The organism is Streptomonospora arabica, assembly GCF_039531585.1.
In the GTDB taxonomy this organism is placed as follows: domain Bacteria; phylum Actinomycetota; class Actinomycetes; order Streptosporangiales; family Streptosporangiaceae; genus Streptomonospora; species Streptomonospora halophila.
Genome location: NZ_BAAAQI010000005.1, coordinates 285030 through 342700, shown reverse-complemented (window position 1 = coordinate 342700; position 57671 = coordinate 285030). Strand labels below are relative to the sequence as shown.

Below are 57671 nucleotides of genomic sequence, written 5' to 3'. Positions count from 1 at the left end.
CGGGCGTGCCGGTCCTGGGCGCGTTCATGTTCCCCGGCATCTACAAGATGGACGCCTATTCGTTCAGCTGCACCGGGGTCTTCACCACGAAGATGCCCACCGACGCCTACCGCGGTGCGGGCCGTCCCGAGGCGACCTACGCCATCGAGCGGATCATGACCGAGCTCGCCGACGAGATCGGGATGGACCCGATGGAGCTGCGGCGGCGCAACTGGATCAGGCACGAGGAGTTCCCGCATACCGGGGTGGCCGGCCTGACCTATGACTCGGGCAACTACGAGGCGGCCACCGACCGCGCGATGGAGCTGTTCGGCTACGACGAGCTGCGCGCCGAGCAGCGCCGCCGCCGCGACAGCGGCGACCCGGTCCAGCTGGGCATCGGGATCTCCACCTACACCGAGATGTGCGGGCTGGCGCCCTCGCGGGTGCTGGGGCAGCTGTCCTACGCTGCCGGCGGCTGGGAGAACGCCTCGGTGCGGATGCTGCCCACGGGCAAGGTCGAGGTCGTCACCGGCTCCTGCGCGCACGGGCAGGGCCACGCCACCGCCTGGAGCCAGATCGTCGCCGACAGGCTCGGGGTTCCGTTCGAGGACGTCGAGGTGCTGCACGGCGACACCCGTGTCTCGCCCAAGGGCATGGACACCTACGGGTCGCGCTCGCTCGTCGTGGGCGGCACGGCGGTGGTCGAGGCCTGCGACCGGGTGGTCGAGAAGGCCCGCCGGATGGCCGCGCACATGATGGAGGCCGACGAGGGCGACCTGGAGTTCTCCGCCGGGCGGTTCACGGTGCGCGGCACCGAGCGTCCCGCCACCACCGTGCAGGAGATTGCGCTGGCGGCGTTCGCCGCACACGACCTGCCGGAGGGCACCGAGGCGTCGCTGGACGCCGACTCCACCTTCGACCCGGAGAACTTCTCGTACCCGCACGGCACCCACCTGTGCGCCGTCGAGGTCGACACCGAGACGGGCGAGGTGGACATCCGCGCCTACACGGCGGTCGACGACGTGGGCACCGTCGTCAACCCGCTGATCGTCGACGGGCAGGTGCACGGCGGCCTGGCGCAGGGCATCGCGCAGGCGCTGTACGAGGAGGCGGTGCACGACGCGGACGGCAACCTCGTGACCTCGACCATGGCCGACTACACGGTGCCGACGGCGGCCGACCTGCCGGACTTCACCACCGACCGCACGGTCACGCCGTCGACGACCAACCCGCTGGGCACCAAGGGCGTTGGCGAGGCGGGCACGATCGCCTCGACTCCGGCGGTGGTCGGCGCGGTCGTCGACGCGCTGCGGCCGTTCGGCGTGCGCGACCTGCGGATGCCGTGCACGCCGCAGCGGGTGTGGCGGGCGATCGCCGAGGCCCGTGCGGCCGAGCGCAGCGAGGGAGGACAGCGATGATCCCGGCACAGTTCGACTATGTGCGCCCCGACGACGTCGCCGAGGCGGTGCGGGTGCTCGCCGACTGCGAGGAGCCCAAGGTCATGGCGGGCGGGCAGAGTCTGACTCCGCTGCTGCGGTTCCGGCTGGCCTACCCGGACGTGGTGGTGGACCTGAGCGGGCTGGCCGAGCTGCGCGGTGTGACCGACGACGGCGAGTGGCTGCGCGTCGGCGCGATGACCACGCACGACGAGGTGATGCGCGACCCGATGGTGGCGCAGCACTGCGATCTGCTCGCGCAGGCCACGCGCACCGTCGCCGACCCGGCGGTGCGCCACCGCGGGACGCTCGGCGGGTCGCTGGCCCACGCCGACCCGGCGGGCGACCTGCCCGCGGTCGCCGCCGCGCTGGACGCGGAGTTCATGATCAGCGGTGAGGACGGCGAGCGCACTGTTCCGGCGTCGGAGTTCTTCCAGGACTACCTGACCACCGTGCTGGACGTCGGCGACGTGCTGACCGCGGTGCGCTTCCCGAAGATGGGCGCCTGGTCCTGCCACTACGAGAAGTTCTCCCAGGCCGCGCAGGCCTGGGCGATCGTGGGGGTAGCCGCGGCGGTCCGCCTCGACGGCGGCACCGTCGCCGAGGCGCGCGTCGGGCTGACGAACATGGGCAGCACGCCCGTGCGCGCCCGCGAGGTGGAGGAAGCCTGCCGGGGCGTCCCGGCGCGCACCGACGCCCTGCGGGAGGCCGCGCAGTCGGCCGACGCGGGCACCGATCCGCCCAACGACCTCAGTGCGCGGGCCGACTACCGGCGCCATCTGGCCCGCGTCCTGACCGGCCGGGCGCTGGCCCGGGCCGCGGGTGTCTGAGGCGTCGGGCAGACCGCCGGGCCGCGGCCCGGCGGTCAGGCGGAGCGGGCCGGCCGCTTCGGCGGCCGGCCCGCTCTCCGCGCCCGAGCGGCGGGTGGCCGGCTTCGCGCCGGGTAGTAAGGGGTTGGGTTCGAGGCGCCCGCACGCGGGGCAGATGGAGGGCGAGCCGATGACGCCGAACGCGGCAGGAAGGCGGCGCTGCGAATGAGTACACGGCTGAACAACCGGTTCACGGTTCCGGTGCCGGTCGACCAGGCCTGGGACGTGCTGATGGACGTCGAGCGCGTCGCACCGTGCATGCCGGGGGCCACCCTCGAATCGGTCGAGGGCGACACCATGACCGGCAAGGTGCGGGTGAAGGTGGGACCGATCAGCGTGACCTACCGGGGCGAGGCCCACTTCACCGAGGTCGACGCCGCGGAGCACCGGGTGGAGCTGCACGCGGGCGGCAAGGAGGCCCGCGGCTCCGGCACCGCCTCGGCCACGGTGACCGCCCGCCTGCACGAGCAGGACGATGGGACCACCGAGGTGACCGTCGACACCGACTTCACCGTCACCGGCCGCGTCGCCCAGTTCGGGCGCGGCGTGATGGCCGACGTCAGCGCCAAGCTGGTCCAGCGGTTCGCCGACAACCTCGCCGCCGAACTGGAGGGCGCCGAGGGCGGGCAGGCGGCCGGGGGCCGGGCCGCAGCGGCCGAGGGCGGGCGGACGGCCGACCGGGGCGGCGACGGCTCGCGCTCCTCGGCGGCGACGGCGGGCACCGCCACGGCCGAGGCGGGCACGACGGCCAACGCGGTCGTGCCGCCGCAGGCCGGCGAGGAGGAGCACCGGGCCGGGACCTCCGGCGAGCCGGGCGCGCAGGAGTCCGACGATGCGCAGGTCCGGCCGGAGCGGGAACCGCGGTCCGACAGCCCCGGGCTGCGGTCGCGCGACGACAGCATCGACCTGGTCTCGACGGTCGGCCTGCCGCTGCTCAAGCGCGCGCTTCCGGCCATCGGGGCGGCGGGGCTGCTCGCGATCGTCTTCCGCTGGCTGCGCAGGCGCACCAGGCGGAGCAGGCGCAGGAGGAGCTGAGGCGGGCGCCGCCCCGGGTCGAAACCGGTGGGGGGAGCGGTGGTCGGGTGAGGCCCCGCGCCTGTCGGCACCGCCCGCCGGGGGCGGCCGGCGGCGCCCGTGACCGGATCCGGCATTCGGCGGCGGGCCCGTCGACACAGCCCTGCGCCTGGGGCACCCTGGCTGCGAGGCCGCTCGACCCGAAAGGCGATTCCCCATGCGCGGAACCCTTCGTGCGGCCGTTCTCGCAGCGGCCGCCGCCCTCGCTGCCGCTCCCCTGACCGCCGTTGCCGACGACTCCTCGACCGCGCGGCCGCCGGGCTGCGACCCCGGGAGCATCTGCGGATACACCGGATACGACTTCGGCGGTGAACTGGTCACCCTCCAAGCCGGAGCGGGCTGCGTGAACCTGAAGACCCCCATCCGGTCGATCGCCAACACCTACGGCAGCCCCGGGATCCCCGCGGCGGCCGGCGTGTACTCCGGCCCCGACTGCACGGGCGCCCTCGTCGCGACCGCGGGCCAGGAGCAGTCCGAACCCCGCATCGTCCCGGACGGAGTCAGCGTCTCGTTGGCCTGGTAGCCGCGGTGGCCGGAGACGGTCCTCCCCGTCCTTCGTGCGCCTTCCGTGCGCCCGGAGGACGGGGCCCGGAGAGGGCGGGACGGGGCTCGGCCGGAGCGGGGAGCGCCGGCCCGCGGAAGATGCCTGTGCTCCGACGTCGCCGCGTGTCCGGAGCGGCCGGTACCGGCCACCGGGAGGTCTCCGGATGCGAGCGGTGCGACGCTGCGAGCGCGTGTCGCGGCCGCGGGAGCGCGCAGCCGAGCACGCGGGGCCCCGACCGGAACATTTAGGATCTTCCCGTCGGTCGGCGACTAGAGAGAATCGCAATGAGTGCGCGGTCCGGGGCCGAGGCGCCCCTTCCCCCAGAACTGCAGCCGTCGGCCTCCGGCGACCCGGAGCGGATCGGGCCCTATACCGTCGTCGGGCGGCTCGGGGCCGGGGGCATGGGGACCGTCTTCGGCGCGCTCGACGACGACGGCGCGTGCATCGCGGTGAAGGTCGTCCACCGCAAGTACGCGCAGGACCCGGCGTTCCGCTCGGCCTTCGCGCAGGAGGTCGAGCTGATGCGGCGGGTCCGCGGCGTCTTCACCGCCGCCGTGCACGCGGCCGACACGGAGGCCGCGCAGCCGTGGGTGGCCACCGACTTCGTCCCGGGCCTGACCCTGCGCGCCCGCGTGGAGCGCGAGGGGCCGTTGGAGCCGGGCGCGCTGCTCGCCTTCGCCGCCGGGACCGCCGAGGCCCTCACCGCCGTCCACGCGGCGGGGATCGTGCACTGCGACGTGAAGCCCGGCAACGTGATGCTCACCCCCGATGGGCCGCGGCTCCTGGACTTCGGCATCGCGCGCCCGGTGAGCCGGAGCGAGGCCGGGCACTCCGGCGGCCGGGTGTTCGGCTCGCCCGGGTGGGTGAGCCCGGAACGCTACCAGGGGGCCGAGCCGGGGCCGCCCGCCGACGTGTTCGCGTGGGGCTGCCTGGTCGCCTACGCGGCCACCGGCCGCCCGCCGTTCGGCAAGGGCGGCAAGGAGGCGCTGCGCAGCCGCGTGCTGGAGGGAGGCCCCGACCTCGACGGCGTTCCCGCGGAACTGCGGCCGATCGTCGAGCTGGCCGTGGCGAGGGACCCCGCCGGACGCCCCACTGCGGAGAGCGCCTACCGCGGGCTGATCGACTTCGCCACCGCCGAGGACACCTCGCAGGTCCAGACGCGCGACCTCGGCGGCCGGCTGCGCGACCTCGTCTCCCGCAACTGGCCCGACATCGACGTCAGCTGGCACGACCCGGCGCTGTGGCTGGCCGCCGTCCCCGCCCTCGCCACGGCGGGCGGCGCCGGTCTCGCCGCGGGCTCGGCGGTCGCCGGCGCGGGCGCGGCAGGCGGCGCGGGCGCGGCAGGCGGGTCCACAGCGGCCGGAGGCGCGGGCGCGGCCATGACCGCCGCGGGTATGGCGGGAGGGACCAAGGTCGCGGCCATCGCGGCGTCGGCGGTGCTGGTCGTCGGCGGTATCAGCGCGGGCGGCTACTTCGCCGCGCCGCTGCTCACGGACTCCGAGGCGCCGCGCAGCTCGCCGAGCCCCTCGCCGTCCCCCTCGCCGACGCTCGGCACACCGCAGGAGATCGTCGCCGGGATCGTCGAGAACCTGGAGGCGGCGGACAGCTACCGCGCCATGGAGTCCACATCGCGCAACGACGGGCTCCCCTCCTGGTACGAGTACGTCCACACGACGGCCGGCGGCGAGCCGGTCTTCCAGGTGGTGGAGATCGCGGGCACGCGCGAAAGCCCCGAGTTCATGGCGGACCGGCTCTACCGCCCGGAGCGGGAGCGGCTGATCGAGCGCACGTGGAACGTCGGAACGGCGACGGCGGGCACCCTCCACACGACGGTGCCCGACCCGGCGGACGGCACGCTGGAGTCCCTGTACTCGCGCGAGCCCCTCCTCGCGCCGTTCGAGAGCCTCGCCGCCTCGATGGAGGAGACCGAGCGCACCGAGACGGAGTTGGAGGGGACCCCGGCCGTGCGCGTCGCCGGGACGTTCGAGCTCCCCGGCGCTGATTCCGGCGCAGGTGAGGTCCCCCGGGTCGGGTTCGAGCTGTGGACCGGACCGGACGGGCTGCCGCTGCGGCTCGACTACGAGTACGCCTCCGAGGACGACCCCCTGGCCGGGTTCACGCGCAGCTGGACCTACGCCGGGTTCGACGGGCTCGACGCCCGCCTGTGCGGCACGGTCGACGGGGTCCCCGGTGTCGACCGCGCCCTGCTGGTGCCCACCTCGGACGGCATCGCCTGCGGCGACGCCCGTGCGGCGGTCGAGCAGTACCTGGCCATGCCCGACGAGCAGAAGGAGGGCACCGGCTACGTCGCCGAGGTCGACGGCGGCTGGACCTGCGGTCTGAGTCCGGAGGCCGAGGTCCGTGAGCGGACCAGCGAGAACGCCGGCACCTGCTACGCCGGGGAGCTGGGCGCCGCCGACCGGGTCGACTTCCTCAGGCTGGACTGACCGGCCGGGGCCGCACGGCGCGCGGCCGCCGCTCCGCGCCGAGTGGTGGACGGCAAGGACGGCAAGCAGTCCGGGGAGAGCCGCAAGCGGAGGAAGGCCGGCGGCGCGGGCGGCACCGAGAAGCGGGCGAAGCTGGCGAAGGAGTGGATTCGCGCCGACCCGCGTCGGCCGGACCGGCCGGCGCGGTCCCACTGCGAGAAGGGTGCGGGGCGGGTGCGTGCCCGGCGTCCGCCCCGCACCCGTATGGGAGCCGCTGCGGCCGCCGCTCCGCGCCGAGCGGTGCGCCGCGCGCCGCCCGATCGGAGCACTGCCTATGTGCAGGGCGCGCGGGACGAATGTGAATCACCGGCCCTGCCTCGCCGAATGCGCTCCTTAGCGCATACCCTGCCACACAGAGGAATCCGTGCCCTTTACGCCGTCGGCGCAGGGGACGGGCGCCGGAGCGTCCGCCCCTCCGTCCGGATACCGCGCTCCCCGCGGAATCCGCCGCACGGACCGGTCGGCGGCACCGGGTTCTCCGGCGTGCGCGACCGGTCCGCCGGTGCGGCGCCGGCCGCTCCCGCCCCGCAGCGCGTACGGCCTGCGCGGGCCGCCCCGCCACACCCCCGACCGGGTTTCCGCGACCACGGCGAGGACGAGCAGGTCGCCGTCCTGTGCCGAAGATCGCCGACCCCGAAAGCAAGCCGCTTCGCCGGCTCGCGAGCAGAAGGAAGCAAGTATGAGCGCGCAGCACGGGGCACGTGACGTGCCCCATTCCCCTCACCTGCGACCGCTGGCCGACGACGACCCCGAGTCGGTCGGGCCCTACACACTGACCGGGCGGCTGGCCCAGGACAGCACGGGCGTCGTCTACGGCGCCACCGACTCCCTGGGCGCACCCGTGGCCGTCCGGGTCGCCGGCGAGCGGCTCGCCGGCGACTCCGGGGGGCGCTCCGCGCTCGAGCGCCGAGTCGCGGCGCTTCAGGGCGTGGCGGGCGTCTGCGCTCTGCCCGTCCTGGCCGCTGACACCGGTGCCGACCATCCGTGGGTGGCGACCGGGGCCCCCTCCGGGCCCACGCTCCGCTCCCGGGTCGAGGAGCGGGGACCGCTACCGAGCGAGGCCCTGCTCGCGCTGGCCGCGGGCACGGCCGAGGCGCTCGCCGGTGCCGAACCGGCCGGCCTCGCCTACGGGGCGATCACCCCCGACGACGTCGTGCTCACTCCGGACGGTCCGCGCCTCATCGGCCTGGATGCGCTCGGGGGGACGGGCGGGTCGGCGTTCGCCGCAGCGGACATCCCCATGGACCGCGCCGAGTGGGCGAGTCCCGAGGCCGCCGAGGGCGCCCCGTCCTCCGCGTCCGGCGACGTCTTCTCATGGGGCTGCCTGGTCGCCTACGCCGCGACCGGTCGACACCCGTTCCTGCCCGCCGGGGCCGCCGACGAGGGGGCCGACCCGCACCTGCGGGTCCGCGAAGGGGGCCCCGACCTCGACGGCGTACCGGGCGAGCTGGCTCCACTGGTCGGGCTGGCCCTGGTCGCCGACCCGGCTTCCCGGCCGACCGCGGAGAGCGCCTACCGCGGCCTGGTGGCCTACGCCTCTGCCGAGGACACTTCGCAGACGCCCACCCGCGACCTGACCGACCGGCTGCGCGCCATCATCGCCGCCGGCCGGAGCGCCGAGGCCGCCGGCGCGTCGGCGACCGGGGACCCCGGCGGCGACGGTGGGCCCGCGCACGCGGCCGGGCCGAGCGCCGACGCGCCCGGCCCCGGGCGGGCGGGGGCGCTGGCGACCGCGGTCGTGACCGTGTCGAGCATGGCCGCGGCGCTGGTGCTCGGCGCCGGGGGTTTCCTCACCGCCGCCTCCTTCGCCGGCGAGCCGCAGGCCGCGCCGAGCGACGCGCCGTCGCCCGAGTCCCCGTTCGGCTCGGCAGAGAAGGCCGTGTCCGAGGCCGCGGCCGCGTTGAAGACCGGCGAGAGCTACCGCGCGGTCGAGGACGTCGAGGGCGGGGGCATGCCCACCGCCGAGCGCCGCGCGCACATCCTCACGACCCTGGAGGGAGAGCCCTTCTTCCAGAACGCCACCCTGCTGGGCGATCCCGAGGCGCCAGCCGCAGGAAGCACGGCCTACGTCTACCGGCCGCAGTCCGAACTCCTGCTGCGGCGCGACTTCGGCGGCGGCGTCGAGGGCCAGTACGTCGCGGCGGCGCTTCCGGACGCGTCGGCGGCCGACCGGCTCGGTTCGCGCTCCCCGGTGGTGCGGCCGTTCGATGAGCTGATGGAGACGATGCGGGTGGACGAGCGCATCGAGGGCCGCCTGAACGGGACGTCGGCCCTGCACGTCAGCGGGAGGTTCGATCCCACAGCGGACGGCGAGCGGCACTCCGGCGTCCGCTTCGACCTGTGGACCGACGCCGACGGGCATCCGCTCCGCCTCGACTACACCGCCGGGGGCACCGAGCACAACTGGCACTACTCGGGCTTCGGCGGCCTGGAGAGCGGCATCTGCGGGGTGGTCGAGGGCGTTCCGGACGTGGAGCGCGCCTACCTGGTGCCGACACGCGGCGACCTGGCCTGCGACGACGTCCGGCCGGTCGTGGAGGAGTACCTCGCGATCCCGGAGGCGGAGCAGCAGGCGGCGGGCTACGTCGCCGAGGTCGGCGAGTGGACGTGCCGGATGTCGCCGACCCCGGACGGCGACGCCGCCACCCGCGCCTACACAGCGGACGCCGGCGCCTGCGAGCGCGAACCCGCCGAGCGCGTCGACCTGGTGGTGCTGGACGCGACGGCCTGAGGCAGAGGCCGCCGGCGGCGGCCGCCCGGTACCCGGTGGGTGCCGGGCGGGCCCCGCCGGAGCGGTACCGTCGGCGCGGCGCTGCGCGTCAGGCGCTGCGCGCCTCCTCGGCGCGCGCGGCGGGCCGCTCCACGGTGCCCGGCTCCCTGCGCCGGGCGATGCGGCCGCCGCGGTCGACCGGGACGACCAGCGGCGTACCGGTCTCCGGGTCGGGGATGACGCGCACCGGCATCCCGAAGACGTCCTCCACCAGCTCCTCGGTGACGATGTCGGCGGGGTCGCCCTCCGCGGCGACCTGGCCGTCCTTCATCGCGATCAGGTGCGTGGCGTACCGGCATGCGTGGTTGAGGTCGTGCAGCACCGCGACCAGCGTGTAGGACCGCTCGTGGTGCAGCTCGGCGCACAGGTCCAAGACGTCCATCTGGTGGGCGATGTCCAAATAGGTCGTGGGCTCGTCGAGCAGCAGCAGCGGCGTCTGCTGGGCCAGCACCATGGCCAGCCACACGCGCTGGCGCTGGCCGCCCGACAGCTCGTCGACCATGCGCCCGGCGAGGTCCACGATCCCGGTGGCCTCCATGGCCTCGTTGATGACCTTCTCGTCGGTGCGCGACCACTGCTTGAGGAACTTCTGGTGCGGGTAGCGCCCGCGCGCCACGAGGTCGGCGACGCTGATGCCGTCCGGGGCGATCGAGGACTGCGGCAGCAGCCCCAGGCGGCGCGCGACCTCCTTGGAGGGGTAGGAGCCGATCAGCCGCCCGTCCAGGTGGACCGCCCCGCTGCTGGGCTTGAGCATCCGCGACAGCGCGCGCAGCAGCGTCGACTTGCCGCAGGCGTTGGGCCCGACGATCACGGTGAAGGAGTTGTCCGGGATGGTGATCCCCAGGTCGCGGGAGATCACACTCTGGTCGTAGGCCAGAGTGAGGTTCTCTCCCCACAGCCGGGACGGTTCGGGCATCGTCTCTCCTTCAGGCGTCCGACGCGTCTGCCGCGTCCGACTCGTGTTGGGCGTCCGGTGGGTCGCGCGGCCGGGGTCAGGCATGGCCGGTACGCCATTCCCGGTACAGCACCCAGATCAGGTAGCTGCCGCCGATGACCGCCGTGACCACGCCCACCGGCAGCTGGGTCGGCGCCAGCGCCTGCTGGGCGATCAGGTCGGCCACCGCCAGCAGCAGCGCGCCCATGAGCCCCGCGCCCAGGAGCGCGGTGCCGTTGGTGCGCGCGAGGCGGCGGACCAACTGGGGCGCCGCCAGGGCGATGAAGCTGATGGGACCCGAGACGGCGATCGCCGCGCCGGTCAGCGCGCTCGCCGCCAGCATCACCGTAACCTGGGTGCCCTGCACGGGCACGCCCAGTCCGCGCGCGGACTGCTCGCCCATCTCCATCAGGCGCAGCCGCGGCCCCAGGGCGAGGACGACGGGAACCAGCACGGCCGCCGCGATCGAGACCGCGACGACCTCGCCCCAGCCGCTCCCGTTGAGGCTGCCGATCATCCAGATGTGGGCGGTCATGGCCTCGGTCAGCTCGGCCCGGGTCATCAGGTAGTCGCGCACCGCCAGCAGCAGCGCGTTGATGCCGATCCCCACCAGGACCAGCCGGTAACCCTGTACGCCCTGCTTGAAGGCCAGCAGGTAGACCACCACCGCCGTGCCAACACCGCCGACCACGGCGCCGAGCGAGACCTGCAGCACGCTGCCGCCGAACACCAGGATGACGGCCACCGCGCCGGTGGAGGCGCCGCCGGTGAACCCGATGATGTCCGGGCTGCCCAGCGGGTTGCGCGAGATGCTCTGGAACACGGCTCCGGCGATGCCCAGGGCCGCGCCGACCAGCACCGCCACCCACGCGCGCGGCAGCCGGACGTCGCGGACGAAGAAGAGGTCGAGGCGCTCCCCCTCGCCGGCCAGCGCCCACAGCACGCGCGGCAGCGGGATGGCGTACTCGCCCACCGACAGCGACACGGCGAAGACGACGACGGTCGCGGCGAGCAGCCCGCCGTAGACGGCGGCGACGCGCGGGCGCACCGCGAAGCTGACGCGGCCGCCGGCCAGGCGCACGGCCCGTGTGAAGCGCCGAGGGCGGCCCGGCGGCGCGCCGGGCGCGCCGCCGGCCGCTGCGTCGGAGCCCGTGCCGGGGCGGGCGGGGGTGAGGGTCACAGCTGGGCCATCCTTCTCCGCCGCACGAGGTAGATGAACACGGGCGCGCCGATCAGGGCGGTGACGATGCCGACCTCCAGTTCGCCGCTGGAGGTGACGACGCGTCCTGCGGTATCGGCCAGCGTCAGCAGTACGGCACCGGTCGCCGCGGAGTAGGGCAGCAGCCACCGCTGGTCGGGCCCGGTGAACGAGCGCGCGAGGTGGGGCACGATCAGGCCGACGAACCAGATGGGGCCGCCCGCCGCGGTGGCGCCGCCGCACAGCAGCACGATGGCCAGGGCCACGAACGCGCGCGTGCGGTTGACCCGGGCGCCGAGCGCGGCGGCGAGGTCCTCGCCGAGCGCGACGGCGTTCAGCGCGGGCCCCAGCATCAGGGCCAGCACGATGCCCGCGGTCAGAAACGGCCAGAGGCGCAGAAAGATGTCCAGGTCGCGGCCGACGAGGGAGCCGACCTGCCAGAAGCGGATCTGGTCGAAGACGTTCTCGTTGAGGACCGTGATCCCGTAGACGAAGCCCTGGAGCACCGCCCCCAGCGCGGTTCCGGCCAGGGCAAGGCGGACGGGTGTGGCGCCGCTGCGTCCGCGCGAGCCCAGGGCGTAGACCAGGACCGAGGCGACCGCGGCGCCGAGGAACCCGAACCAGATGTAGGTGTCCGCCCCGGTCAGGCCGAATGCGAAGATCGCGGTGACGACCGCGGCTGCGGCGCCGGAGTTGACGCCCAGGATGCCGGGCTCGGCGATGGGGTTGCGCGTGAGCCCCTGCATGAGCGCCCCGGCCAGCCCGAGGGCCGCGCCGACGAACACGCCCAGGACGGTGCGCGGCAGCCGCAGTTCCCACACGACGCTGGAGTTGTAGCTTCCGTCGGGGTCCAGCAGCGCGCCGAGGACGCTGCCCAGCGGGATGGCCTTGGCACCGACGGCGATACTGAGCACCGCGCAGCCGGCCAGGGCCGCGATCAGCGCGAGCAGACCGGTGGTGCGCAGGAGGTGGGTGCGCGCGGCGGCGCTGGTGCGGCGGTCGAGTGCCTGGGCGGCGACGACGGAGTCGGGAGCATCGGCGTCGTCGCCCGTGTCCAGGGCGGTGGACGGCCGTTCCAGGCTCATCGCGCTCCGCCAGCGGGGGCGGCCGTGCGGCGCGCGGGCAGGGGCAGCACTGTTCCTCCGGGGCGGTTCCACGTTCCACTCGAACTTAGTAGAGGCTAACCTATCCCCTTATTTCGGCGGAAGTGGGACCCGACGGTGAGCGGCGTCTCCCGTCGGCGCAGGTGCGGACGGGCGCGGGGCCCTCGCGGCACTGCCGACCGGCCGACCGCCGGGGCGCCCGGCCCCCGACCCGCCCGCTGCTACGGCGCGCTGGTCCGCGGGGGCTCGAACACGCGCACCGGCGGGGGCTCGCCCTCGTAGCGGGCCACCTCCACCAGCGCGTGCTGGCCGGTGGTGCCCTGGCTCAGGGCGGAGGATCCGATGTCGGCGGTGAGCACGTTGGGGTTGCCGTGGACGCAGGTCGCCGCGGGCGAGGACGGGTCGTACCAGGCACCGGTGGACAGCTGCACGACGTCGGGCCGCACGTCGGCGCTGGCCTCGACCCCGGCGAGCAGGCTGCCGCGGTCGTTGTACACCCGCACCACGTCGCCGTCGGCGATGCCGCGCGCCGCCGCGTCGCCGGGGTGCATGCGCATTCGCGCCCGGTCGGCGATCTCAAGCGAACGGCTGTAGGCGCCCATGTCCTGCTGGCTGTGCAGGCGGCCGCGCGGCTGGTTGGCGACGAGCAGCAGCGGCCACCGCCGCGCCCGCTCGGTACCGAGGCGCTCCGGTGGAGGCAGCCAGGCGGGATGGCCCGGGCAGTCGTCGTAGCCGAAGGAGTCGACGGTCCGCGAGTACAGCTCGATGCGCCCGCTCGGGGTGGCCAGCGGGTGGGCGCCGGGGTCGGCGCGGAAGCCGCCGAAGAGGGTGGTGTCCTCGACCCGGTCGGGGATGTCGACCGCGCCGGCGGCCCAGAAGTCGTCGAAGCCGGGCGGCCGCCGGGTGGAGTACCGGGCGCGCCACTGCTCGTAGATGTGCCGCAGCCACTGCGCCGAGGTGCGCCCCTCGGTGAACTCCGCACGCGCGCCGAGCCGCTCGGCGAGGTCCGCGTAGACGTCGTACTCGTCGCGGGCGCTGCCGTGCGCGGACACCGCGCGCGGCATGGCGCGCACCCGCAGGTCGCCCTGGCTGGCCCCGATGTCGTCGCGCTCCAAGGTGGTGGTCGAGGGCAGCACGATGTCGGCGTGGCGGGCGGTGGCGGTCCAGTGGGTCTCGGCGACGACCACCGTCTCGGGGCGGCCGAAGGCGCGCGTCAGCCGCGCGAGGTCCTGGTGGTGGTGGAAGGGGTTGCCGCCGGACCACACCACCATGCGGATGTCGGGGTAGGTGCGCCGCCGCCCGTCGTAGTCGTAGGACTCGCCGGGGTGCAGCAGCGTGTCTGCGATCCGGGCGACCGGGATGGCGGAGTCGACGGGGTTGGCGCCCTGCAGGAAGCGCGGCAGCCCCGAGGGCGTGGAGCCGCCCGCGTAGTTGCCCGAGGACCCGTAGCCGGTGGCGAACCCGCCGCCGGGCAGCCCGATCTGGCCCAGGCAGGCGGCCAGCGCCACCCCGGCCCACAGCGGCTGCTCGCCGAAGCGGGTGCGCTGCACCGACCAGCCGACGTTGACCAGGGTGCGGCCGGCGGCCATGCGCCGGGCGAGGTCGCGCAGGGTCCGGGCGGAAAGCCGGGACAGGCCCTCGGCCCACTCGGGGGTCTTGGCGACACCGTCCTGCTCGCCCGTGACATACCGGCGCAGCACGTCGGCGCCGACGGTGTAGCGGTCGAGGAAGCCGTGGTCGGCCAGCCCTTCGTCGAAGAGGGTGTGGATGAGGGCAAGCAGGACGGCGGTATCGGTGCCGGGGTCGGCCGGCAGCCATTCGGCGCCCGATTCCTCGATGGTGTCGTCGCGCAGCGGGCTGACGGACACGGTGCGCACGCCGTTCTTGGCCGCCGCGCGCATACCCTCGGCGGCGGTCTGGCGGGCCCGTCCGCCGGAGGAGTTCCAGGTGTTGGACAGCCGCAGCCCGCCGAAGGTCACCACCAGGTCGGTGTGCCGAGCGACGGCCTCCCAGGTCGGCGCGCGTTCGAGCAGGTCGGCTGTGCCGCCCAGGCCGACGACGTGCGGCAGCAGCACCTCGACGCAGGCGTGGCTGTAGGTGTTGCGCGAGCGGGTGTAGCCGCCGACGGAGTTGAGGAAGCGGTGCACCTGGCTCTGCGGGTGGTGGAACCGGCCGGCGCTGCCCCAGCCGTAGGAGCCGCCGAAGATCGCGGCGTTTCCGTGCTCGCGCCGGACGCGGTCGATGTCGGCGGCGAGCAGGTCCAGGACGGCGTCCCAGCCGAGTTCGACGTACTCGTCGCCGGGGGCGCCGCGCAGGCTGTCGGGGCCGGGGCCGTTCTCCAGCCACCGCCGCCGCACCGCCGGAGCGGCGACGCGGGTCCGGTGGTGCTGGGCGGCGGGGGCGTTGCGCATGAGCGGCGAGGGGTCGGTGTCGTCCGCGCCCGGCCGCACCCCCACGACGCGGTCGCCCGAGACCAGGACGTCGTAGGTCCCCCAGTGCGCGCTGGTCGGGTGGCTGGTCGTGTGCTCGTCGGGCTCGTCCATCGGGCCTCGCTCCCCCGGGGACCCGCCCGCGCACCGGCTTCTGCGCACCCCCGTACTCGTTCCGTGCCTGGTAGCACTCTATGCACCGCCCGATCGGGCGCGGGCGGCACGGCGCTGCGGCATGCCTCACGGCGGAGCCGCGGGCGGGCGCGCGTCCGGCGGCGCCGGTTTGCGAGGATGTCCGGCGGCGTCCCCTGCCGCCCGCGGGCGGGCGGGGCGCCGAGTCCGGTCGAGCAAGGGAGGCACCATGGGTGCGGTGGCATCGCGGTCGCGCCGTTCGGTTCTGGCGGTTCCGGCGTCCAACGCCCGGTTCATCGAGAAGGCCCGCGGCCTGGAGGCCGACGCGTTCTTCCTCGACCTTGAGGACGCCGTGGCTCCGTCGGAGAAGGAGGCGGCCCGCGCCAACGCCGCGGCCGCGCTGAACGCCGGCGGGTGGGGCGCCAAGGTGCGCACGGTGCGCGTCAACGACCTGGAGACGCCGTGGACCTACCGCGACGTCATCGAGGTCGTGGAGGCGGCCGGCGCCGAGCTGGACTGCCTGGTGCTGCCCAAGGTCACCGGGCCCGACCACGTGCGCTGGCTGGACACCCTGCTCACCCAGATCGAGGCGGCGACCGGCCTCGAACCGGGCCGGATCGGGATCGAGGCCCAGATCGAGGACGCCCGCGGCGCCTCCCGGGCCGACGACATCGCGGCGGCCTCGCCCCGGCTGGAGAGCCTGGTGTACGGGCCCGCCGACTTCATGGCCTCGGTCAACATGCGCACGCTGGTGGTCGGCGAGCAGCCGCCCGGCTACGACGTGGGCGACGCCTACCACTACGTGCTGATGCGCATCCTGCTGGCCGCGCGCGCCAACGGGCTCCAGGCGATCGACGGCCCGTACCTGCAGATCCGCGACGTCGATGCGTTCCGCCGCTCGGCGGGGCGCACCGCCGCCCTCGGCTTCGACGGCAAGTGGGTCCTGCACCCGTCGCAGGTGGCGGCGGCCAACGAGGTGTACACGCCCGGCCAGGACGACTACGACCACGCCGAGCGCATCCTGGAGGCCTACGAGCACGCCACGAGCGTGGAGCGGCGCGGCGCGGTGATGCTGGGCGGCGAGATGCTCGACGAGGCCTCCCGCAAGATGGCGCTGGCGGTGGCGGGCAAGGGCCGCGCAGCGGGCATGCGCCGCACGCCGGAGTCCGGCGGGGAGGCCTGAGGCGCGCGGCGCCTCCAAGGGGCTTCTTTCCAACCGGCCCCTCCCCGCGCTAGATTGTTTGTCAGAGTCAAACAGTTGTGCTTCGGCGGCGGCCGGGGACGCCGCGGAGGCGGAGCAGCAGTGGAGATGGCCATGGGCAAGCTCGAATCCGACACCGGCGTCCCGATCGAGGACGTCTCCGCGGTCCGCTCGTTCAACCGCTTCTTCACCCGCCGGGTCGGCGTGCTCAAACCCGGTCTGCTCGACTCCCCGTGGTCGCTGACCGAGGTCCGCACCCTGTACGAGCTGCGGCACCGCCCCCGGGCCGAAGCCCTCGACCTGCGGCGCGAGCTCGACATGGACGCCGGGCAGCTCAGCCGCGTGCTGACCCGGCTGGAGCGGGGCGGGCTCATCACCCGTTCGCCCTCCCCCGAGGACGGGCGGCGGCAGGTCGTCGAGCTGACCGAGGAGGGCGGGCGCGCCGCCGAGGTGCTGGACGACCGCGCGAACGAAGAGGTCGTCAGGCTGATCTCGCACCTGTCCGCGGCCGAGCGGCGGCGGCTCATCGAGGCGATGTGCACCGTGCGGCGGCTGTTCGACGATCCCGCCCACACCGGAGGCGGCGATCGCGCGGCGACCGATGCCGCCTCCGGTTCCGCCGCCGCACCCGGCGGCCCGTCGCTGCGCGAGCCGGGCCCCGGCGACCTCGGCTGGGTGGTCGAGCGCCACGGCGCCCTCTACCCCGCCCAGTACGGCTGGGACTCCGCGTTCGAGGCCTGGGTGGCGCGCCTGGTCGCCGACTATGCGCAGGCGCCCGACGGGCCGGGCCGGCGCCTGTGGATCGCCGAGGCCGGCGGCCGCCGCGCCGGGTGCATCGCGTGCGTGGCCGACGACGAGCGCACCGCGCGGCTGCGGCTGTTCCTCGTCGAGCCCGAGGCGCGCGGCCGCGGCGTCGGCTCGATGCTGATGCGGGAATGCCTGGACTTCGCACGCGCCGCCGGCTACCGGCGCATGGTGCTGGCGACGTACTCGGTGCTCGCCGAGGCGCGGCGCCTGTACCAGGCCGCCGGGTTCCGCCTCGTCTCCTCGCATGAGGAGCGCGCCTTCGGGCGGGACCTCACGGCGCAGACCTGGGAGCTGGAGCTGTGACCGGCCGGGCGCCGGGCCGGCTCGCCCTCGGGGGGTCCGGGGGACCGGGCGAGGGAACCCGCGGGCGCCGCACCGCGTCCGATCTTCCGCATCGTCCACCACGTCCGCCGTCCGCAACGGCCGGCAGAGGAGGCAGGCACCGATGAAGTGGAACACCTCCGCCTTCTCCGGACTCGCCATCGGCATAGGGGTCGGAACCGCCATCGGCGTCGCCCTGGACAACCTGGGCCTGGGGATCGCCTTCGGCATCGGGATCGGCATCGCCTTCGGGATCGCCTTCCAACAAGGCGGCCGCAGCGGCGACGGCGACGATGCGTAGCCGCGGGGCCGTTGTCCGGCCGTCCGGAGCGGCGACGGCGCACGGAGGGTCCGGCGCCGGTGAGAAGGCCGCACGTCGCGGTCGGGCTCCTGCTGTGCCCGGCGGCGGCGCGGTGGCGCGACGGTGGGCGCGGCCGTCGACAACCCGGCTGCGGGCCTCCTGGCGGGTATCGGCGGCGGAGCCGTCGGGCCGGGGATCTCCCACACCGCCGACCGGCAGCGCTTCAGCGCCGACGACGGCCACGACGGCGGATGAGCCCTGTGCCGCCCCTCCACCACACACGTCCCCCCTTCAGAAGGAGGCGGCCCCGCCCATGCACCGACGGCTCGCGGGAATCCTGATCGGCTGCGTCTTCGGCGCCGTGTTCGTCTTCGTCAACTCCGGCGCCCCGATGGGGCCGGGCCTGGTCGCTTTCGCGCGCGCCGCCGCGGTGCTCGCCCTCGCGGCTGCCGCCGTGCCGGCGGTGCTGGCGGCCCGGAGCACTGCGGCCGACCGCTCCCCGGACGCCCCGGGCGCCGGCTCGGCCGGCGGGCGACCGGCGATGTTCGGCCGCGGCTACGCCGCCGTCGTCGCAGCCGAAGCCGTGCTGCTCTTCGGCGGTTTCCCGGCGCTGCACGCGCTGGGCGCGCCCGCGGAGGCCAACGTCGCCTGGATCGCGCTCATCGTGGGCCTGCACTTCGCCGCACTGGCGGCGGTGTGGCGGGAGGCCTCCGTCCTCGTGCCGGGTGTCGGGCTCACCCTGCTCGGCGCTGCGGGCTTCGCGCTCGTCGGCCTGGCCCACACGCCGCTGGTTCCGATCGTCAGCGGTGTCCTCTCGGGCGCGGTGCTGCTCGTCTCCGGCGCGGTGGCGGCGGCCGGCTCCCTGCGCGCCGCCCGCCGCGCGTAGACCCGCGGGTTCCGCCCGGACCCCGCGGACCCCCGCCGCCTCCCCACCGCCACGTGCCCACTCCCACTTCGTGTTGCTCTTACCGGCGGCTAACCCGGATGCGCCACCATTGGCACCATGACCCGAGCCAGCAGCGTCCTGATCGCCGACGACGACCGCGCCATCCGCGACTCGCTGGATCGGGCGCTGCGGTTGGAGGGCTACGAGGTGCGTACTGCGGGCGACGGTGTCGAGGCCCTCGCGGCCGTACACGCCGAGCCGGTGGACCTGCTGGTGCTCGACGTGATGATGCCCGGCGTCGACGGCCTGGGCGTGTGCCGCGTCCTGCGCAAGGAGGGCGACCGGACCCCGATCCTGATGCTGACGGCGCGTGTGGAGACCTCCGACCGGGTGGCCGGACTGGACGCCGGCGCCGACGACTACCTCCCCAAGCCCTTCGAGCTGGACGAGCTGCTGGCGCGGCTGCGCGCGCTGCTGCGCCGTGCGGCGCCCACGGACGAGGACGGATCCCCCGCGGCACTGCTGGAGGTCGGCGACCTGCAGCTCGATCCCGGTGCGCGCCGGGTGTGGCGCGGCGGGCAGGAGGTCGAGTTGTCCAAGACCGAGTTCGACCTGCTGGAGCTGCTCGTCCGCAACACCGGGATCGTGCTGGACCACCCCACCATCTACGACCGCATCTGGGGCTACGACTTCGGCCCGGAGTCCAAGAACCTGGCCGTCTACATCAGCTACCTGCGCCGCAAGCTGGAGCCCCAGGGGACGCCGCCGCTGATCCACACCGTGCGGGGCGTGGGCTACACGATCCGGCCGCGGGAGGCGGGGTGATCCGATGACCGGCAACCCGCGCCGGATGGTGGACCTTCTCAAGGAGCGCGTCGTGCCGGTGCGCGACTGGCGCCTGGGCACCCGCTTCGCCGTGTCGTTCGCCCTGGTGGCGGCCGTGGTGATCGCGCTCGTCGGCTCGCTGGCCTACAACACCGCCGCGTTTCTGATCCGCACCGACGAGCAGACGGAGTTCGACACCACCGTCGAGAGCCTCTCGCGCGACCTGCGCGGACCGGCGATGAACCCGTTCAGCGGCGGAAACGGGCCGACGCTCCTGCACTCCGACTCCTTTACCTACCAGGCCATCACCCCCGACGGCGGACTCCAGGTGCAGGTGCGCGGCGGGCAGCCCGTGCGGTTCCTGCCGGTCACCGACGAGGACCGCGAGATCGCGGCCGAGGAGCAGGCCGGGGTCGTGCACACCCGCGAGGACGCCGCCCACGGTGAGGAGTACCGCATCGCGACGGTCTCCCTCGGCGGCGGCAGCGGCGCCATCCAGATCGGTCAGCGGCTGTCGCCGACCGAGAGCATGCTGGACAGCCTCGCCACCCAGATGCTGGGCGTCGGCGGGGCGGTGCTCATCGGAGCGGGTGTGGCCGGGTGGCTGATCGGCCGCCGCGTCACCGGCCGCCTGGTGCGGCTGACCGAGGCCGCCGAGTACGTCAGCGCCACCGGAAGGCTCGACTACCCCGTACCCGGCGGCGAGCCCGCCGCCCGGCAGGCGGCGGGCGACGAGGTCGGCCGCCTGGGCAACGCGTTCAGCGCGATGCTGGCCCGGCTGGCCGGGTCCAAGGAGGAGCAGCGGCGGCTGGTGCAGAACGCCTCGCACGAGCTGCGTACCCCGCTCACGAGCCTGCGCACCAACGTCAGCGTGATGCGCCGCTTCGAACAGCTGCCCCCGGAAGGCCGGCAGCAGCTCCTCGACGACCTCCAGGGCGAGACACGCGAGCTGACCGACCTCGTCGACGAGCTGGTGCAGCTGGCCACCGACAGCCGTGAGGACGAGCAGCCGACCGACGTGGAGCTGGGCGCCCTGGCCGAGCGCGTCGCCGCCCGCACCCGAAGGCGAACGGGGCGCGAGGTCACGGTCGACGCCGACGGCACGGTGGTGCACGGCAGGCCGGGGGCGCTGGAGCGTGCCCTGTCGAACCCGGTGGAGAACGCCGCGAAGTTCGACCCCGACGGGGCCGAGCCCGTCGAGATCGTCGTCCGGGAGGGCAGGGTCGAGGTGCGCGACCGGGGCCCGGGCGTCGACGAGCAGGAGCTGGAGCACATCTTCGAGCGCTTCTTCCGCGCGACCTCGGCGCGGAGCATGCCCGGATCGGGGCTCGGCCTGTCGATGGTCCACGACATCGTCAGCGCCCACGGCGGACGGGTCTTGGCAGCGAACCGCCCCGGCGGCGGCGCCGTCGTCGGGTTCTGGCTGCCGCCACGCAGCGAAGGGGACCCCGCGGCCGACCGCCGGGATTGACCGCGCGGCGGCTCCCGCGCCGCAGGGGTGGCGGACACGGACGGCGCGCCGACCGGCCCGCGTGCCCGGTCGCGGGGGCCGCGGTCAGGCCGCGCACCGATAAGGTGGCCCGGAGAGCCGGGCGGGCTCCGCCCCGGGGCGGATCGCGGTGCGCGCTCGGAGCCCGGGGAGGGGCGGGCGACGCGACGCGTCTCCGGTGGGCGGCGGCCTGCGGGCGGGATCGCCCGCTGCGCGACCGCGCCGCATCGCCGCGGCCGGTGAGCCTGGAGGCCGCGGTCGGCTCCCGGCGGCCTGTTTCGGCTCGTTTATCGGATCTTGACCTTTCGTATAGCAGAATCCCCAGGCCAGGAGGATGGCCCCCCGTGTGGCACCGGGCCGGAAGCGCCCGCGCGGGCGGCGGCCCGGGGGCCGGGGGCTCCTGCCGTGGAGCGCGTCGGGGCCACCGCGGTTCACCCCGCGCACGTGGTACCTGTCACACTCGGCTGGGTGGTCGGGATTGTTCGGGAATATCCGCAATTCGACGTCCCCCCGCCGCGCCCGGAGGCGGCGGAGAACGGGGCCCGCCGTTCCCCGCCCCGGCCGCGCACGACATCCCGATCGGAAACGGAGAGAACTCCGACGCCCGCCCGCCGGATGCACCACCGAACGACGTACCGCCGCACCCGCCGAAGCGGGTGAGACGCAAGGAGGGCGCAGCAGCACATGTCGTTGCCAGTGGTCATCGCCATTGCCGGTGCGCTCGCTGTCGCGGCGGGGGCGGCCTTCCAGGAGAGGTCGGTCGTGCGGGCGCCCCGGCTCGGGCAGTTGCGGCTGCTGGCCTTCCTGGTGCGCAGCCGCGGCTGGTGCCTGGGCACCCTGTTGACGGTGGCCGGCGTCGTGGCGCACATGGCCGCTCTCAGCAGCGCGCCCCTCATCATCATCCAGCCGATCGGTGTCAGCGGCCTACTGTTCGCGGTGATGCTCTCCGCGTTCTTCCGCCGCCAGCGGCTGGAGAAAGCCCAGGTCATCGGCTCGCTCGCGGTCACCGCGGCGCTGGCCGGGCTACTGGCCACGCTGCCCGACCACGCCGGCGCGCCGGTGCCCACCCGCGCCGAGACGTTCCTCATGCCCCTGGGCTGCGCCGGAGTGATGCTGGCGTGCCTGGCGGCCGCGCGGTTCACCGGCCCCGTCACGCGGGCCTGGACCCTCGCGCTGGCCGGCGGCGTCGCCTACGGCGCGACATCGGCGTTCGCCCGCGTCATCGGGTCGGCCGCCGTCTCAGACGTGCTGGCGATCGTGCAGCCGCTGAGCCTGGTCGGCCTGGCGATCGGGCTGTCGGGCGCCGTGGTCGTGCAGAACGCCTACCGCAGCGGGCACTTCGCGCTCGCCTACGCGACGCTGCTCATCAGCGACCCGCTCTCGGCCGCGGTCATCGGAGTCGTGTTCTTCGACGAGCGGATCCCGACCGGGCCGGTGGACGGCACGATCGCGGCCGCCGCCGCAGTCCTGCTCGTCGTCGGCGTGGTCACGCTGGCCCGCGCCAGCCGTCCCGCCCCCGCACCGCCCGTGCAGGGCACCGCCCGGCTCGGCAAGGGTGTCACCAGCGAGCAGGTCGGCGGCAGCGCGGCATCCGCCCCCCACGGTAGGGACTCCGAACGGCACGTCTGGTCGCATGATGAGCGGCCGGCCGAGGGGACGCACCGCAGGCGCGACCCGTCTGCGCGCCCCCTCAGGTCCGCCGGCGGGTCCGCGGGCGGCGCGGGGCATCGCCCCGAACTCGGCCGCGGCCCCGGCCCGGGCCGCGGCCCGTCCGCCGAGCGGGGAGTGGGCGGCGGCCGCGCGGATTGGGCTGTTCACCCGGCTCGGCCCGGCGACAGCTCGCGGTAGATCTCCTCGTACCGCGCCAGGGAGGCCTGGTGGTCGTGCCGGGAGGCCATCCGCCGGCTCTCCTCGCCCATCCGGTCGCGCTCCTCGCCGCCCGCGAGGATCTCGCCGGCATACTTGGCCAAATCGCCCGGGTTGCCCGGCGGGTAGAGGTAGCCGTTGCGCCCGGTCTGCACCAGGTGGGGCAGCGCCATCGCGTCGGCGGCCACGACGGGCAGCCCGCTGGCCATGGCCTCCAGCGTCGCGATGCTCTGCAGCTCGGCGGTCCCGGCGATGGTGAACACGTCGGCCGCGTGGTAGACGCCGGGCAGGTCGGTGTCGGGGACGAACCCGAGCAGGTGCACCCGGTCGGCCACGCCGCGCTTCTCCGCCAGCTCCTCCAAATGGGGGCGCTGCGGCCCGGCGCCGGCCACCACGAGCTGGGCGTCGGGCACCGTAACGTGCGGCAGCGCCTCGACCAGGTCGGCGATGTTCTTCTCGGTGTCCAGGCGCCCCACGAACGCGAGCGTCGGCCGGTCGGGCAGGCCCAGCCGCCGCCTGGCCTGCGCGCGTTCGGCAGCGCCGCCGCCGAGCGGCCGGAAGCGGTGCAGGTCGGTGCCGCAGGAGACCGCCTCGACGGTGCGGCCGAAGCCCTTTTCCAGCAGCAGCTGGGCGGCGATGCGCGTGGGGGTGGTGACGTGGTCGGCCCCGGAGGTGACGCGCACGAAGTCGCGCCAGGCGCGGTCGCCGAGTGCCGAGCGCAGCGCCGGCGGGCAGTGCAGGTACGTGAACAGGTTCTCCGGCATGAAGTGGTTGGTGGCCACGACCGGGATGCCGTGCCTCCGGGCCGCGCGCAGCAGCAGGCGGCCGACGATGAAATGGTTCTGGATGTGTACCGCGTCGGGGCGCAGCCGGGCCAGGAGGCGGTCGATGTGCCCGGCGAGGCCCGCGGGCACTGCCAGGCGCACCGTCTCGTGCACCAGCGACGGAGCCGAACGCACCCGGTGCTCGACGACGCCGCCGGTCTCGGCCACGTGCGGCGGTCCGTCCGCTGAGGGGCACAGTACGTGCACGTCGGCGCCGCGGTCGGCGAGCCCGTGCGCCAGGCGCGCGGTGAACAGCGCGGCGCCGTTGACGTCGGGCGGGTAGGTGTCGGAGCCGATGAGCACCCGCAGGCGCGCCGGCGGTCCTCCGGCGCCGTGCGGGGTGCCGCTCTGCGTCCGACGGCGGCCCGGGAGTGCGGAAGGGGCTTCGCCCATTGTCAGGTCTCCAGATCGAGGCGCGGGTGAACGGACCGCACCGTGCTCGCGGGTCGGTTGTCCGGTTCGGCCGTCGGCTCCGCGGTGCCGGCCTGCCGGGACGGCGGGGTCGTCACCGCGGGCGCACGGCCGATCGCCGTACAGTGCCGGGAACGATACCCTCCGCCCCGGCGAACGCGTCGAGCCGGCGACCGGTGTCGCACCCCACACCCCGGTCGCCGGGACCGGCGGCGGCAGGCAGGGGCCCGGCGCGTGCGGTACGCGCCGGGCCCCGTCCCCCTGTTCCCTTCAGGATCCCCGCTCCCGAAGAGGTCTCGCGGTGCGCCGCCTCAGCTGCCGAGGCTGTTGGACGACTGCGCCGAGAGCGTCACGTCGGCCTCGTGCTCCTCGCCGCCGCGGACGTAGCCGATGGTGATCGTGTCGCCCGGCTGGTGGGAGCGGATCGCGGCGATGAGGGCGTTGGGGCCCTCCACCTCCTCGCCGTTGACGTGGGTGATGCGGTCGCCGCGCTTCAGGCCGGCCTCGGCCGCGGCGCCGCCGTCGGTGGTCTCCACGACCGTGGCGCCTTCCTTGTTGCTCTGGGTGATGGTGGCCTCGATGGCGGCGTAGCTCGCCTGGCCGTCCTTGATGAGCTGCTCGGCGATCGGCTTGGCCTGGTTGATCGGGATGGCGAAGCCCAGCCCGATGGAGCCGGCCTGGCCCCCCGTGGAGCTCGTCGAGGCGATCGCGGTGTTGATGCCGATGACCTCGCCGCTCATGTTCATCAGCGGTCCGCCCGAGTTGCCCGGGTTGATGGGCGCATCCGTCTGGATGGCGTTGATGACCGTTGAGGTCTGCAGCTGCTGCTCTCCCTGCTCCGGCTCCTCCGGCAGGCCGAAGGGGTTGTCCGGCTGCTGCTCCTGCCGGCCGGTGGCGCCGGTGTTGACAGGGCGGTCGAGGGAGCTGACCACGCCGCTGGTGACGGTGCCCTGCAGGCCCAGCGGGGAGCCGATCGCGACCACGTTGGCGCCGACCTCGACCTTGTCGGAGTTGCCCAGCTTGGCGGTGGTGAGCCCGCTCTGGTCCTCGGCCTTGATGACGGCGAGGTCGGAGACGGGGTCGGTACCCAGGATGCGGGCCTTCGCCTCGCGGCCGTCGTTGAACGAAACGGTGACCGTGTCGCCCTGGGCCGCGGCGACGACGTGGGCGTTGGTGAGGATCTGGCCGTCGGAGCTGATGACCGCGCCGCTGCCGGCGCCCTGGCCGGCCTGGATGGAGACGACGCTGGGCAGGGCCTTCTCGGCGACGGTGCTGACGTCCCCGGTCGAGACGGAGCCGCCGGAGCCGTCCGTCAGCGCTGACGTGCCTCCCTGGCCCTCGTCGGCGAGGTAGGCGGTGATCGCCGCGGCGGCGGGGCCCACGATCAGGCTGGTGACCAGCGCCGTGACGGCCGCGACCACCACGACGGCGTTCCGCCGCAGAAGACCCGGCCTGCGGGGCTGCTCGCCCGGGTGGCCCTCGCCGTGCGGGGGCGGCGGGTAGCCGCCGGGGCCGCCCGGGTGACCGGGGCCACCGGGGTAGCCGGGACCGCCGGGGTGGCCGCCGGGGTGGCCGCCACCGTAGTGCCAGCCACCGGCGTGGTGCGCGCCGGCGTCCTGGCCGGGGTGGGTGCCGTACGGGACCGACGAGCCGGCCGCCCCGCCCGCGGCACCGGCGGCCGCCCCGGACCAGACCGCGGATTCGGCGGTGCCGGAGTGCTGTCCCGGCTGCGGAACGTGCGGACCGTGGCCGTGCCCGCCCGGATATGAGCCCTGGGCGTTCTGAGCAGGGCCGTGCTGCCGGACGGGATCTGTGGGGGAGGTGGGAGCGGCGTGTTCGCCGGGCTGGGCGGCCTGGGGAGGCTGCGCCTGCTCCCGGGGCCCGGGGTCCGGCGCCGGGGGCGGCGCCTCGGCTCCGGCCGCTTCGTCCGGGGTCGCGCGCGGCGGCCGGTTGGCCACCGCGGACCGCCACGGTCCGGTGGTCTCGGGGCCGCCGTCCTCGGCCCGCGCCGCTACCGCCCCGTCGAGGGCTTCGCCGGGTACGGGCTCGGCACCGCTCCCGGCGCGAGCGGCGGCTTGGGACTGCTGCGCGGTATCGGCGGGCCCGGCCGGGGACGCAGGGTCGGCACCGGACCGGGCGGGGTCCGCGGACACCTCGGGCGGATCGGCCGGATGGCCTTCACCTCCGTGGTCCCCGGTGGGGAAGCCCTTGCTTGGGTCGCTGGCACTCATTTGCTCCTCCGGATGCTCGACCTGTTACCGACAACGATCGGCGGCCGAGGTTAGACAGCGGTGAGACAGAAGAAAAAATGCGTCTCGAAGAGACTCCGTTCGGGCGGTGGTGGGCGACGGGCGGGCAAAACGCGTCTCGACGAGACACCGTTCGAGTGGCGGTGGGCGACGGGCGGGCAAAACGCGTCTCGACGAGACACCGTTCGAGTGGCGGTGGGCGACGGGCGGGCAAAACGCGTCTCGACGAGACACCGTTCGAGTGGCGGTGGGCGCGCGAAGCGCCCTTCGACGCGGTTCCACTCCGACGGCGACGGGCGGCGAGAACGCGCCCTGCAGCAACTCCCTCCAGGTGGCGGAGAGTCTCCGGGCGGCGAACCGCCGCCGCAGGCGGTGCGGCGGTGGCGATCGTGCCGGTACCGCTACCCACCGACCTCGAACAGGCGACATCGGCGTGCCGCACGCCGCGATCGGGACCGGGGCCGCACCATGGACCCAGGGCTTCACCGTCGCCGGGCCCGTGCCGTCCGTGGTGCACGCGTGTGCACCGCACCCTCTTCCGATCAGCCGCGTGGCCGCCCACTGACCCTGGGATCAGGGCCACGCGGTGCTTACGCACCCCCGTCGCACTCCCCCGTCCCCCCGACCCCGCCGGTCTCCCCCGTCTCCGCGGGCAGGGCGGTGTCGGCCCCCCATGCGCTCCAGGAGCCGGGGTAGAGGCGGGCACCGGCGTACCCCGCGTGTTCGAGGGCGAGCAGGTCGTGGCAGGCGGTGACACCCGAGCCGCAGTAGGCGGTGACGGTCTCGGCGCTGTCGGCGCCCAGCGCGCGGAACCGCTCGCGCAGCCGCTCGGGCGGGGCGAAGCGCCCGTCCTCGGTGAGGTTGCCGGCCCAGGCGGCACTGCGCGCGCCGGGGATGTGCCCGGGGCGGGCGTCCACGGGAGCGGGGGCCGCGCCGGTGTAGCGCTCGCGGGCGCGGGCGTCGAGCAGCAGCCGGCGCGGGTCGCCGGCCTCGGCGCGCACGTCGGCGGTGTCCGCGAAGCGGTCGGCGGGCCAGGGCATCGGAGTGCGCTCGCGCCGGACCGGCTCGACTTCGCCCCTCTCCAGCGGGCCGGGCCATGCGTCGATGCCGCCGTCGAGCACGGCCGCGGGCGAGCCGAGCACGCGCAGCAGCCACACCAGCCGCGCCGCGGTGGATCCGCCGCTGTCGTCGTAGGCGACGACCGGGGTGCCGTCGCCGATGCCCAGAGCGGCCATGGAGGCGGCGAAGTCGCCCGGGTCGGGCAGCGGATGGCGGCCGCCGGCCTCGGTCGCCGGCGCGGCGAGGTCGGTGTCGACGTCCGCGAACACCGCACCGGGCAGGTGCCCCTCCAGGTAGGCATTGCGCCCGGACCGGCCGTCGAGGTACCAGCGCACGTCGGCGAAGAGAACCTCGCCGGCGTGCGCGGCGGCCCACTCCGGCGAGACGACGACGGGCAGTGCGGGCGCGTTCTGATCGGTTGCCATGGGTGCAAGCTACCCGGGTGCGGCGGAGGTGGGAGCGGTCTCCTAGGCGGCGCGCGCTCGGCTCACGTGTCGCACCCACAGCAGGCCCAGGACCGGCAGCACGAGGGGGATGAACAGGTAGCCGCTGCCGAAGCGCGACCAGACGGTGTCATCGGGGAACGCGGCCGGGTCGAGCAGGCTGAAGGCGCCCACGACCAGCACGCCGACCAGTTCGACGGTGCACGAGACCGCCGCGACCCGCAGCGACGTCCGCCCTCCGGCCACCAGGCCCACGGTCGCGACGATGTAGACGAGCCCCGCCAGCGCCGAGAGCGCGTAGGCCAGCGGCGCCTCATGGAAGCGGGTGAGGATCTGCACGGCCGCGCGCGAGGTCGCGCCGATGGCGAAGACGGCGTAGACGGCGACGAGGACGCGGCCGGGACCGCTGCGGGCGAGGGAGTCAGACACGTGCGGGGTCCCATAGCTGTTCGAGGCGGACCATCATCACGGGCAGGATGAGGCAGGCGAAGGCGATCACCGCGGGGCCCCACCGGCTCCGCTCGACGAAGCCCCACACCGCGCACGCCGGGGGGATGAGCACGACGGTGGCCAGGTAGCTGACGAAGACCAGGGGCTCGGCGGGCCGCTCGCCCCCCGCCATCAGCACACCGGACACCACGGCCTGGGCGATCAGGGCCAGCCACAGCACGCCCATGGCGACCAGGTGGGGCACGACCATCGGCTGGTCTCGGAAGGTCGAGATCAGGCACCATGCGGCCAGGACCAGCGACGCGACCTGGATGGTGGTGGTCAGCGCTTCGACCACGGGAGTCCTCCACCCGGGTTGGTGCGGCTGCGCCCGGCTCGGTCCGCGCGCCGCCGGGCGCGCCGGCGGACCGGGCGCGATTGTCTACGACAGACTGTAGTACCACCAGCGGCGAGCCGGTAATCGGGAGCGCGGTATGCGCGGACCGGCGCGGGTAGCGGCCTGCCTGCGGGGCGTCGCGGCCCGGCGTAGACTCCAGGCGTTTGCAGGCGCATACATAGGAAGACGCAGAGCTTATGAAGTACGGGATTCTGATGTTCCCTACACATGACGCGATCGATCCGGCCACCCTCGCGCGCGAGGCGGAGGACCGGGGCTTCGAGTCGCTGCTGTTCCCCGAACACAGCCACATCCCGGTCAGCCGCCGGTCCCCCTACCCCGGTGGCGGGGACCTGCCGCGGATGTACCTGCACACCTACGACCCGTTCGTGGCGCTGAGCTACGCCGCCTCGGCCACGACCACGCTGCGTATCGGTACCGGCGTGTGCCTGGTCACCCAGCGCGACCCGGTCCATACCGCCAAAGAGGCCGCCAGCCTGGACTTCCTCTCCGGCGGCCGGTTCCTGTTCGGCGTCGGCGCGGGCTGGAACCGCGAGGAGATGGCCGACCACGGCACCGACGCGCGCACGCGCATGCGGCGCATGGCCGAGAACGTCAAGGCCGTGAAGGAGCTGTGGACGAAGGACGAGGCGGAGTTCCACGGCGAGTTCGTCGACTTCGAGAAGAGCTGGGCCTGGCCCAAGCCCGCCCAGAAGCCGCACCCACCGGTCATCGTCGGCGGCAACGGGCCCACGGTGGAGGAGCGCGTGGTGGACTTCGGCGACGAGTGGATGCCCCAGGGCGTCACGCTCGACACAGCCGCCGAGTTCGGCGAGCGCGTGACCCGGCTGCAGCGGCTCGCGGCCGAGGCCGGTCGCGGCACGATTCCGGTCTCGATGTACTACGCGGTTCCCGACGAGAAGACCGTCGACGCCTACGCCGAGGCCGGCGTGGGCCGGGTGTTCTTCGGCGTGGACTCCGCAGGGCGCGACAGCGTCCTGCCGCAGCTGGACGAGCTGGCCCGGCAGATCCGCTGACCCCGCTCCGGCCCGGGAGCCGGGCGCGGACCGGACACGGGAGGGGTGCTCAGGTCCGCGGGTCTTGCGCGCGAGGCGGGCCCGCGGGCGGCTGACCGGGCTGTTCCCGCGGTCCGGGGTGCCCGGCGGGAGGCTGCTGCGGCCCCGTTCCCGGCTGCTGCCCGCCGGGCGGCGGGGGGCCGTAGGGCTGGGCGTGGCCGGGTGCGTACTGCGCTCCGCCGGGGCCGCCCGGCGCAGGCGGCTGTCCGTAGGGGCCGGGCTGGGCGCCGTGCCGCCCGGCCGCCGGATCGGCCGGACCCCGGCCCGGCCCGGGAACCTGCGCATACTGCCCCGCACCGGGGCTGCCCTGCGGCGGCCACCCCCCGGCGCCCGCGGGGTGCGGCGCCGCCGCACCCCGCTGCGCGGAAGCGCGGCCGCTGCCCGCAAGGGCGATCAGCAGCAGGATCAGAGCGGCGCAGAAGGTGAGGATGCTGACGACGTTGAACACCGTGACCACGAACGTGGGCGCGCCCTGGAACGAGCCGAACTCCATGAAAACGCTGAACGCCAGGCCGACGATCCAGCTCAGGATCAGCAGCCCGCCCCCGGTACGTATCGGCCCGCGCATCGCCGACGCCCGACCGGCCAGAGCCAGCGCGAGTACGCCGACGATGACCAGCGGGAACCGGAGCGCCAGGGAGACGAACGGGTTGGAGATGAGCAATGCCGGGGAATCCAGCGAATCCATTGCGGTGCTCCGTGTCGTCGGCGGGACTCAACCGTTGGTCTGGGGCGGAGGGCCGGGGGGCCGTTGGTGAGAGCTCGGTCCGTGCTCCCAGGGGAGCGGGCCCTGCGGACCCGGCTCGCCTCCGGGGCCGTGCCCGGAGGGGTCTGCCGGCGCCTGGGGGCCGGAGGGATCGGCGTAGGCGTGGCGGCCGGGACCCGGGTGCTCGCCGCCGTGGCCGGGCGGGACCGGACCGTGCGCCGCCGCGGGCGGCGGCGCCGACCAGGCCGGATCGGGCGGCGGCGCGGAAGCGGTCCCGACACGCCGGACCAGCCCGATCAGCAGCAGCAGGAAGCCCGCGGCGAGCAGCAGGTTGAGTGCGTGCCGGACCAGCGAGGGCCACACGTCGATCGGAATGATGGCCGCCTGATACGTCATCACGCCGAGGACCATGTCACCGATCCCGTCGATCAGGATCAGCGCGAGTCCGAAGGCCGGCAGCATGCGGCGCCCTCGGGTCGCCAGCGCGACGGCTATGAATCCCAGGAGCGGGATCACGACGAACGGCGCGTTCCACAGGATCGGCTCCAAGAGGTGCACGGCGGCTTCCCACTGTTCGTCGCGGCGGATGTCGTCGCCCAAACCTAAGGGAGTGCCGAACGGAACACCAACTCATCCGGTGCCTGTGTACGCAGGTGACCGGGTGCGGTCACGGAGCGGGCGGCGGTTCCCGGGTCCGCTCCGCGGAACCGCCGGCGGCCCGGCGGCCCGGATCGCCGGGCGCGCTCCCGGCCGCGCGGGGCGGGGCCACCGGTCCCCTTACTCCCACTCGATGGTGCCGGGCGGCTTGCTGGTGACGTCGAGGGTGACGCGGTTGATCTCGCGGACCTCGTTGGTGATCCGGTTGGAGATGGCCGCCAGCACGTCGTAGGGCAGGCGCGACCAGTCGGCCGTCATCGCGTCCTCGCTGCTGACGGGGCGCAGCACCACGGGGTGGCCGTAGGTCCTGCCGTCGCCCTGCACGCCCACCGAGCGCACGTCGGCCAGCAGCACCACCGGGCACTGCCAGATGTCGCGGTCCAGTCCCGCGCGCGAGAGCTCCTCGCGGGCGACGGCGTCGGCCTCGCGCAGGATCTCCAGGCGCTCGCGGGTGACCTCGCCGATGATGCGGATGCCCAGGCCGGGCCCGGGGAAGGGCTGGCGCCACACCATCTCCGCGGGCAGGCCCAGCTCCTCGCCGACACGGCGGACCTCGTCCTTGAACAGCTCGCGCAGCGGCTCGGTCAGCGAGAACCGCAGGTCATCGGGGAGCCCGCCGACGTTGTGGTGCGACTTGATGTTGGCGGCGCCGGTGCCGCCGCCCGACTCCACGACGTCGGGGTAGAGGGTGCCCTGCACCAGGAACTCGACGTCGTCGCCCTCCTTGCCGCCTTCGGCGACGACCTCGCGGGCGGCCTGCTCGAAGACGCGGATGAACTCCCGGCCGATGATCTTGCGCTTCTCCTCGGGGTCGCTGACCCCCGCCAGCGCGTCGAGGAACCGCTCCTGGGCGTCGACGACCTTCAGCACGGCGCCGGTGGCCTCGACGAAGTCCTTCTCGACCTGCTCGACCTCGCCCTTCCGCAGCAGCCCGTGGTCAACGAAAACGCAGGTCAGCCGGTCGCCGATGGCCCGCTGGACGAGTGCGCCGGCCACCGCGGAGTCGACGCCGCCGCTCAGCCCGCAGATGGCGCGCTTGCCGCCGATCTGGGTGCGGATGCGCTCGACCTGCTCGTCGACGATGTTGACCATCGTCCAGGTGGGCCGGCACCCGGCGCCGTTGTAGAGGAAGTGCCGCAGCACCGCCTGCCCGTGCTCGCTGTGCAGCACCTCGGGGTGGAACTGGACGCCGTAGAGCCCGCGCTCGGGGGCCTCCATGGCGGCGACGGGCGTGCTCTCGGTGCTGCCGGTGGTGCGGAAGCCCTCGGGCGCCTCGGCGACGGAGTCGCCGTGGGACATCCACACCGTCTGCGCGGCGGGCAGGCCGGCGAACAGCACGGTGTCGGTGCCGGCCTGCATGCGGGTGCGGCCGAACTCGCTGCGCCCGGTCCGGGCCACCGTGCCCCCGAGCGCCTGGACCATCGCCTGGTAGCCGTAGCAGATGCCGAGCGTCGGCACACCGGTCTCGAACATCCCCGCGGGCGCCTGGGGCGCGCCGTCGGCGTAGACCGACGAGGGGCCGCCGGAGAGGATGATCGCCTTCGGCCGCTTGGCCAGCATCTCCTCGACCGGCATGGTGGAGGGGACGATCTCGCTGTAGACGTGGCACTCGCGCACCCGCCTCGCGATGAGCTGAGCGTATTGCGCGCCGTAGTCGACGACGAGAACGGTGTCGAACGAGGAGTCGCCGGCGTCGGAAGGGGACACGGAAGAAGCCTTCCCGCAGGTAGGAGTGTGCAGCGCACGGGGATCGGACCGCTTCTCAGTCTAGATCCTCCCCGTGGCCTCAGAACCCGGCCACCAGGACCGCCCGGTCGTCGGCGTGGTCGGTGGGCGCCGACCACGCCATGACCGTGGTGCACACGTCCTTGGGTGTGGGCGCGTCGAACCCGGTGAGCAGCGCGGACAGCCGGCCCAGCCCGGTGTCCAGCGACTCGCGGCGCCGCTCCACCACCCCGTCGGTATAGCAGACCAGCATGTCGCCGGGGTGCACCGCGACGCGGGCGGTGCGGTGCTCGCCGCCCAGCGAGCAGCCCAGCGGCGGGTCGACGACCGACTCCAGCCGCTCGCACTCCCCGCCGCCGCGCAGCAGCATCGGGGGGACGTGTCCCGCGTTGGCGTAGGCGAGCTCGTCGGCGCCCGGGTCGTAGACCGCGTAGCACATGGTGGCCATGTTCTCCGGCAGGTAGGTGTCGACGTAGGCGTCGAGCCGCGCGGTGACCCGGTCGGGGCGCACGCCCTCCTCCAGCGCGGCGGCGCGCAGCACGCTGCGCAGCTGGGACATGACGGTGGCCTCGGGCAGCCCGTGTCCCGCGACGTCGCCGATCACCAGGCCGATGCGGTCGGAGGCGGGGATGGCGAACACGTCGTACCAGTCGCCGCCGACCTCGGCGCCGTAGGCGGTGGGCACGTACTCCGCCGCGACCTCCAGCGGCGCGCCCGCGACGCGGCACGGCAGCAGGCTGCGCTGCAGGCCCAGGGCGATCTCGTGCTCGCGCTCCAGCCGCGCGCGCATGCGGCCCTCCTGGTCGCCGAAGGCGCCCGGGGCATCGGGGGCGTCGCGGTCGAACGCGGGCACCAGGCGGATCTGCACCGCGGGCTCGCCCGCGTCGGCCCAGGCCGCGCGGCTGCCGAACCCGGGACAGCGGCGCGGCCGCCCGTCGGGGTCGACCAGGCACAGCACCCCGGCCATCGGCTCGCCCGACCCGGCCCATCGGCGCAGCGTGTCGCCGGTCCGCTCGGGGCTGTCGGAGCTGAGCCCGTAGAGGTTGGCGCCCGTGTCGGCCTCCGGGCACAGCCGCCGCATGGCGGCGTTCCGGCCGAGGATCTCGCCGGAGAGCCCGACCAGCAGCATCGGCTCGCTCACAGCGCGGGTGATCGAGCCGAACAGCTCACCGGCGAGCACAGCTCACCGCGCCCCGCGTGCCCAGGCGAGGGGTCCGGGTCAGTGCGGTGGGGCGGCGGGCAGGCCGCCGCTTCAGCGACGGGCGGCGGGTAACGCCGCCGCGGCCGTCCCGAATGGTCGAGTCCGCTACTCGCATCGTCCCTCCGTTGGCTTCCGCGGATACCGCCGTCGCCGGTTTCGAGGGTCAGGGGAGAGGCGTACGGCGGCCACGTGAAGCGCAGGTTACGCCCGGGCGGCGCCCGGCGCAGGAGTTTCCCGGTTTTTGCGGGAGCGGAACGGAGTGTGGAAGTTCACTGCGCCCCGGAGGCGTCTCCACGAGACTTCCGCGGGCACGAAACCCGAGGTCAGCGACCTGAAGACGGTCGCGCGCGCCGTCGGTTCGGCCCCGGCCGGAGTCGGCCGGGGCCTGCGGGCGCGGCGGGCCGGTCAGCGGATGCGGAACCGCTTCATCAGCCGCGCACCGGCCGTCATCACCGTGGAGAGTGTCCGGGCGTCCATACCCGGAGGACCGCCCAGGCCGATGTAGTGCTGGCTGGCGACGGTCTGGGACTCGGTGTAGCGCAGCAGCCCCTCGGGGCCGTGCCGGCGGCCCACGCCGGAGCGCTTCATGCCGCCCATGGGTGCGCCGTAGCTGGCCCAGGCGGCGCCGTAGCCCTCGTTGATGTTGACGGTGCCTGCCTCGATGCGCTCGGCCAGGCGGCGCCCGCGCGCGGTGTCGCGGGTCCACACGCTGGCGTTGAGCCCGTAGTCGGTGGAGTTGGCGGCGTCGACGGCCTCGTCCTCGTCAAAGAAGCGGTAGAGGGAGACCACCGGGCCGAATGTCTCGGCGGAGCAGGCGTCCATGGTCGGGGTCACCCCGGCCATGACCGTGGGCTCGTAGAACAGCGGGCCGACGTCGTCGCGGGGGCCGCCGCCGGCGAGGATCTCGGCGCCCTTGGCGCGCGCGTCCTCGACGTGGGCGCTGACGCGGTCGAACTGCCTGCGGTAGGTCAGCGAGCCCATGTCGGCGGAGTAGTCGAAGGCGGCGTTGAGCTCCATGCCGCGCACCGCATCGGCGAAGCGCTCGGCGAACTCGTCGTAGACCGAGTCGTGCACGTAGATGCGCTCCATGGAGATGCACAGCTGGCCGGCGTTGCTGAAACCGGCCCGCTGGAGGCCTTCCACGGTCCAGTCCATGTCGGCGTCGGCGCAGACGACGGCGGGGTTCTTGCCGCCCAGTTCCGCGGAGAAGCCGATGAGGCGGCGCGCGGCGCGCTGGCCGATCTCGGCGCCCACCGCGGAGGAGCCGGTGAAGGAGACGTAGTCGGCGTTGTCGACGAGGGCGTCGCCGATCTCCTCGGGCCTGCCGATCACCGGGATCCACAGGTCCTCGGGCAGGCCGGCCTCGACGGCGGTCTCGATCGCCCACAGCGCGGTCAGCGAGGTCTGGGTGTCGGGCTTGGCGACCACGGCGTTGCCGGCGAGCAGCGCGGGCACGGCGTCGGCGACGGGCAGGGTCAGGGGGTAGTTCCACGGGCTGATGACGGCGACCGCGCCGCGGGGCAGGCGGCGGTGGTGGGTCCGGGTCGCACCGGGCACGGCGCCGGGGATGCGCCGGGTCCGCAGGAGGCGGGGCGCCTGCCGGGCGTAGTGGAGGGTGCCGCCGGCGGCGTCGTAGACCTCCTCGAAGGCGTGTCGGCGGGCCTTGCCGGTCTCCCACTGGATGAGGTCGAGGATCTCGCGCTGGCGGGAGAGGACCAGGTCGTGGAACCGCACGAACGGCTCGGCGCGCTCTCGGGGGGACAGTGCGGCCCAGGACCGCTGCGCCGCGCGGGCGCGCTCGAAGGCGGCGGCGACGTCGGCGGCGGAGGACTCGGGGAGTTCGGCGAGGGGCGCTCCGGTGAAGGGCGCCGCGGTCTGCGTCGTCTTGCCCGACGCGGCGGCCACGCGGCGTGTGAGCCGGGGGACGACGTCCTCCAGCCCCGCCGGCGACGCGGAGCGACCGGAGGTGCTCGTAGCGGTGTCCATGGCGGGAGCGTAATCCACGTCACCGGAATTGACTACCCGCCGGTAACCGATGCGCGGTCCGGTTACGGAACCCGCCTCTGGGGACGATTGCCCCTGCGGTTGCTGGACAGTCCGGCACGGTGCGGCGTTGGATCGCACTCAACGAAGCCGGCTCCCGGGCGCCGCCGAGGACTCCGCGCCGCCCTCTTCCAGGAGGTTGCGATGTCGCACACCGAGAACACCACCGTCGCCGTCGCGGGAGGCGGCCCGGCGGGAATCATGCTCGGCCTGCTGCTGGCGCGGGCCGGCGTGGACGTCACCGTGCTCGAAAAGCACGGCGACTTCCTGCGCGACTTCCGCGGCGACACCGTCCACCCCTCCACGCTCCAAATCCTCGACGAACTGGGCCTCGCCGATCGGCTGGCGGAGCGGCCGCACCGCAAGGTCGAGACGCTGACGGTCGGGCGCGGCGACGACCCGATCGTCCAGGCCGACCTGCACGACCTTCCGGGGCGGTTCCCCTACATCGCGATGATGCCGCAGTGGGACTTCCTCGACATGCTCACCGACCACGCGCGCACCTACCCCGGGTTCCGGCTGCTGATGAACGCCGAGGCCGCCGGCGTCGTCGAGCAGGACAGCGCGGTCCGCGGCATCCGCTACCGGCGGCGGAGCGACGGCGACGCGCCGTCGCAGGCCGGAGACGAGGAGCACGAGCTCCGGGCGGTGCTGAGCATCGCGGCCGACGGGCGCGACTCCGGACTGCGGGACGCCGCCGGCATGGTCCCCGCCGAACTGGGCGCACCGATGGACGTGCTGTGGCTGCGGGTGCCCCGCAAGCCCGACGACCCCAGCGGCATGAACGGCAACCTGGGCCAGGGCGCGATGGCCGTGGGGATCGACCGCGGGCACTACTGGCAGGTCGCGTTCGTCATCCCCAAGGGCGGCTACGAGGCCACCCGCAGCCAGCCGATCGAGGCCTTCCAGGAGCAGCTGCTGGGGCTGCTGCCGTTCCTCGGCGAGAACGTGCGCGACGTCGACGACTGGTCGAAGGTGGCCTTTCTGAACGTGACGCAGGACCGCCTGGAGCGCTGGTACCGCCCGGGGCTGCTGGCCCTCGGGGACGCGGCGCACGCCATGACGCCCGTGGGCGGTGTCGGCATCAACCTGGCGGTCCAGGACGCCGTGGCAACGGCCAACCTCCTCGCCCGCCCGCTGCTGGAGGCTCAGAGCGACCCCGACCGGTTCGCCAAGACGCTCAACCCCGAGCTGCTGGCCCGCGTGCAGCGCCGCCGCCGGATGCCCACCGTCGGCACCCAGGCGTTCCAGCAGCTGCTGCAGCGCCAGGTCATCAGCAAGGCGCTGGACACAGACACCGACCTGCCGCCCCTGCTCCGGGTGATCGGGGGCACCGGCCCCTGGTCGAAGGTGGTCGCCCGCGTGATGATGATGGGCCTGCGCCCCGAGCACGTCCGCAGCCCCGCTGTGGCCACTCCCGTGCGCGACGGGGAGGAGCCGACCGCGTAGCCCGGCGCGGCCGGTCCGCGACGGACGGGGTGCGCCCGCCCGGGGGCGGGGCGCTGCGGCCTCTGAACCGGCCCCCACCCGTTCACGGCAGGGGTCGGTACGGGCCGGCACGAGCGGGCGGCGCGACCAGGCGACCGCCCCCACCTGCGGGGCGCCGGCGGTGCGGCACCGCGCCGGAGCGCCGTATGGCAGTGTCAGCGGAGAGCGCCGGCATCGCGGTTTCGGCGGAGATCGGCAGAGATCAGCGGATCGGCGGAGAAGGGACGGCACATGGCCACGATCACGCGCCCGGCCGCCTTCGACGACGAGGGCAGCGCCGCGTGAGCGCGCGGCAGAGCCGCGGTGTCCTGGTCACCGGGGCTTCGGGAGGCATCGGGCGGGCGGTCGCCCGGCGGTTCGCCGCCGACGGCGACCGGGTGGCCGTGCATTACGCGTCGAGCAGGGGTGCGGCCGAGGCCACCCTGGAGTCCCTCGACGGCTCGGGGCACGCGCTGGTCCGCGGAGACGTCGCCGACCCCGCCGCGGCCGAGGCCGTCGTCGCCGCGGCCGTCGAGGGGCTCGGCGGACTCGACGTCCTGGTGAACAACGCCGCCGCGGTCATCCCGCACCCGCTGCCCGAGACCTCCTATGCCGAATGGCAGGCGGCATGGCAGCGCATCATCGGCGTGAACGTGTTCGGAGCGGCGAACCTGAGCTACTGCGCGGCGCGGCACATGATCGAACGCGGCGCCGCCGGGCGGATCGTCAACGTCGGCTCGCGCGGCGCCTACCGGGGTGAGCCCGACATGCCCGCATACGGTGCCAGTAAAGCCGCGCTGCACTCGCTGGGCCAGTCGCTGGCCGTGTCTCTCGGCCCCCACGGCATCGGAGTCGCCTCGGTGGCTCCCGGATTCACCTCGACCCCGCGGGTCGAGGCACGGCTGGACGCCGACGAGGGCGACGCGATCCGCGGGCAGAGCCCGTTCGGCCGGGTCGCGACGGCCGACGAGATCGCCTCGGCGGTGGCCTACCTGGCCTCGCCGGAGGCGGTATGGACCTCGGGCGCGGTACTGGACGTCAACGGCGCCTCCCATTTGAGGTGAATTGAGGTCAAGGGGTGGGTGGGGGTGCCGGAGGGAGCCGGGGCCGCAGGAGACCGCGGCCGGAGGGGAACCGGGGCAGGGGGAGAACAGAGCGGACCGGAGCGGAGCGATCGCGCCAGGCGGCTGGTCGGCGGTCGGCGGTCGGCGGTCGGCGACTGGGAGCGGAAGCGGGATCAGTGCCGGGAATGGGATCAGGACCGGGATCGAAACCGGAACCGGTGTGCCGGACAGCGGTCGGAGAAACTTTTCCAAGAGCCGCAACGACTCCCTTCACCTGCCGGAACGGCGCTTCGATCCACCCACATCGCGGAACAACCGGCGGAGCCTGCTATACCGGCGGGTATCCGGGTAGCTCGTCGGCAGGGCAGAAAGCCGCCGGCAGGCTCGGCGTCGGCGCCCCTGGCGCCGGGCTCTTTCGGCCCGACGTGCCAAGCGACGTACGGATCGAGTGCGGAGCGAGGTGCGGAGCGGCGTACGGATCGAGGTACTGCCCGACGCGCGGCCTGGCAGACGAACCGGCGTACGGTCCGGCATACGGGTCGATGCATACCGGTGCATGGATCGGCCTAATGTCCGACAGGCAGAGCGACCCCACAAGACAACGGGCGCCAGGAGATCTCCCACCTGAGCGCACCACCACCATCCCCCCAAAGCGCCGGGGACCGGCCTCGTCCCGTCCGCGAGACCGTTCCCCGGCGCACCATTTTCCGACACCTTGCCAGGCTGGTCGTGCCGACTGAGCGGGCCTGTTGAGTGATGGAAGCGGATGTCGAATGTCCCGTAGCCGCGGTCGCGGTCGCGGCCGCGACCGACAGCGCAACGGGTTGATACCGCCGCTCACGCACCCGACGAGGCAGCGACGACACCGAAGGGTCGGGCCCGGCGATCACCGGTCCCGGCACGCGCCGGTCCCCCACCCAACGAGGCAGCGAGGACACCGGAGGGCTCGGCTCGGCGGTCATCGGTCCCGTGCTCGCCGGTGAACCACCCGACGAGGCAGCGAGGACACCGGAGGGCTCGGCTCGGCGGTCATCGGTCCCGTGCTCGCCGGTGAACCACCCGACGAGGTGGCGGCCTCACCGCCGAGCTCCACGGCCACCGAAGTCGGCGATCACGGTCGGGCGATGGAAGACAGCGAATAAGTCGGAATAAATCGGGCGTTCAGGGCAGGGTGCGCGAGCGGGAGGCCGACGAGACCGGCCTTATGCAGGCATCACTACGCCAACAGGCCGCACTGCCCGTTCGAACGGGGCGAAACATGGCGAGATGCCCGAAATACACCGCAGACTGAACGCCCCACAGGACCTCCCACAGCCACGAAACCCGCCAAATGCATGCCTGAAGGGCCTCAGAACGCGGTTTTCGCCCGACTCGCCGCACTTCAGGTCGCCACAGCATCCCGAAAAACGGGCAAATCGTACGAACCGACTGCAATTTTTCCGCATTGCAAAATAGTGCGGGGAGGGTGGCGCCGCCTCCCTGTTTGAGCGGTCACCGCGCCCCTCACACGACCGCCAGAAGCCCCTTATGGCAGAAATGTCCACTTCAGCTCACCCTGGCACTGCCCCATCAGCCGAGGAAGGCCTCCCGCGGCCCGATCCGATACCCGCAGCCCCGCGCCACCGCCGTCCTCGCTGCCCCGCCGCGCACCCCACCGGCGCGCACCAGGACCGGTAACCGCCGGGCCCAACCACCCGCCGCCCCCGTCACACGCCCAACCAACACGCGCCTGAACCGGTGACCGCCGGGCCCAGCCACCGGCCGTCCTCGCCGCCCCCGTCACACGCTCAACCGACGCGCACCAGCACCGGTGACGGCAGGCCTGACCACGCAGGACCCTCGCCGCCCCCGTCACACGCCCAACCAACACGCAGCAGGACCGGTAACCGCCGGGCCCAACCACCCGCCGCCCTCGCCACATGCCCAACCAACACGCGCCCGAACCGGTGACCGCCGGGCCCAGCCACCGGCCGTCCTCGCCGCCCCCGTCACACGCTCAACCGACGCGCACCAGCACCGGTGACGGCAGGCCTGACCACGCAGGACCCTCGCCGCCCCCGTCACACGCCCAACCAACACGCAGCAGGACCGGTAACCGCCGGGCCCAACCACCCGCCGCCCTCGCCACATGCCCAACCAACACGCGCCCGAACCGGTGACCGCCGGGCCCAGCCACCGGCCGTCCTCGCCGCCCCCGTCACACGCTCAACCGACGCGCACCCGAACCGGTGACGGCAGGCCTGACCACGCAAGACCCTCGCCGCCCCCGTCACACGCCCAACCAACACGCACCAGCACCGGTAACCGCCGGGCCCAACCACCCGCCGCCCTCGCCGCCCCCGCCACACGCCCACCCCATACAGCTCTGGCGCCCCGCCGGTCTCCGGCGAGGCGCCAGTCAAGCTCCAAGGTGGACGAACGGTGTTTCCATCACGCCGTTGGCGTAACGGCGTCGACCTCACTCTGGTGGCGGTCCTTGTCGACCTCGATGTCGTAGTCGGCCTGCACGTTGAGCCAACCGCTCGCTCAACCGAATTCCTTGGACAGCCTCAGGGCGGTCTCTGGCGTGATCCGACGCTTGCCGAGCACGATCTCGTTGATCCGGCGAGCCGGCACCCCGATCGTCTTGGCCAGGCGGTACCGGAAAACACCCAGGGGGTTGAGGGAGTCGTCCACGAGGGTCTCACCAGGCGTGATCGGCTCGTGGGCCGTATCGAGCATCGTGATCCCCCCTTCAGGGGGCAGCCGACCAGGTCGACGTCGTGACGGCCCGCTGCGGTGGAGCTTCCGGTGGGCTGTCCGCTGGACCTCCGGACCGAACCTCGATCGAGCGGCTCCGGGGCTGTGGCCTCCCTCAGCTCACTCCGGCTCCCACTGAGGCCGCGGGGACGATCTCCGGGGCTCCGTGTTGGACGGCGTCCGCCTCGTTGTCGTTGTCCTGCTCCTGGGCGGCGCGCTCCACCTCGATGCGCTTGCGGTAGTAGGCCACCTCGCGCTCGATGTGCTCCTCGCTCCAGCCCAGCTGCTCGCCCATCAGCCGCGCCGCCTCCTCCGACGCGGCGATGCCGCGGTCCCAGGTCTCTATCGAGATCCGGGTCCGGCGCGCCAGGACGTCGTTGAGATGGCGGGCGCCCTCGTAGGCGGCCGCGTAGGCGATCTCGGCGCGCAGGTAGTCGTCGGCGCCGGTCAGCGGCTCCTTGAGGTCGGGGCGCTCGGCCATCATCCCCAGGATCTCGTCGATCATGGTGCCGTAGCGGCGCAGCAGGTGGGTGATCCGCGAACGGTGCAGCCCCGACTCGTTGGCGAGCCTGCGGCGCTGGTTCCACATGGCCGCGTACCCCTCGGCGCCCGCCAGCGGCAGCCGGTCGGTCACCGACTGCGGGATGCGCCCGTCGAGCCCGTGCGCCACGGCGTCGACCGCGTCCTTGGCCATCACCCGGTAGGTCGTGTACTTGCCTCCGGCGATCAGCACCAGCCCTGGAACCGGGTGGGCCACGGTGTGCTCGCGCGACAGCTTGGAGCTCTCGTCGGACTCCCCCGCCAGCAGCGGGCGCAGACCGGCGTAGACGCCCTCGACGTCGTCCCTGGTGAGCGGGACCCGCAGGACCGAGTTGACGTGGTCGAGCACGTAGTCGATATCGGTCCTGCTCGCCGCCGGGTGGGCCTTGTCCAGGTCCCAGTCGGTGTCGGTCGTGCCGATGATCCAGTGCCGCCCCCACGGGATGACGAACAGCACGCTCTTCTCCGTGCGCAGGATGAGCCCCGAGGACGCCTGGATGCGGTCGCGCGGCACGACCAGGTGGATCCCCTTGGACGCGCGCACGTGGATCTGGCCGCGCCCGCCGACCATCTCCTGGATGTCGTCGGTCCACACGCCCGCCGCGTTGACCACCTGCTTGGCGCGGATGTCGAACCGCTCGCCGGTCTCCAGGTCCTGGGCCTGGGCGCCGGTGACGTGCTCGCCTTCGCGCAGGAAGCTCACCGCCTGGACCCGCGAGGCCACGTGCGCCCCGTAGGTGGCGGCCGTGCGCAGCACGGTGAGGACGTAGCGGGCGTCGTCGACCTGGGCGTCCCAGTACTGCACGGCCCCCACCAGGGAGTCGCGGCGCAGCGCCGGGAAGAGCCGCAGCGCGCTGCCGCGCGTCAGGTGGCGGTGGCGCGGCAGGCCGCGGGCGCCGCCCACGGACATCGCGAGCGTGTCGTAGAGGGTGACTCCGGCGCCGACGTAGGGCCGCTCCCAGTGCTTGGTGAGCGGGTACAGGAACGGCACCGGCTGCACCAGGTGCGGCGCGATGCGGTGCAGCAGCAGCCCGCGCTCGACCAGCGCCTCGCGCACCAGCTCGAAGTCGAGCTGCTCCAGGTAGCGCAGGCCGCCGTGGATGAGTTTGCTGGAGCGGCTGGAGGTCCCCGATGCGAAGTCGCGGGCCTCGATCAGCCCGACCGAGAGCCCCCGCGATACCGCGTCCAGGGCGACGCCGGCTCCGACGATGCCCCCGCCGACGACCAGGACGTCCAGTTCGCCTCCCGACATGGCCTCAAGCGCCTCGGTTCGCTGTTCGGGCCCTATCCGCGCTGAAGTCATCTCACGCCTTCCTTGGACTGTGCCTTGCCGGGCCGCACACTCGAAACGTCCCATGGCCAGGCTAACCCGACAGGCCCGGACCAATCCGGTGGCGCGCCTCGCACCGCCGCGAACGGGCGGGTGCGGGAGGGGTCGGGCAGCGGACGGGCCGGGACGGGCGCGGCCCTGCGCAGCACCGCACGGCATACGCGCCGGGGAGCGCGCCCGCCGGGGAGCGCGTGCGCGCGCTCCCCCGCGCGCACGCTGCACGACCGGCGCGCCGACGCGCCGGCGCGCGTGGGAGGCCCCCAACCCCGCGGCCACACGAGGCAGCACGCGGCCTCGTGGGCCGCGGCACACGCACACCGCTTCGGCGGCCTCACACCGCTTCGGCGGCCTCGGTGGCGTAGCGGTCGGCGGCCGACAGCACGTCCTCGCCGTAGCTGCGGGACTCGTTGTAGGTGAGGATCGCGTCCCACCAGCCGGAGTCGCTGGTCAGAACGCGCCCCTCGGAGCAGAGGTAGCGGGCCGCGGACAGAGCCGCGTCGTCGACGTCGTGCGGGTCGGCCCCGGCGGCGGAGTCGGCGTCGGCGCCCCACTTGCGCCAGGTGGTGGGGATGAACTGCATGGGTCCGACGGCGCGGTCCCACTCGGAGTCGCCGTCAAGGGAGCCGCCGTCGGAGTCGGGGATCGCGGCGGTGTTGTCGGACCCGTCGAGCGGGATGCCGATGACGTCCTCGGTGGTGCGGCCGTCAGCGCCGATCTCGCCTCCGGCGGCGGTGCCGTGGTCGGACTCGACCTCGCCGATGGCCGCCAGGGTCGGCCAGGAGATGCGGCACTCGGGCTGCTCCTCGGTGACCGTCAGCTGGGCGCGGGCGTAGCCCTCCAGCGCCCGGCGCGGGATGCCGGTGGCGTCGGAGACGGTGCCGAGCCACTCCGGGCTGGGATCGGCGATCCGGTCGGGGTCCGGCGAGCGTCTGCTGTCGGCCGCCAGGTCGGAGCCGCCGGAGCCCGCGGACTCCTGCTGCCCCGCCGCGCCCGGGACCGTGTCGATGCTGCCCGCGGCGTCGTCGGGGCCCGGCGGAAGCTGCGGGGGCCGGGACGGCTCGAACATGCCGGCGACACCTGCGACTCCCGCGGCCACGCCGAGGGTCGATGCCACCGCCGCCGCTGCGGCGATGCCCCGCTTCCACCGGGGCGGCGGGGGGTGTTCGGCCGAGGCGGGGGACTCCTCGGAACCGGTGACGGGGGGACCGCTCACGTACACCTCATTCACGTCTTGGTCACGATCTGCCGGAAGGATGGCGTTTCGGCTGGGCGCACACGGCACCGACGTGATAGTGCACCCCATACGTACGGCCCGAGTCAACAACCTACCCGCTGACCTGCGCGGTCGAGGCGGTATCCGTGAAAAGGCGGGCCGCCCGGTCCGCGGGCTCGCGCGGACCGGGGGCCGCGGTGCTCAGCGGTGCGGGTTGACCACGACCTCGACCCGCTGGAACTCCTTGAGGTCGCTGTAGCCGGAGGTGGCCATGGTGCGGCGCAGCGCACCCGTGAGGTTCATCGCGCCGTCACTGGTGGAGGCGGGGCCGTGCAGGATCGACTCCAGGGAGCCGATCGTGCCCACGTGCAGCCGCTCGCCGCGCGGCAGCTCGCCGTGGTGGGCCTCGCTGCCCCAGTGGTAGCCGCCGCCCGGGGCCTCGGCGGCGCGCGCCAGCGGCGAGCCGATCATGACGGCGTCGGATCCGCAGGCCAGGGCCTTGGCGATGTCGCCGCTGAGGGACATGCCGCCGTCTGCGATGACGTGCACGTAGCGGCCGCCCGACTCGTCGAGGTAGTCGCGGCGGGCCGCGGCGACGTCGCCGATGGCGCTGGCCATCGGCACGGCCACGCCCAGCACGGACCGGGTGGTGTGCCCGGATCCGCCGCCGAAGCCCACGAGCACGCCCGCGGCGCCGGTGCGCATCAGGTGCAGCGCGGCGGTGTAGGTCGCGCAGCCGCCGACGATCACCGGTACGTCGAGGTCGTAGATGAACTGCTTGAGGTTGAGCGGTTCGGCCCGGCCCGAGACGTGCTCGGCCGAGACCGTCGTGCCGCGGATGACGAACAGGTCGATCCCGGCGTCGATGACCGCCTTGTGGTACTGCGCGGTGCGCTGCGGAGACAGGCGCGCGGCCGTGACCACGCCGGCCTGGCGGATCTCCTCGATGCGCCGGCCGATCAGCTCCTCCTTGATCGGCTCGGCGTAGATCTCCTGCAGCCGCTGCGTGGCGGCCTCGTCGTCGAGCTCGCGGATCTCCTCCAGCAGCGACTCGGGGGACTCGTAGCGCGTCCACAGGCCTTCGAGGTCGAGCACGCCCACGGCGCCCTGGCGCCCCATGGCGATCACCGTCTCGGGCGAGGCGATGCTGTCCATCGGGCTGCCCATCAGCGGCGTCTCGAAGCGGTAGGCGTCGATCTGCCAGGTGATCGACACTTCCTCGGGGTCGCGGGTGCGGCGCGCCGGCACGATCCCGATCTCGTCGAGTTCGTAGGAACGGCGCGCGTTCTTGCCGAGCCCGATCTCCAGCTGAGCCAACGCTTGGGTCCCCTCTCGCGTGCTTCACCGGCGAAGACGGCCGGCGGGTACTGCCGCGCCGAGTTTACCGCCGCGCGCCGCGGCGCCCGCGCCGCAGCCCCTCGGCCGGTCCGCCGCCGGCACGGCGGACGGCCTCCCGGGCGGAGGCGCCGTCGGGCCGATCGACCGGTTCGAGGACAGCGGATCGTCGCCGACGCCGGCGGCTCCCGAAGCAGCACGTCCTCAGCGCTGGACCACCGCAGCAAGTTCGTGCGCGCGATGCCCGCGGCCGCACCCACATCGTCGACCGCGGTCCGCTCGCAGCCGCGTTCGGCGAACAGCTCGGTCGCCGGTCGACGCGGCCTGGTGGGTCGTCGCCCGCCGCGCGGGCTCGCGTGCTCCCGGGCTCGGACGGCCCCGAGTCGGTGCGCCCGCCCATCGGTCCACGCGCAGGCGGTGCCTCCGGCCCCGCCCTCTGTCCCCCGTCGATCCGCACGTTCGGGGACTCCGGCACACGGCCGGTCAGCGGCGCCCGTGGTAGTTGGGGGCCTCGACGGTCATCTGCACGTCGTGGGGGTGGCTCTCCTTCAGCCCCGCCGACGTGACCTGCATCAGCTGCCCGTTCTCACGCAGGTCGCCGACGGTGCGGGCGCCCGCGTACCACATCGACTGGCGCAGGCCGCCGATGAGCTGGTGGGCCACCGCCTCCAGCGGACCGCGGTAGGGCACCTGGCCCTCGACTCCCTCGGGGATGAGCTTCTCCTCGGTGGCGACGTCGGCCTGGGAGTAGCGGTCCTTGGAGTAGGAGCGCCCGCGCATCGCGCCCAGCGACCCCATGCCGCGGTAGGTCTTGAACTGCTTGCCGTTGATGAAGACGAGCTCGCCGGGGCTCTCCTCGACTCCGGCCAGCAGGCTGCCCAGCATCACCGTGCTCGCGCCGGCGACGATCGCCTTGGCTATGTCGCCGGAGAACTGCAGCCCGCCGTCGGCGATGACCGGCACCTGGGCGGGGCCGGCGGCCTTGGAGGCCTCCATCACGGCGGTGACCTGCGGAGCACCGACCCCCGCGACCACACGCGTGGTGCAGATGGAGCCGGGGCCCACGCCCACCTTGACCGCGTCGGCGCCGGCGTCGATCAGGGTCTGGGCGCCGGCGCGGGTGGCGATGTTGCCGGCGACGACATCGGCGGAGGAGTTGGCCTTGAGCTTGGCGATCATCTCGGCCACGCCGGAGGAGTGGCCGTGCGCGGTGTCGACGACGACGAAGTCGGCGCCCGCTTCGACCAGCGCACGCGCGCGCACCTCGGACTCGGCGCCGACGCCGACCGCGGCGCCGACCACCAGGCGGCCGTCGGCGTCCTTGGTGGCGTCGGGGAACTGCTCGCTCTTGATGAAGTCCTTGACGGTGATCAGCCCGCGCAGCCGGCCCTGGGAGTCGACCAGCGGCAGCTTCTCGACCTTGTTCTCGCGCAGCAGTCGGAAGGCGTCCTCGCGGCTCACCCCCACCGGCGCGGTGACCAGCGGCATCGGCGTCATGACCTCGTGCACCGAGCGCTGGCGGTTCAGTTCGAAGCGCATGTCGCGGTTGGTGACGATGCCCAGCAGCCGGCCGTCGTCGTCGGTGACCGGGGCCCCGGAGATGCGGTAGTGGGCGCTGAGCGCCTCGACGTCGGCCAGGGTGTCGTCGGGCTTGCATGTGACCGGGTCGGTGACCATGCCGGCCTCGGACCGCTTGACCAGGTCGACCTGGCCGGCCTGGGCCTCGACCGAGAGGTTGCGGTGCAGCACCCCGGCGCCGCCCTGGCGGGCCATGGCCACGGCGGTGCGGGCCTCGGTGACCGTGTCCATCGCCGCGGACAGCAGCGGGATGCGCAGTTCGATGTTGCGCGAGAGCCTGCTGGTGGTGTCGGCCTCGCCGGGCTGCATGTCCGAGTAGGACGGGACCAGCAGGACGTCGTCGTAGGTCAGCCCCGGCGGCAGAACTTTGCCGCCGTCCCCCGTGAACAGCTGCGTCATATCTCTTCCCAACCACTCGCGCGTATCGTTTCATCCTAGAACCGCCGAGAGGGGGCGCGGAGCGGAACGGTCGCGGCCGCACCCGCCCGGTGGCGATCCTCACAGCGCGGGGCGGGCCGGGAACACGCGCCGCGGCGCCGCGGATGCGCAGGGGCGACGAGTGCCCGGTGCGCGGACGGCGGCGATCCGGCGCGCGGCTCGGCACGCCCGCGCAACACCATGGCAGGACGGCGGGCCGGAACGTGACAGCGTGCGAAGCGCGAAGCGCACCGGCGGCGGGGCGGGACGAGGGCGGCCGGGGGACGCGTGCGGCGCGGGGCGGCGCCGCTGGAACGCGTGGGCGGCGCGCAGGCGCGGCTCAGATCAGCCGGTTGGCCGTGGCGACCTTGCGCAGGCGGGCGAGGGCGCGGTGCTGTGCCACGCGCACGGCTCCGGGGGACATGCCCAGCGCATGCCCGGTCTCGTCGGCGGAGAGCCCGGCGATGACCCGCATCAGCAGCAGGCGGCGCTGCTGCTCGGGCAGTTCGTCGAGCAGCGCGCGGGCCCGTTCGGCCTCGGCGGTGCGCACGGCCGCCTCCTCGGGGCCGGGGCCGTCGTCGGGGCAGTCGGGCACGGTGTCGGTGGGCACGTCGGCGCGGGTGGAGCGGCGCAGCGCGTCGGCGACCTTGTTCGAGGCGATCTTGAAGACGAACGCCGCGAAGGGGCGCCCCTTGTCCTCGTAGCGCGGCAGCGCGGCGAGCAGCGCGATGCACACCTCCTGGGCGACGTCGTCGGAGTGGTGGACGTAGCCCGAGACACGCGAGAGCTTGGCGCGGCAGTAGCGCAGCACCATGGGCCGGACTTCGCGGATGAGAGAGTCCACCGCGCCGTCGTCGCCCTGGACGGCCAGCGAGGTCAGGTAGTTCAGTTCCGTCTCGTTCGCTCTGCGCAGGGCCTCGGCTCGGCTCGCGAGCGCGCCCCCCGCTGCGCGTAGATCCGCCACGTAACGCATCATGCCCCGCTGTGCGGGTTTACACGTCACCAAGTGCGGCTACAGAATGATCACATTTGGCGGAAAAGCCCGATAAGTGACGCGAGTCCCGTGCTGAAATCCGGGTCGCGATGGTAAAGGGCGACCCCGCGCCCGCAGGTGTGCGGACGCGGGGTCGGGCCGCGGAGAGCCGCCCGCAGGGGCGGTCCGGCGCGGCCGGGGCCGTGCCGTCAGTGCGCCGTCAGGGTGTCGGTCGGCCTCAGTGGCCGTGGCCGTGCCCCTGGCCGCCCTCGGAGTCCTCCTCCTCGGGCTTGTCGACGACGAGCGCCTCGGTCGTCAGCAGCATGCCGGCGATGGAGGCCGCGTTCTGCACCGCGGAGCGGGTGACCTTGACCGGGTCGATGATGCCGGCCGCCATCAGGTCGCCGTAGGCGCCGGTGGAGGCGTTGTAGCCCTGGCCGAACGGCAGCTCGGAGATGCGGTAGGTCACGACGTAGCCCTCGGCGCCGCCGTTCTCGGCGATCCAGCGGGCCGGCTCCACCAGGGAGTCGCGCACGATCTTCACGCCGGTGGCCTCGTCGCCGGTCAGGCCGAGGTCGTCGAGCTGCGCGGCGGCGTGCACCAGGGAGGCGCCGCCGCCGGCGACGATCCCCTCCTCGATCGCGGCGCGGGTGGCCGAGATCGCGTCCTCCAGGCGGTGCTTCTTCTCCTTGAGCTCGACCTCGGTGGCCGCGCCGACGCGCAGCACCGAGACGCCGCCGGCCAGCTTGGCCAGGCGCTCCTGCAGCTTCTCGCGGTCCCAGTCGGAGTCGCTGTTCTCGATCTCCTTGCGGATCTGGGCGACCCGGTCGTCGACCTCGCTCTGCTCGCCCTTGCCGTCGACGATGGTGGTGTCGTCCTTGGTGACGGTCACGCGGCGGGCGCTGCCCAGCACGTCGACGTCGGCGTTCTCCAGGGTCAGGCCGACCTCTTCGGCGATGACCTGGCCGCCGGTCAGGGTCGCGATGTCCTGCAGCATCGCCTTGCGGCGCTCGCCGAAGCCGGGAGCCTTGACCGCGGCGACGTCGAGGGCGCCGCGGATCTTGTTGAGGACCAGCGCGCCCAGCGCGTCGCCCTCGATGTCCTCGGCGATGATCAGCAGCGGCTTCTTGCTCTGGACGACCTTCTCCAGCAGCGGGAGCAGGTCGTTGAGGCTGGAGATCTTGCCCTGGTTGATCAGGATGAGGGCGTCGTCCAGGACCACCTCCTGGCGCTCCTGGTCGGTGACGAAGTAGGGCGAGACGTAGCCCTTGTCGAACTGCATGCCCTCGGTGAAGTCGAGGTCGAGGCCCATGGTGGGGGCCTCCTCGACGGTGATGACGCCGTCCTTGCCGACCTTGTCGAAGGCCTCCGCGATCATGTCGCCGATCTGGGCGTCCTGGGCGGAGTTGGTGGCGACGTAGGCGATGTCCTCGCGCTCGCCGACTTCGCGGGCGCGCTCGCTCAGCAGGTCGGCGACCTTCTGCGCGGCGGCGTCGATGCCCTTCTTGAGCGACATCGGCGAGGCGCCGGCGGCCACGCTGCGCAGGCCCTGGTGGACCAGCGCCTGGGCGAGCACGGTGGCGGTGGTGGTACCGTCGCCGGCCGCGTCGTTGGTCTTGGTCGCGACCTCCTTGACCAGCTGGGCCCCGAGGTTCTCGTAGGGGTCCTCCAGCTCGATCTCACGCGCGACGGTGACGCCGTCGTTCGTGATGGTGGGCGCGCCGAACTTCTTGTCGATGACGACGTTGCGGCCGCGCGGGCCGAGCGTCACCTTCACGGAGTTCGCTAGGCGGTCGACGCCGCGTTCGAGGGCGCGCCGGGCGTCGTCCTCGAATTCCAGGATCTTGGGCATGGTGAGCTTCCTCTATCCGTACGCCTACGGCGGCTAAGGAAAACCGCCCCGCCCGGCAGCGTGCCGGCCGGGGCGGAAAGGTTCGTCGACTGACGAGGGTTTACTTCTCGACGACCGCGAGCAGGTCGCGGGCGGAGAGGACGAGGTACTCCTCGTTGTCGTACTTGACCTCGGTGCCGCCGTACTTGCTGTACAGAACGACGTCGCCGACCTTGACGTCGAGCGGGATGCGGTTCTCGCCCTCGTCGTCCCAGCGGCCGGGGCCGACCGCGAGGACCTCGCCCTCCTGGGGCTTCTCCTTGGCGGTGTCAGGGATGACAAGGCCGGAGGCAGTGGTCTGCTCGGCTTCGAGGGTCTTGACGACGACGCGGTCCTCAAGCGGCTTGAGCACGGTCTTGGTGGCGGTCGACACGGTGGTGACCTCCCCCTTCGGGTTCGAAGATACGAAACTGCATGCTTGGCAAAGGGGCGACCACGGCGGCCTGCCGTCGCGGGTGCCAGACCGGCCTCGTCGCGATTAGCACTCTACCTTGGAGAGTGCCAGTATGGAACATTAGCCGGGCCCATAGGGCGCGTCAAACAACTGGTCACAAGGGAACACCTCAGAGGAACGGTGAACAAACGTGGTGTCCAGCGGGCAAACCGCGCCCGGCGCGGCCAAGGCGTTCGCGAGCCTTCTCACACCGGCGGGGGGCCGCGTGCTCGCGGCCGCCTCCGCGGCTCCCGACGACCCCCTGAAGGCGGCCACCGTCCTGCGCCGGGAGGCCGAAGAGGCGCTGGCCGCGCCCGAGGGGGCGGGCGGGGCCCCCGACGTCTCGCCGGCCGACCTCGCCGGCGCGGCGCTGACCCAGGTGCGGCTGCGCGAGCGGGCGCGGCGGAAGTTCGGCGACCGGGCCCGACGCATGTACTTCACCGGGCCCGGTTTGGAGCAGGCCACCCGCCGGGTGGCCGCCGAGTACCGCGCCCGCCGGCTGGCCGGGGCGCTGGGGCCCGGAGCGCGGGTGGCCGACCTGGGCTGCGGCATCGGCGCCGACGCGGTCGCGATGGCCGAGGCGGGCCTGGAGGTGGAGGCGGTGGAGGCCGACCCGCTGACCGCCGCCGTCGCCGCCGCCAACGCCGCGGAGCTCGCGCCGGCCGGACGGATGCGCGTGCGCGAGGGGGACGCCGCCGCGGTCGACCCCGGCGGCCGCGACGCCGTCTTCTGCGACCCCGCCCGCCGGACGGCACGCGGCCGGGTCTTCGACCCCGACGCCTACTCCCCGTCCTGGGACCGCGTCCTGGATCTCGCCGCGCGTGCGCCGGCCTCCTGTGTGAAGGCCGCGCCCGGCATCCCGCACGAGCGCATCCCCGCAGGGGCCGCGGCCGAGTGGATCTCGGTGGACGGCGAGCTCAAGGAGACCGCGCTGTGGCAGGGCCTCGGCGGGAACTGGTCGCGGCGCGCCACGCTGCTGCGCGGCGACGGCTCGCATCCCGCGGCCCTGACCGCCGACCCCGGCGCCGCACCCGCGCCCGTCGCGCCGCCGGGGCGCTACCTCTACGAGCCCGACAACGCCGTGGTGCGCGCCCACCTCGTGGCCGAGGCCGCCGCCCTGGTCGGCGGCGCGCTGCTGGATCCCGACATCGCCTACATCACCTCCGACCACCTGGTCGCCACACCCCTGTGCCGCGCCTTCGAGGTGCACCGGACGATGCCGTTCTCCCTCAAGCGGCTGCGGGCCGAACTACGGGAAAGAGGGGCGGGAACAGTAACGATTAAGAAACGCGGATCGGCCGTGGAGGTGGACAAACTGCTCCGCGACCTCAGGCCGAGCGGCCCCGAATCCGCCGTCGTGGTGCTGACCCGCGTCGGGGACCGCCCCCTGTGCCTGGTGTGTTCCGAGGTCACAGCTTCACCGCAGACACCGTTCACCGAGCGGACATCGCGGACCTCTCACCACACGGGTGACTAAAGCGCCGATCAGTACTAGCGTGACGCAACAGATCGGTAGGCATCGATCCCCCGCCATTCCGCCCATTTTTGCCAGTTGAACACGGTGAACGAGGCACATGTCGTTAAACTGATCCCCGCTGAATCCCTTCTCCCTGTCCTGGATTCGACCGGCGACGCACCGGGGTGGTCGGCGGCGGCCGATCGGCCCGCTCTCTCCCTATGACACCGGGCGTCACCGCGCGTGGTCACCGCACCCCCGACCGTGACAGCGGCGACGCCCGCCACCGGCGCCGCGCCGGCGACCCAGGAGGACACCGCCCATCCACAGCCGACACGGGTGGGGGCGCCAGATCTTAAGGAGCACCTCGGTGGAACAGACCAACCACAACTTCCTCAACGGGGGAGGTCAGACCGGGATCTCCGACCGCATGCGGGACCTCCTCTCGCGGGCCGCCCAGGACCAGATGTCCGAGCAGAAGTCGCAGGGCGCGGTCAACGAGGAGATGCGCCAGCGCCTGGAAGGCATGGAGTGGCTGCTGCGCGAGTTCCGCGAACGCGAGTTCGCGACGCTCGCGGAGTCGGTCGCCGGCGTCCAGGCGCGGGTCGACGAGCTCTCGTCGCGCCCGCCGGAGTGGGCCGAGACCCTCGCCGAGCACATCGCGCTGGTCGGAGAACGCGTCAAGCCGCTGGCCGAGATGTCCGCGCTGCGGGCGGACATCCGCACCATCACCGGCCACCTCGACACCACACTCTCGCGCCTGCAGGAGCTCGCCGAGAACGGCGAGCAGGCCTCCGGGCGGATCGACGCGCTGACCGAGCGGGTCGAGAAGCTGGCCGCCGGCACCGAGGCGCGGTTCGGCCGGATCGACGAGGCCGTCGAGGGCCTGGCCGCCGGTTCCGCGGAGCTGCGCGAGTCGCTCTCCGCGCTCTCGGAGCGCCTGCAGGCCCAGCACGACAGCGCGGCGGACACCGCCGCCGAGCGGCACGAGGCCGTCACCGCCGCGATCGACAGCGGTCGCGAGACCCTCGCCGCGGCCGTCGAGCAGGGGCGCACGTCAATCGAGCAGGCCGTGACCGAGGGCCGCGAGAGCCTGGTGACCTCCATCGGCGAGAGCCACGACACCCTCGAGGCCGCCCTGCGCGAGCAGCACACGCGGCTCGGCGACAAGCTCGACGCCGCGACCGAGTCCCTGCGCGGCGCCACCGAGCAGAGCCGCGACGCCGTCAGCGGCGCGGTCTCGGAGGGCGTCGAGCGCCTCGACACCCGCGCCGACGAGCGCCACACCGCCCTCACCGAGGGCGTCGAGCGGCTGGACAGCTCCGCTGAGGAGCGCCACAACACGCTGCGCGAGGGCATCGAGCGCCTGGACGGCCAGGCGAGCGAGCGCCACACCGAGGTCACCTCGCAGCTCAGCGAGGGCGTCGCCCGGCTGAGCAACCAGGCCGAGGAGAACCACGCCGAGTCCACCGCAGCCGTGGCCGACGCCAACAGCGCCGTCGTCAAGCTCGCCGAGTCCACCGAGGAGCGCCTGGGCGAGATCCGCGCCCACGTGCGCGACCGGCTCGCCGAGCTGCACGAGCAGCTGGAGCTGCACCGGGCGGAGCTGCGCGAGCGCGACGAGCAGAACCGCGGCGAGCTGGCGGGCAAGCTGGACGAGACCGCCCAGGGCCTGCGCGCCAAGGCCGAGGAGGACCTGGCCGCCACGGCCGCCGAGCTGGCGCAGCTGCGCGGTTCGGTCGAGGAGCGCACCGGCGAGCTGCGCGAGTCCGTCGAGGCCCGCATCGCCGAGATGCGCGACACCGTGGAGGAGCGCGTCGAGGCGCTGCGGCAGCAGGGCGACGAGCGCCACAGCTCGCTCACCGGCGCGGTCCAGGAGCAGCGCGCGGCCGTCGACGCCGGCCTGGAGCAGGCCCGCCAGGAGCTGGCCGAGCGGGTGGACCGCCACCTGGAGGCGATCAACGGCCAGTTCGAGCACGGGCTGGGCCGCCTCACCGACCGGTTCGACACCTTCGAGGGGCACTTCGACGGCAGCTTTGAGGGCGTCGAAGGCAAGATCGACGGGGTCGGCGGGCGGCTCGACGGCATCGAGGGCCGGGTCAACGGCGTCGAGGGCCAGTTCGAGGGCGTCAACGGCAAGATCGACGGGGTGGACGGCCGCCTGGAGGCCGTCGACGACCGGCTGGAGGCGCTCAACCAGCGCCTGGCCCAGCTCCCGGCCACCCTGGAGTTCAGCGAGGTGCACCGCCGCCTGACCGAGCTGCTGGAGCGCCCGGCGGTCGACCCCACCGAGAAGCTGGACGGCCTCGAAGGCCGGCTCAAGGAGGGCTTCGACCCGCTGCTGCGCGAGGTCCAGGCCCGCCCCGACCGCCACGAGTTCGACGAGGCCATCACCGAGGCCGTCGAGACCTCGCACGACGACATCACCAAGCGCCTGGCCGCGCTGGAGGAGACCATGCTCGCCCTCGCGGAGGCCCTCCTTCGCCCGGGCCGCGACGGCAAGAAGAAGCGCCGCCGCGACGAGGAGGACGAGGACGAGTAGCCCCCGCCGCAATTAGGAGACGTGGAAAGGGGCGGGGCGAGCGCCGGTCGAGCGCTCGCCCCGCCCCTTCGCTGTCGTCCGGGGCGCTGCCGGCTACGCCGCCAGGGGGCGGTCGACCGGCAGGGAGGTGTCGGTGGCCAGGTGCAGGGTGGACGGCGGAAGGCCGGCGGCCACGACCTCGGCGCCGAGGGCCGCGATCATGGCGCCGTTGTCGGTGCACAGGCGCGGCCGGGGCACGCGCAGGGTGATGCCCGCGTCGGCGCAGCGCTCCGCGGCGAGCGAGCGCAGGCGGGAGTTGGCCGCCACGCCGCCGCTGATCACCAGGTGCTCCACGCCGTGCTCCAGGCAGGCGTCGACGGCCTTGCGGGTGAGCACGTCGACCACCGACTCCTGGAACCCGGCGGCGATGTCGGCCACCGGGAGGTCGCGCCCCTCGCGGACGCCGTCCTCGACCCAGCGGGCGACCGCGGTCTTCAGCCCGGAGAAGGAGAAGTCGTGGGTGCCGTCGCCCCACTTGCCGCGCGGGAAGCGGATCGCCCGGGCGCTGCCCTCGCGCGCGGCCCTGTCGATCGGCGGGCCGCCCGGGTAGGGCAGGCCGAGCAGCCGGGCGACCTTGTCGTAAGCCTCCCCCGCCGCGTCGTCGACGGTGTCGCCGAGCTGCTGCACGTCGGTGGCCAGGTCGCGCACCAGCAGCAGCGAGGTGTGCCCGCCCGAGACCAGCAGGGCGATGGCGGGCTTGGGCAGCGGCCCGTTCTCCAGCTGGTCGACGGCGACGTGGCCGACCAGGTGGTTGACACCGTAGAGGGGCTTGCCCAGCGCCATGGCGTAGGCCTTGGCCGCCGAGACCCCCACCAGCAGCGCGCCGGCCAGTCCCGGTCCGGCGGTGACCGAGATCGCGTCGACGTCGGCGAGGGAGGCCCCCGCCTTGTCGAGGGCACGGTGCACCGTCGGTGTCATGGCCTCCAGGTGCGCACGGCTGGCGACCTCGGGCACCACGCCGCCGAAGCGGGCGTGCTGGTCGACGCTGGAGGCGACCTCGTCGCTGAGCAGCTCGCAGCCGCGCACCAGGCCGACACCGGTCTCGTCGCAGGACGTCTCGATCCCCATGACCAGGGGCAGGTCCCCCGCACTCATCACGCCTTCTCCTCTTCGCCGGACCCGTCGTCCCCGTCGGCCGCATCGCCGAACTCCAGGGCCTCGCCCTGCTCGCCGCCGCCCGTGGCCGCGATCGCCGCGGCGGGCTCCTGGCAGCGCATCACGATGGCGTCGACGCCCCCGCGGTAGTAGCGGCGCCGCACCCCGATCTCGGCGAAGCCGAACCTGCGGTAGAGCTCCTGGGCGCGCGGGTTGTCCGAGCGCACCTCCAGGAACACCTCTTCGACCCCGTGGGTGTAGGCCTGGCCGAGCACCTCGGTCAGCAGCGCGCGTCCGATCCCGCGGCCCCACCAGTCGCGGTCGACCGCGATGGTCTGCACGTCTCCCTGCGGCGGCACCGCGCGCAGGCCCGCGTACGCCACGACCGGGCCCTCGCCCTCGCCGCCGTCGCCCCGGCCCGCGCCGCGGCAGGCGACGAAGTAGTGGCGGCTGGGCTCGGCCAGCTCCGAGCGGACCATGTCCTCGGTCCAGGCGTCGTCGGGGAACATGGCGCGTTCCAGGCCCATCACGGCCGGCACGTCGAACTCGGTCATCGGCCGGATGCGGTATCCGGCGTTCACGCCTGCCACTGGCGCACCTTCTTCGGCGCGCCCGGCTCGGCGGCGTCCGGGCGCCGCAGGTAGAGCGGGCGCGGTCGGGCGAGCTCCGCGCCCGCGGCCAGCCGGCGCAGCGCGACCTCGCCGAGCGCGGCGGCGGTCGGGTAGTCGGGCTCGGGCTCGGCCGCCTGGGGGCCGAACACGTCGGCGTAGAGCCGGGCGCCGTGGCCGATGACGGGCAGCCCTTCGGTGTCCACGGCCGCCGGGACGTCCACGGCGATCTCGCCGGTGCGGGTGCGCGCGTCGGCGTAGCGCGCCCAGAACACCTCTTTCCGGCGGGCGTCGGTGGCGGCGACGAAGGGCTTCTCGCGCCCGGACGCGAACGCGACCGCGTCCAGCGTGGCGACGCCGTGGCAGCCGATGCCCAGGGCCTCGGCCAGGGCGTGTGCGGTGGCCAGACCCACGCGCAGACCGGTGTAGGGGCCGGGGCCGATCCCCACGGCGATGTGCGTGAGGTCGCCGAAGGCGGTGCCGGCCTGGGCCAGCATGTCGTCGATCTGGGGACTGAGCAGCTCGCCGTGGTGGCGGGCGTCCACGGTGGAGGCGGCGGCGCGCACGCGCACGCCGTCGTCGCCCGCTTCGCAGACGGCACTGGTGATGGCCGGAGTCGCGGTGTCGAAAGCCAGGAGAAGCACGGTGATCCAGCCTATTCCGCATCCAGGGCGACGCGGGACCAGCGCGAGCCGACCCCGGTCAGCGTCACGCCGCGGGTGTCGTCGGGGCGGCGGGAGATGGTGATCTCCAGCCGCGCGTCGGTCAGGTGCTCGGCGATGCCCTCGCCCCATTCGACGGCGGTCACGGACTCGTCGAGCCCGGTGTCGAGGTCGAGGTCGTCGAGCTCCTCGACGCCGCCGAGGCGGTAGGCGTCGGCGTGCACGAGCGCGGGACCGCCGGTCTGCGACGGGTGCACGCGCGCGATGACGAAGGTCGGCGAGGTGATGCGCCCGCGTACGCCCAGTCCTTCGCCGATGCCCTGGGTCAGCGTGGTCTTGCCTGCGCCCAGCGGACCGCTGAGGATCAGCAGGTCGCCGGCGCGGAGCTGTGCGGCGAGGCGGCGGCCGAGCGCGCG

At 73.9% G+C, this 57671-nt stretch carries 45 protein-coding genes (2 of these 45 cut by a window edge); 19 read left to right on the top strand and 26 right to left on the bottom strand.

Annotation, left to right across the window (positions count from 1 at the left end; genetic code table 11):
- The 6 genes from ABD284_RS11675 to ABD284_RS11650 form a co-directional block, all read left to right on the top strand.
- Positions 1-1400 carry the 3' portion of a xanthine dehydrogenase family protein molybdopterin-binding subunit gene (locus tag ABD284_RS11675; RefSeq protein WP_344142816.1) on the top strand. It extends 1003 nt beyond the left edge of the window, so only the last 1400 of its 2403 coding nucleotides appear in the window; the start codon falls outside the window, past its left edge; its stop codon occupies positions 1398-1400.
- Positions 1397-2248: an FAD binding domain-containing protein gene (locus tag ABD284_RS11670; RefSeq protein WP_344142815.1), complete on the top strand. Its 852-nt coding sequence runs from the start codon at positions 1397-1399 to the stop codon at positions 2246-2248. The genes ABD284_RS11675 and ABD284_RS11670 overlap by 4 nt, the downstream gene beginning before the upstream one ends.
- Positions 2249-2452: 204 nt before the next feature.
- The gene (locus ABD284_RS11665) at positions 2453-3322 is read left to right on the top strand and encodes an SRPBCC family protein (protein WP_344142814.1); all 870 of its coding nucleotides are present in this window, start codon (positions 2453-2455) and stop codon (positions 3320-3322) included.
- Between the two features lie 196 nt (positions 3323-3518).
- Positions 3519-3884 carry a peptidase inhibitor family I36 protein gene (locus tag ABD284_RS11660; RefSeq protein ID WP_344142813.1) on the top strand — a complete coding sequence of 122 codons (366 nt, stop codon included), beginning with the start codon at positions 3519-3521 and terminating at the stop codon, positions 3882-3884.
- A 305-nt stretch (positions 3885-4189) separates the two neighbouring features.
- Complete coding sequence (locus tag ABD284_RS11655) at positions 4190-6352, top strand: serine/threonine-protein kinase (protein WP_344142812.1); 2163 nt, start codon at positions 4190-4192, stop codon at positions 6350-6352.
- Positions 6353-7070: 718 nt separating this feature from the next.
- Positions 7071-9122 carry a serine/threonine-protein kinase gene (locus ABD284_RS11650; RefSeq protein WP_344142811.1) on the top strand — a complete coding sequence of 684 codons (2052 nt, stop codon included), beginning with the start codon at positions 7071-7073 and terminating at the stop codon, positions 9120-9122.
- Between the two features lie 88 nt (positions 9123-9210).
- On the opposite strand, the gene ABD284_RS11645 is transcribed toward ABD284_RS11650, so the two are convergent.
- The 4 genes from ABD284_RS11645 to ABD284_RS11630 form a co-directional block, all read right to left on the bottom strand.
- On the bottom strand, positions 9211-10077 hold the full coding sequence (locus ABD284_RS11645) for an ABC transporter ATP-binding protein (RefSeq protein WP_344142809.1): 867 nt from the start codon (positions 10075-10077) through the stop codon (positions 9211-9213).
- Positions 10078-10153: 76 nt separating this feature from the next.
- Positions 10154-11176 (bottom strand): FecCD family ABC transporter permease, encoded by a 1023-nt coding sequence (locus tag ABD284_RS11640; protein WP_344142853.1) that lies wholly within the window; start codon positions 11174-11176, stop codon positions 10154-10156.
- 95 nt (positions 11177-11271) lie between these two features.
- On the bottom strand, positions 11272-12378 hold the full coding sequence (locus tag ABD284_RS11635) for a FecCD family ABC transporter permease (protein WP_344142808.1): 1107 nt from the start codon (positions 12376-12378) through the stop codon (positions 11272-11274).
- Between the two features lie 239 nt (positions 12379-12617).
- The gene (locus ABD284_RS11630) at positions 12618-14939 is read right to left on the bottom strand and encodes a molybdopterin-dependent oxidoreductase (RefSeq protein ID WP_344142807.1); all 2322 of its coding nucleotides are present in this window, start codon (positions 14937-14939) and stop codon (positions 12618-12620) included.
- A 247-nt stretch (positions 14940-15186) separates the two neighbouring features.
- On the opposite strand from ABD284_RS11630, the gene ABD284_RS11625 reads away from it, so the two are divergent.
- From ABD284_RS11625 to ABD284_RS11590, 8 genes are all read left to right on the top strand, one after another.
- Positions 15187-16140 carry an HpcH/HpaI aldolase/citrate lyase family protein gene (locus tag ABD284_RS11625; protein WP_344142806.1) on the top strand — a complete coding sequence of 318 codons (954 nt, stop codon included), beginning with the start codon at positions 15187-15189 and terminating at the stop codon, positions 16138-16140.
- A 132-nt stretch (positions 16141-16272) separates the two neighbouring features.
- Entirely contained in the window at positions 16273-17268 is a 996-nt protein-coding gene (locus tag ABD284_RS11620; protein WP_344142804.1) for a bifunctional helix-turn-helix transcriptional regulator/GNAT family N-acetyltransferase, read from the top strand.
- A 142-nt stretch (positions 17269-17410) separates the two neighbouring features.
- Positions 17411-17587, top strand: coding sequence for a glycine zipper domain-containing protein (locus tag ABD284_RS11615; protein WP_344142803.1), 177 nt, complete (start codon positions 17411-17413; stop codon positions 17585-17587).
- Between the two features lie 123 nt (positions 17588-17710).
- Complete coding sequence (locus ABD284_RS11610; RefSeq protein ID WP_344142802.1) at positions 17711-17842, top strand: hypothetical protein; 132 nt, start codon at positions 17711-17713, stop codon at positions 17840-17842.
- Positions 17843-17900: 58 nt separating this feature from the next.
- A complete protein-coding gene (locus ABD284_RS11605) occupies positions 17901-18473 on the top strand; it encodes a hypothetical protein (RefSeq protein ID WP_344142801.1) in 573 nt (190 codons plus the stop codon).
- Positions 18474-18590: 117 nt separating this feature from the next.
- On the top strand, positions 18591-19298 hold the full coding sequence (locus ABD284_RS11600; protein WP_344142800.1) for a response regulator transcription factor: 708 nt from the start codon (positions 18591-18593) through the stop codon (positions 19296-19298).
- A 4-nt stretch (positions 19299-19302) separates the two neighbouring features.
- A complete protein-coding gene (locus ABD284_RS11595; protein ID WP_386698795.1) occupies positions 19303-20769 on the top strand; it encodes a sensor histidine kinase in 1467 nt (488 codons plus the stop codon).
- Between the two features lie 702 nt (positions 20770-21471).
- Positions 21472-22635, top strand: coding sequence for a DMT family transporter (locus ABD284_RS11590; RefSeq protein ID WP_344142798.1), 1164 nt, complete (start codon positions 21472-21474; stop codon positions 22633-22635).
- Here ABD284_RS11590 and ABD284_RS11585 read toward each other — a convergent pair.
- The 5 genes from ABD284_RS11585 to ABD284_RS11565 all read right to left on the bottom strand — a co-directional run bounded on the left by ABD284_RS11585 (position 22602) and on the right by ABD284_RS11565 (position 28426).
- Positions 22602-23870 (bottom strand): glycosyltransferase, encoded by a 1269-nt coding sequence (locus ABD284_RS11585; protein WP_344142797.1) that lies wholly within the window; start codon positions 23868-23870, stop codon positions 22602-22604. The two genes, ABD284_RS11590 and ABD284_RS11585, sit on opposite strands and share 34 nt — an antisense overlap.
- 329 nt (positions 23871-24199) lie before the next feature.
- Positions 24200-26119 (bottom strand): trypsin-like peptidase domain-containing protein, encoded by a 1920-nt coding sequence (locus tag ABD284_RS11580; protein ID WP_344142796.1) that lies wholly within the window; start codon positions 26117-26119, stop codon positions 24200-24202.
- A gap of 608 nt (positions 26120-26727) precedes the next feature.
- Complete coding sequence (locus ABD284_RS11575) at positions 26728-27621, bottom strand: sulfurtransferase (RefSeq protein WP_344142795.1); 894 nt, start codon at positions 27619-27621, stop codon at positions 26728-26730.
- A 42-nt stretch (positions 27622-27663) separates the two neighbouring features.
- Positions 27664-28068 (bottom strand): hypothetical protein, encoded by a 405-nt coding sequence (locus tag ABD284_RS11570; protein WP_344142794.1) that lies wholly within the window; start codon positions 28066-28068, stop codon positions 27664-27666.
- Positions 28061-28426, bottom strand: a complete 366-nt coding sequence (locus tag ABD284_RS11565; protein WP_344142792.1) for a hypothetical protein — start codon at positions 28424-28426, stop codon at positions 28061-28063. Before ABD284_RS11565 ends, ABD284_RS11570 begins: the two co-directional genes overlap by 8 nt.
- 254 nt (positions 28427-28680) lie before the next feature.
- Between ABD284_RS11565 and ABD284_RS11560 the strand changes: the two genes are divergently transcribed.
- On the top strand, positions 28681-29502 hold the full coding sequence (locus ABD284_RS11560) for an LLM class F420-dependent oxidoreductase (protein ID WP_344142790.1): 822 nt from the start codon (positions 28681-28683) through the stop codon (positions 29500-29502).
- A gap of 49 nt (positions 29503-29551) precedes the next feature.
- Here ABD284_RS11560 and ABD284_RS11555 read toward each other — a convergent pair whose 3' ends face one another.
- From ABD284_RS11555 to ABD284_RS11535, 5 genes are all read right to left on the bottom strand, one after another.
- On the bottom strand, positions 29552-30229 hold the full coding sequence (locus tag ABD284_RS11555) for a hypothetical protein (RefSeq protein ID WP_344142789.1): 678 nt from the start codon (positions 30227-30229) through the stop codon (positions 29552-29554).
- Positions 30230-30256: 27 nt separating this feature from the next.
- Complete coding sequence (locus tag ABD284_RS11550; RefSeq protein WP_344142787.1) at positions 30257-30847, bottom strand: hypothetical protein; 591 nt, start codon at positions 30845-30847, stop codon at positions 30257-30259.
- A 177-nt stretch (positions 30848-31024) separates the two neighbouring features.
- Complete coding sequence (guaA, locus tag ABD284_RS11545) at positions 31025-32611, bottom strand: glutamine-hydrolyzing GMP synthase (RefSeq protein WP_344142786.1); 1587 nt, start codon at positions 32609-32611, stop codon at positions 31025-31027.
- 79 nt (positions 32612-32690) lie between these two features.
- Positions 32691-33770 carry a PP2C family protein-serine/threonine phosphatase gene (locus ABD284_RS11540; protein ID WP_344142785.1) on the bottom strand — a complete coding sequence of 360 codons (1080 nt, stop codon included), beginning with the start codon at positions 33768-33770 and terminating at the stop codon, positions 32691-32693.
- 465 nt (positions 33771-34235) lie between these two features.
- A complete protein-coding gene (locus ABD284_RS11535) occupies positions 34236-35816 on the bottom strand; it encodes a succinic semialdehyde dehydrogenase (RefSeq protein ID WP_344142784.1) in 1581 nt (526 codons plus the stop codon).
- Positions 35817-36017: 201 nt separating this feature from the next.
- On the opposite strand from ABD284_RS11535, the gene ABD284_RS11530 reads away from it, so the two are divergent.
- Both ABD284_RS11530 and ABD284_RS11525 read left to right on the top strand, forming a co-directional pair.
- Positions 36018-37322, top strand: a complete 1305-nt coding sequence (locus ABD284_RS11530) for an FAD-dependent oxidoreductase (protein WP_344142783.1) — start codon at positions 36018-36020, stop codon at positions 37320-37322.
- A gap of 320 nt (positions 37323-37642) precedes the next feature.
- Complete coding sequence (locus ABD284_RS11525; protein WP_344142781.1) at positions 37643-38404, top strand: SDR family NAD(P)-dependent oxidoreductase; 762 nt, start codon at positions 37643-37645, stop codon at positions 38402-38404.
- A 2526-nt stretch (positions 38405-40930) separates the two neighbouring features.
- Here the strand turns inward: ABD284_RS11525 and ABD284_RS11520 are convergent.
- From ABD284_RS11520 to groES, 8 genes are all read right to left on the bottom strand, one after another.
- Positions 40931-41125, bottom strand: a complete 195-nt coding sequence (locus ABD284_RS11520) for a HigA family addiction module antitoxin (RefSeq protein WP_344142780.1) — start codon at positions 41123-41125, stop codon at positions 40931-40933.
- 133 nt (positions 41126-41258) lie between these two features.
- Positions 41259-42986: a glycerol-3-phosphate dehydrogenase/oxidase gene (locus tag ABD284_RS11515; protein WP_344142779.1), complete on the bottom strand. Its 1728-nt coding sequence runs from the start codon at positions 42984-42986 to the stop codon at positions 41259-41261.
- 358 nt (positions 42987-43344) lie between these two features.
- Complete coding sequence (locus ABD284_RS11510) at positions 43345-44226, bottom strand: lytic murein transglycosylase (protein ID WP_344142778.1); 882 nt, start codon at positions 44224-44226, stop codon at positions 43345-43347.
- A 201-nt stretch (positions 44227-44427) separates the two neighbouring features.
- Positions 44428-45534, bottom strand: a complete 1107-nt coding sequence (locus tag ABD284_RS11505; protein WP_344142850.1) for a GuaB3 family IMP dehydrogenase-related protein — start codon at positions 45532-45534, stop codon at positions 44428-44430.
- 510 nt (positions 45535-46044) lie between these two features.
- Entirely contained in the window at positions 46045-47538 is a 1494-nt protein-coding gene (gene guaB, locus ABD284_RS11500) for an IMP dehydrogenase (protein ID WP_344142777.1), read from the bottom strand.
- A gap of 358 nt (positions 47539-47896) precedes the next feature.
- Complete coding sequence (locus ABD284_RS11495; RefSeq protein WP_344142776.1) at positions 47897-48520, bottom strand: sigma-70 family RNA polymerase sigma factor; 624 nt, start codon at positions 48518-48520, stop codon at positions 47897-47899.
- A 247-nt stretch (positions 48521-48767) separates the two neighbouring features.
- A complete protein-coding gene (groL, locus tag ABD284_RS11490) occupies positions 48768-50381 on the bottom strand; it encodes a chaperonin GroEL (protein WP_344142775.1) in 1614 nt (537 codons plus the stop codon).
- A 100-nt stretch (positions 50382-50481) separates the two neighbouring features.
- Positions 50482-50793, bottom strand: coding sequence for a co-chaperone GroES (gene groES, locus ABD284_RS11485; protein ID WP_186356718.1), 312 nt, complete (start codon positions 50791-50793; stop codon positions 50482-50484).
- Positions 50794-51007: 214 nt separating this feature from the next.
- On the opposite strand from groES, the gene ABD284_RS11480 reads away from it, so the two are divergent.
- Together ABD284_RS11480 and ABD284_RS11475 are read left to right on the top strand one after the other, a co-directional pair.
- A complete protein-coding gene (locus ABD284_RS11480; RefSeq protein ID WP_344142773.1) occupies positions 51008-52330 on the top strand; it encodes a class I SAM-dependent methyltransferase in 1323 nt (440 codons plus the stop codon).
- A gap of 349 nt (positions 52331-52679) precedes the next feature.
- Positions 52680-54851, top strand: a complete 2172-nt coding sequence (locus ABD284_RS11475; RefSeq protein WP_344142772.1) for an apolipoprotein A-IV repeat region-like domain-containing protein — start codon at positions 52680-52682, stop codon at positions 54849-54851.
- Positions 54852-54944: 93 nt separating this feature from the next.
- Here the strand turns inward: ABD284_RS11475 and tsaD are convergent, their stop codons facing one another.
- The 4 genes in view from tsaD to tsaE are tightly spaced (at most 11 nt apart) and all read right to left on the bottom strand, a layout consistent with a single transcriptional unit that may run on beyond the window.
- A complete protein-coding gene (gene tsaD / locus ABD284_RS11470) occupies positions 54945-55985 on the bottom strand; it encodes a tRNA (adenosine(37)-N6)-threonylcarbamoyltransferase complex transferase subunit TsaD (protein WP_344142770.1) in 1041 nt (346 codons plus the stop codon).
- On the bottom strand, positions 55985-56575 hold the full coding sequence (gene rimI, locus ABD284_RS11465; protein ID WP_386698786.1) for a ribosomal protein S18-alanine N-acetyltransferase: 591 nt from the start codon (positions 56573-56575) through the stop codon (positions 55985-55987). Before rimI ends, tsaD begins: the two co-directional genes overlap by 1 nt.
- Positions 56563-57237, bottom strand: coding sequence for a tRNA (adenosine(37)-N6)-threonylcarbamoyltransferase complex dimerization subunit type 1 TsaB (gene tsaB, locus ABD284_RS11460; protein WP_344142769.1), 675 nt, complete (start codon positions 57235-57237; stop codon positions 56563-56565). Before tsaB ends, rimI begins: the two co-directional genes overlap by 13 nt.
- A gap of 11 nt (positions 57238-57248) precedes the next feature.
- A protein-coding gene (tsaE, locus tag ABD284_RS11455) for a tRNA (adenosine(37)-N6)-threonylcarbamoyltransferase complex ATPase subunit type 1 TsaE (RefSeq protein WP_344142768.1) crosses the window boundary here: on the bottom strand, positions 57249-57671 show its 3' portion. The gene runs 78 nt beyond the window's last position; only the last 423 of its 501 coding nucleotides appear in the window; its start codon lies beyond the right edge, outside the window; its stop codon occupies positions 57249-57251.

What these genes read in the sequence shown, in the direction of transcription:
- ABD284_RS11655 (WP_344142812.1), top strand. Translation starts at nt 4,190, where the DNA reads ATGAGTGCGCGGTCCGGGGCCGAGGCGCCCCTTCCCCCAGAACTGCAG.
- ABD284_RS11650 (WP_344142811.1), top strand. Translation starts at nt 7,071, where the DNA reads ATGAGCGCGCAGCACGGGGCACGTGACGTGCCCCATTCCCCTCACCTG.
- ABD284_RS11515 (WP_344142779.1), bottom strand. Translation starts at nt 42,986, where the DNA reads ATGACTTCAGCGCGGATAGGGCCCGAACAGCGAACCGAGGCGCTTGAG.
- ABD284_RS11530 (WP_344142783.1), top strand. Translation starts at nt 36,018, where the DNA reads ATGTCGCACACCGAGAACACCACCGTCGCCGTCGCGGGAGGCGGCCCG.
- ABD284_RS11535 (WP_344142784.1), bottom strand. Translation starts at nt 35,816, where the DNA reads ATGGACACCGCTACGAGCACCTCCGGTCGCTCCGCGTCGCCGGCGGGG.
- ABD284_RS11620 (WP_344142804.1), top strand. Translation starts at nt 16,273, where the DNA reads ATGGGCAAGCTCGAATCCGACACCGGCGTCCCGATCGAGGACGTCTCC.
- ABD284_RS11595 (WP_386698795.1), top strand. Translation starts at nt 19,303, where the DNA reads ATGACCGGCAACCCGCGCCGGATGGTGGACCTTCTCAAGGAGCGCGTC.
- ABD284_RS11560 (WP_344142790.1), top strand. Translation starts at nt 28,681, where the DNA reads ATGTTCCCTACACATGACGCGATCGATCCGGCCACCCTCGCGCGCGAG.
- ABD284_RS11665 (WP_344142814.1), top strand. Translation starts at nt 2,453, where the DNA reads ATGAGTACACGGCTGAACAACCGGTTCACGGTTCCGGTGCCGGTCGAC.
- ABD284_RS11625 (WP_344142806.1), top strand. Translation starts at nt 15,187, where the DNA reads ATGGGTGCGGTGGCATCGCGGTCGCGCCGTTCGGTTCTGGCGGTTCCG.
- ABD284_RS11660 (WP_344142813.1), top strand. Translation starts at nt 3,519, where the DNA reads ATGCGCGGAACCCTTCGTGCGGCCGTTCTCGCAGCGGCCGCCGCCCTC.
- ABD284_RS11670 (WP_344142815.1), top strand. Translation starts at nt 1,397, where the DNA reads ATGATCCCGGCACAGTTCGACTATGTGCGCCCCGACGACGTCGCCGAG.
- guaB (WP_344142777.1), bottom strand. Translation starts at nt 47,538, where the DNA reads ATGACGCAGCTGTTCACGGGGGACGGCGGCAAAGTTCTGCCGCCGGGG.
- ABD284_RS11580 (WP_344142796.1), bottom strand. Translation starts at nt 26,119, where the DNA reads ATGAGTGCCAGCGACCCAAGCAAGGGCTTCCCCACCGGGGACCACGGA.
- ABD284_RS11575 (WP_344142795.1), bottom strand. Translation starts at nt 27,621, where the DNA reads ATGGCAACCGATCAGAACGCGCCCGCACTGCCCGTCGTCGTCTCGCCG.
- ABD284_RS11615 (WP_344142803.1), top strand. Translation starts at nt 17,411, where the DNA reads ATGAAGTGGAACACCTCCGCCTTCTCCGGACTCGCCATCGGCATAGGG.
- ABD284_RS11555 (WP_344142789.1), bottom strand. Translation starts at nt 30,229, where the DNA reads ATGGATTCGCTGGATTCCCCGGCATTGCTCATCTCCAACCCGTTCGTC.
- ABD284_RS11590 (WP_344142798.1), top strand. Translation starts at nt 21,472, where the DNA reads ATGTCGTTGCCAGTGGTCATCGCCATTGCCGGTGCGCTCGCTGTCGCG.
- tsaD (WP_344142770.1), bottom strand. Translation starts at nt 55,985, where the DNA reads ATGAGTGCGGGGGACCTGCCCCTGGTCATGGGGATCGAGACGTCCTGC.
- ABD284_RS11520 (WP_344142780.1), bottom strand. Translation starts at nt 41,125, where the DNA reads ATGCTCGATACGGCCCACGAGCCGATCACGCCTGGTGAGACCCTCGTG.
- ABD284_RS11600 (WP_344142800.1), top strand. Translation starts at nt 18,591, where the DNA reads ATGACCCGAGCCAGCAGCGTCCTGATCGCCGACGACGACCGCGCCATC.
- ABD284_RS11605 (WP_344142801.1), top strand. Translation starts at nt 17,901, where the DNA reads ATGCACCGACGGCTCGCGGGAATCCTGATCGGCTGCGTCTTCGGCGCC.
- ABD284_RS11585 (WP_344142797.1), bottom strand. Translation starts at nt 23,870, where the DNA reads ATGGGCGAAGCCCCTTCCGCACTCCCGGGCCGCCGTCGGACGCAGAGC.
- ABD284_RS11635 (WP_344142808.1), bottom strand. Translation starts at nt 12,378, where the DNA reads ATGAGCCTGGAACGGCCGTCCACCGCCCTGGACACGGGCGACGACGCC.
- ABD284_RS11630 (WP_344142807.1), bottom strand. Translation starts at nt 14,939, where the DNA reads ATGGACGAGCCCGACGAGCACACGACCAGCCACCCGACCAGCGCGCAC.
- ABD284_RS11645 (WP_344142809.1), bottom strand. Translation starts at nt 10,077, where the DNA reads ATGCCCGAACCGTCCCGGCTGTGGGGAGAGAACCTCACTCTGGCCTAC.
- groL (WP_344142775.1), bottom strand. Translation starts at nt 50,381, where the DNA reads ATGCCCAAGATCCTGGAATTCGAGGACGACGCCCGGCGCGCCCTCGAA.